At 72.2% G+C, this 56610-nt stretch carries 56 protein-coding genes (2 of these 56 only partly in view); 41 read left to right on the top strand and 15 right to left on the bottom strand.

Features of this window, described 5'->3' with window-relative positions:
- From ABEA82_RS28710 to ABEA82_RS28645, 14 genes are all read left to right on the top strand, one after another.
- Positions 1-157, top strand: the 3' end of a protein-coding gene (locus ABEA82_RS28710) for an FKBP-type peptidyl-prolyl cis-trans isomerase (RefSeq protein WP_345664582.1). It extends 215 nt beyond the left edge of the window; 157 of the gene's 372 nt are visible here — the last part of the coding sequence; its start codon lies beyond the left edge, outside the window; the stop codon is at positions 155-157.
- 128 nt (positions 158-285) lie between these two features.
- Positions 286-1263 carry a helix-turn-helix transcriptional regulator gene (locus tag ABEA82_RS28705; RefSeq protein ID WP_345664581.1) on the top strand — a complete coding sequence of 326 codons (978 nt, stop codon included), beginning with the start codon at positions 286-288 and terminating at the stop codon, positions 1261-1263.
- 19 nt (positions 1264-1282) lie between these two features.
- Entirely contained in the window at positions 1283-2371 is a 1089-nt protein-coding gene (locus ABEA82_RS28700; RefSeq protein WP_345664580.1) for a helix-turn-helix transcriptional regulator, read from the top strand.
- A gap of 142 nt (positions 2372-2513) precedes the next feature.
- Positions 2514-2810, top strand: coding sequence for a hypothetical protein (locus ABEA82_RS28695; protein WP_345664579.1), 297 nt, complete (start codon positions 2514-2516; stop codon positions 2808-2810).
- Between the two features lie 45 nt (positions 2811-2855).
- Positions 2856-3050 (top strand): G protein-coupled receptor family protein, encoded by a 195-nt coding sequence (locus ABEA82_RS28690; RefSeq protein ID WP_345664578.1) that lies wholly within the window; start codon positions 2856-2858, stop codon positions 3048-3050.
- Between the two features lie 259 nt (positions 3051-3309).
- Positions 3310-3594: a Sec-independent protein translocase subunit TatA gene (gene tatA / locus ABEA82_RS28685; RefSeq protein WP_003989108.1), complete on the top strand. Its 285-nt coding sequence runs from the start codon at positions 3310-3312 to the stop codon at positions 3592-3594.
- Between the two features lie 47 nt (positions 3595-3641).
- Positions 3642-4607 carry a twin-arginine translocase subunit TatC gene (tatC, locus tag ABEA82_RS28680; RefSeq protein ID WP_345664577.1) on the top strand — a complete coding sequence of 322 codons (966 nt, stop codon included), beginning with the start codon at positions 3642-3644 and terminating at the stop codon, positions 4605-4607.
- Positions 4608-4638: 31 nt separating this feature from the next.
- Positions 4639-5529: a diacylglycerol kinase gene (locus ABEA82_RS28675; protein ID WP_345664576.1), complete on the top strand. Its 891-nt coding sequence runs from the start codon at positions 4639-4641 to the stop codon at positions 5527-5529.
- Positions 5530-5569: 40 nt separating this feature from the next.
- On the top strand, positions 5570-8419 hold the full coding sequence (locus tag ABEA82_RS28670; protein ID WP_345664575.1) for a DEAD/DEAH box helicase: 2850 nt from the start codon (positions 5570-5572) through the stop codon (positions 8417-8419).
- A gap of 341 nt (positions 8420-8760) precedes the next feature.
- Positions 8761-10401, top strand: coding sequence for a sensor histidine kinase (locus ABEA82_RS28665; protein ID WP_345664574.1), 1641 nt, complete (start codon positions 8761-8763; stop codon positions 10399-10401).
- Positions 10398-10805, top strand: coding sequence for a roadblock/LC7 domain-containing protein (locus tag ABEA82_RS28660; protein WP_053673866.1), 408 nt, complete (start codon positions 10398-10400; stop codon positions 10803-10805). Before ABEA82_RS28665 ends, ABEA82_RS28660 begins: the two co-directional genes overlap by 4 nt.
- On the top strand, positions 10802-11206 hold the full coding sequence (locus ABEA82_RS28655) for a DUF742 domain-containing protein (protein WP_345664573.1): 405 nt from the start codon (positions 10802-10804) through the stop codon (positions 11204-11206). The genes ABEA82_RS28660 and ABEA82_RS28655 overlap by 4 nt, the downstream gene beginning before the upstream one ends.
- Positions 11187-11807: a GTP-binding protein gene (locus ABEA82_RS28650; RefSeq protein ID WP_345664572.1), complete on the top strand. Its 621-nt coding sequence runs from the start codon at positions 11187-11189 to the stop codon at positions 11805-11807. The genes ABEA82_RS28655 and ABEA82_RS28650 overlap by 20 nt, the downstream gene beginning before the upstream one ends.
- A gap of 70 nt (positions 11808-11877) precedes the next feature.
- The gene (locus tag ABEA82_RS28645) at positions 11878-13380 is read left to right on the top strand and encodes a cytochrome P450 (protein WP_345664571.1); all 1503 of its coding nucleotides are present in this window, start codon (positions 11878-11880) and stop codon (positions 13378-13380) included.
- Here ABEA82_RS28645 and ABEA82_RS28640 read toward each other — a convergent pair.
- A complete protein-coding gene (locus ABEA82_RS28640) occupies positions 13374-14366 on the bottom strand; it encodes an RluA family pseudouridine synthase (protein ID WP_345664570.1) in 993 nt (330 codons plus the stop codon). The genes ABEA82_RS28645 and ABEA82_RS28640 overlap by 7 nt on opposite strands.
- An 80-nt stretch (positions 14367-14446) precedes the next feature.
- Here ABEA82_RS28640 and ABEA82_RS28635 point away from each other — a divergent pair, with 80 nt between their 5' ends.
- Positions 14447-15028: a GNAT family N-acetyltransferase gene (locus tag ABEA82_RS28635; RefSeq protein WP_345664569.1), complete on the top strand. Its 582-nt coding sequence runs from the start codon at positions 14447-14449 to the stop codon at positions 15026-15028.
- 11 nt (positions 15029-15039) lie between these two features.
- Here the strand turns inward: ABEA82_RS28635 and ABEA82_RS28630 are convergent, their stop codons facing one another.
- Entirely contained in the window at positions 15040-15882 is an 843-nt protein-coding gene (locus ABEA82_RS28630; RefSeq protein ID WP_345664568.1) for a siderophore-interacting protein, read from the bottom strand.
- A 96-nt stretch (positions 15883-15978) separates the two neighbouring features.
- Positions 15979-16908, bottom strand: a complete 930-nt coding sequence (locus ABEA82_RS28625; protein WP_345664665.1) for a 5'-3' exonuclease — start codon at positions 16906-16908, stop codon at positions 15979-15981.
- Positions 16909-17079: 171 nt separating this feature from the next.
- On the opposite strand from ABEA82_RS28625, the gene ABEA82_RS28620 reads away from it, so the two are divergent.
- From ABEA82_RS28620 to ABEA82_RS28605, 4 genes are all read left to right on the top strand, one after another.
- On the top strand, positions 17080-18171 hold the full coding sequence (locus ABEA82_RS28620; RefSeq protein WP_345664567.1) for a quaternary amine ABC transporter ATP-binding protein: 1092 nt from the start codon (positions 17080-17082) through the stop codon (positions 18169-18171).
- On the top strand, positions 18164-20782 hold the full coding sequence (locus ABEA82_RS28615) for an ABC transporter permease/substrate binding protein (RefSeq protein WP_345664566.1): 2619 nt from the start codon (positions 18164-18166) through the stop codon (positions 20780-20782). Before ABEA82_RS28620 ends, ABEA82_RS28615 begins: the two co-directional genes overlap by 8 nt.
- Before the next feature lie 344 nt (positions 20783-21126).
- A complete protein-coding gene (locus ABEA82_RS28610; protein ID WP_345664565.1) occupies positions 21127-21708 on the top strand; it encodes a helix-turn-helix domain-containing protein in 582 nt (193 codons plus the stop codon).
- Positions 21705-22424: a helical backbone metal receptor gene (locus ABEA82_RS28605; RefSeq protein WP_345664563.1), complete on the top strand. Its 720-nt coding sequence runs from the start codon at positions 21705-21707 to the stop codon at positions 22422-22424. The genes ABEA82_RS28610 and ABEA82_RS28605 overlap by 4 nt, the downstream gene beginning before the upstream one ends.
- On the opposite strand, the gene ABEA82_RS28600 is transcribed toward ABEA82_RS28605, so the two are convergent.
- Entirely contained in the window at positions 22336-23487 is a 1152-nt protein-coding gene (locus tag ABEA82_RS28600) for a TDT family transporter (protein WP_345664562.1), read from the bottom strand. The genes ABEA82_RS28605 and ABEA82_RS28600 overlap by 89 nt on opposite strands.
- 70 nt (positions 23488-23557) lie before the next feature.
- Here ABEA82_RS28600 and ABEA82_RS28595 point away from each other — a divergent pair, with 70 nt between their 5' ends.
- Entirely contained in the window at positions 23558-24487 is a 930-nt protein-coding gene (locus ABEA82_RS28595) for a LysR family transcriptional regulator (RefSeq protein WP_345664561.1), read from the top strand.
- Positions 24488-24684: 197 nt separating this feature from the next.
- On the opposite strand, the gene ABEA82_RS28590 is transcribed toward ABEA82_RS28595, so the two are convergent.
- The 3 genes from ABEA82_RS28590 to ABEA82_RS28580 all read right to left on the bottom strand — a co-directional run bounded on the left by ABEA82_RS28590 (position 24685) and on the right by ABEA82_RS28580 (position 27723).
- A complete protein-coding gene (locus ABEA82_RS28590; RefSeq protein WP_345664664.1) occupies positions 24685-25356 on the bottom strand; it encodes a gamma-glutamyl-gamma-aminobutyrate hydrolase family protein in 672 nt (223 codons plus the stop codon).
- Between the two features lie 37 nt (positions 25357-25393).
- Entirely contained in the window at positions 25394-26839 is a 1446-nt protein-coding gene (gene eat, locus ABEA82_RS28585) for an ethanolamine permease (protein ID WP_345664560.1), read from the bottom strand.
- A gap of 149 nt (positions 26840-26988) precedes the next feature.
- Positions 26989-27723, bottom strand: coding sequence for a FadR/GntR family transcriptional regulator (locus ABEA82_RS28580; RefSeq protein WP_345664559.1), 735 nt, complete (start codon positions 27721-27723; stop codon positions 26989-26991).
- A gap of 98 nt (positions 27724-27821) precedes the next feature.
- On the opposite strand from ABEA82_RS28580, the gene ABEA82_RS28575 reads away from it, so the two are divergent.
- The 4 genes from ABEA82_RS28575 to ABEA82_RS28560 are packed head-to-tail and all read left to right on the top strand — an operon-like array spanning position 27822 to position 32312.
- Positions 27822-29186: a glutamine synthetase family protein gene (locus tag ABEA82_RS28575; RefSeq protein WP_345664558.1), complete on the top strand. Its 1365-nt coding sequence runs from the start codon at positions 27822-27824 to the stop codon at positions 29184-29186.
- A gap of 8 nt (positions 29187-29194) precedes the next feature.
- A complete protein-coding gene (locus ABEA82_RS28570) occupies positions 29195-30568 on the top strand; it encodes an aldehyde dehydrogenase family protein (RefSeq protein WP_345664557.1) in 1374 nt (457 codons plus the stop codon).
- Complete coding sequence (locus ABEA82_RS28565; RefSeq protein WP_345664556.1) at positions 30565-31347, top strand: 3-oxoacyl-ACP reductase; 783 nt, start codon at positions 30565-30567, stop codon at positions 31345-31347. Before ABEA82_RS28570 ends, ABEA82_RS28565 begins: the two co-directional genes overlap by 4 nt.
- 47 nt (positions 31348-31394) lie before the next feature.
- Complete coding sequence (locus ABEA82_RS28560; protein WP_345664663.1) at positions 31395-32312, top strand: DUF2510 domain-containing protein; 918 nt, start codon at positions 31395-31397, stop codon at positions 32310-32312.
- Positions 32313-32329: 17 nt separating this feature from the next.
- Here the strand turns inward: ABEA82_RS28560 and ABEA82_RS28555 are convergent, their stop codons facing one another.
- Both ABEA82_RS28555 and ABEA82_RS28550 read right to left on the bottom strand, forming a co-directional pair.
- A complete protein-coding gene (locus tag ABEA82_RS28555; protein WP_345664555.1) occupies positions 32330-33532 on the bottom strand; it encodes an amino acid deaminase/aldolase in 1203 nt (400 codons plus the stop codon).
- A 941-nt stretch (positions 33533-34473) separates the two neighbouring features.
- Positions 34474-34770, bottom strand: a complete 297-nt coding sequence (locus ABEA82_RS28550; RefSeq protein WP_345664554.1) for a hypothetical protein — start codon at positions 34768-34770, stop codon at positions 34474-34476.
- A 535-nt stretch (positions 34771-35305) separates the two neighbouring features.
- Between ABEA82_RS28550 and ABEA82_RS28545 the strand changes: the two genes are divergently transcribed.
- The 3 genes from ABEA82_RS28545 (at position 35306) to ABEA82_RS28535 (ending at position 38136) form a co-directional block, all read left to right on the top strand.
- Positions 35306-36118 carry a hypothetical protein gene (locus ABEA82_RS28545; protein ID WP_345664553.1) on the top strand — a complete coding sequence of 271 codons (813 nt, stop codon included), beginning with the start codon at positions 35306-35308 and terminating at the stop codon, positions 36116-36118.
- Positions 36115-37317 (top strand): type VII secretion-associated serine protease mycosin, encoded by a 1203-nt coding sequence (mycP, locus tag ABEA82_RS28540; RefSeq protein WP_345664552.1) that lies wholly within the window; start codon positions 36115-36117, stop codon positions 37315-37317. Before ABEA82_RS28545 ends, mycP begins: the two co-directional genes overlap by 4 nt.
- 90 nt (positions 37318-37407) lie before the next feature.
- Positions 37408-38136: an SseB family protein gene (locus ABEA82_RS28535; RefSeq protein ID WP_345664551.1), complete on the top strand. Its 729-nt coding sequence runs from the start codon at positions 37408-37410 to the stop codon at positions 38134-38136.
- Between the two features lie 25 nt (positions 38137-38161).
- On the opposite strand, the gene ABEA82_RS28530 is transcribed toward ABEA82_RS28535, so the two are convergent.
- The gene (locus ABEA82_RS28530; protein WP_345664550.1) at positions 38162-38518 is read right to left on the bottom strand and encodes a DUF1844 domain-containing protein; all 357 of its coding nucleotides are present in this window, start codon (positions 38516-38518) and stop codon (positions 38162-38164) included.
- Positions 38519-38913: 395 nt separating this feature from the next.
- Here ABEA82_RS28530 and infC point away from each other — a divergent pair, with 395 nt between their 5' ends.
- The 10 genes from infC to ABEA82_RS28480 all read left to right on the top strand — a co-directional run bounded on the left by infC (position 38914) and on the right by ABEA82_RS28480 (position 49797).
- Positions 38914-39564: a translation initiation factor IF-3 gene (infC, locus tag ABEA82_RS28525; RefSeq protein ID WP_345664662.1), complete on the top strand. Its 651-nt coding sequence runs from the start codon at positions 38914-38916 to the stop codon at positions 39562-39564.
- A 107-nt stretch (positions 39565-39671) separates the two neighbouring features.
- A complete protein-coding gene (gene rpmI, locus ABEA82_RS28520) occupies positions 39672-39866 on the top strand; it encodes a 50S ribosomal protein L35 (RefSeq protein ID WP_003989075.1) in 195 nt (64 codons plus the stop codon).
- A gap of 94 nt (positions 39867-39960) precedes the next feature.
- Complete coding sequence (gene rplT / locus ABEA82_RS28515) at positions 39961-40344, top strand: 50S ribosomal protein L20 (RefSeq protein ID WP_010045263.1); 384 nt, start codon at positions 39961-39963, stop codon at positions 40342-40344.
- Positions 40345-40439: 95 nt separating this feature from the next.
- Complete coding sequence (locus ABEA82_RS28510; protein ID WP_345664549.1) at positions 40440-41294, top strand: TrmH family RNA methyltransferase; 855 nt, start codon at positions 40440-40442, stop codon at positions 41292-41294.
- A 53-nt stretch (positions 41295-41347) separates the two neighbouring features.
- Entirely contained in the window at positions 41348-42508 is a 1161-nt protein-coding gene (locus tag ABEA82_RS28505) for a sensor histidine kinase (protein ID WP_345664548.1), read from the top strand.
- A 138-nt stretch (positions 42509-42646) separates the two neighbouring features.
- Entirely contained in the window at positions 42647-43774 is a 1128-nt protein-coding gene (gene pheS, locus ABEA82_RS28500; RefSeq protein WP_345664547.1) for a phenylalanine--tRNA ligase subunit alpha, read from the top strand.
- On the top strand, positions 43774-46287 hold the full coding sequence (gene pheT, locus ABEA82_RS28495) for a phenylalanine--tRNA ligase subunit beta (protein ID WP_345664546.1): 2514 nt from the start codon (positions 43774-43776) through the stop codon (positions 46285-46287). Before pheS ends, pheT begins: the two co-directional genes overlap by 1 nt.
- Before the next feature lie 222 nt (positions 46288-46509).
- Positions 46510-47544 (top strand): PP2C family protein-serine/threonine phosphatase, encoded by a 1035-nt coding sequence (locus ABEA82_RS28490; protein WP_345664545.1) that lies wholly within the window; start codon positions 46510-46512, stop codon positions 47542-47544.
- A gap of 259 nt (positions 47545-47803) precedes the next feature.
- Positions 47804-49144, top strand: coding sequence for an NsdA family TPR-like regulatory protein (locus ABEA82_RS28485; RefSeq protein ID WP_345664544.1), 1341 nt, complete (start codon positions 47804-47806; stop codon positions 49142-49144).
- Between the two features lie 107 nt (positions 49145-49251).
- On the top strand, positions 49252-49797 hold the full coding sequence (locus ABEA82_RS28480) for an NUDIX hydrolase (RefSeq protein ID WP_003989067.1): 546 nt from the start codon (positions 49252-49254) through the stop codon (positions 49795-49797).
- A gap of 21 nt (positions 49798-49818) precedes the next feature.
- On the opposite strand, the gene ABEA82_RS28475 is transcribed toward ABEA82_RS28480, so the two are convergent.
- Both ABEA82_RS28475 and ABEA82_RS28470 read right to left on the bottom strand, forming a co-directional pair.
- Positions 49819-50076 carry a hypothetical protein gene (locus tag ABEA82_RS28475; protein WP_345664543.1) on the bottom strand — a complete coding sequence of 86 codons (258 nt, stop codon included), beginning with the start codon at positions 50074-50076 and terminating at the stop codon, positions 49819-49821.
- A 244-nt stretch (positions 50077-50320) separates the two neighbouring features.
- A complete protein-coding gene (locus ABEA82_RS28470; RefSeq protein WP_345664542.1) occupies positions 50321-51193 on the bottom strand; it encodes a 3-hydroxybutyryl-CoA dehydrogenase in 873 nt (290 codons plus the stop codon).
- Between the two features lie 180 nt (positions 51194-51373).
- Here ABEA82_RS28470 and ABEA82_RS28465 point away from each other — a divergent pair, with 180 nt between their 5' ends.
- Positions 51374-52627, top strand: a complete 1254-nt coding sequence (locus tag ABEA82_RS28465; RefSeq protein ID WP_345664541.1) for a glycoside hydrolase family 10-like protein — start codon at positions 51374-51376, stop codon at positions 52625-52627.
- On the opposite strand, the gene ABEA82_RS28460 is transcribed toward ABEA82_RS28465, so the two are convergent.
- Together ABEA82_RS28460 and ABEA82_RS28455 are read right to left on the bottom strand one after the other, a co-directional pair.
- Positions 52614-52814 (bottom strand): DUF1918 domain-containing protein, encoded by a 201-nt coding sequence (locus ABEA82_RS28460; RefSeq protein ID WP_010045242.1) that lies wholly within the window; start codon positions 52812-52814, stop codon positions 52614-52616. The genes ABEA82_RS28465 and ABEA82_RS28460 overlap by 14 nt on opposite strands.
- Positions 52815-52917: 103 nt before the next feature.
- Entirely contained in the window at positions 52918-53835 is a 918-nt protein-coding gene (locus ABEA82_RS28455) for a DMT family transporter (protein WP_345664540.1), read from the bottom strand.
- Between ABEA82_RS28455 and ABEA82_RS28450 the strand changes: the two genes are divergently transcribed.
- The 3 genes from ABEA82_RS28450 to ABEA82_RS28440 all read left to right on the top strand — a co-directional run bounded on the left by ABEA82_RS28450 (position 53834) and on the right by ABEA82_RS28440 (position 56417).
- A complete protein-coding gene (locus tag ABEA82_RS28450; protein WP_345664539.1) occupies positions 53834-55270 on the top strand; it encodes an aminotransferase-like domain-containing protein in 1437 nt (478 codons plus the stop codon). The genes ABEA82_RS28455 and ABEA82_RS28450 overlap by 2 nt on opposite strands.
- Before the next feature lie 39 nt (positions 55271-55309).
- Entirely contained in the window at positions 55310-55750 is a 441-nt protein-coding gene (locus ABEA82_RS28445) for a GNAT family N-acetyltransferase (protein ID WP_345664538.1), read from the top strand.
- Positions 55751-55823: 73 nt separating this feature from the next.
- Positions 55824-56417: a histidine phosphatase family protein gene (locus ABEA82_RS28440; protein ID WP_345664537.1), complete on the top strand. Its 594-nt coding sequence runs from the start codon at positions 55824-55826 to the stop codon at positions 56415-56417.
- On the opposite strand, the gene ABEA82_RS28435 is transcribed toward ABEA82_RS28440, so the two are convergent.
- Positions 56399-56610 carry the end of a DUF6314 family protein gene (locus ABEA82_RS28435; RefSeq protein WP_345664536.1) on the bottom strand. It continues 229 nt past the right edge of the window, so the window shows 212 of its 441 coding nt (coding positions 230-441); the start codon falls outside the window, past its right edge; its stop codon occupies positions 56399-56401. The genes ABEA82_RS28440 and ABEA82_RS28435 overlap by 19 nt on opposite strands.

Genomic DNA, 56610 nt, shown 5'->3' with positions numbered 1-56610 from the left:
CATCCAGGGCTGGGACCAGGGCGTGCAGGGCATGAAGGTCGGCGGCCGCCGCCAGCTGACGATCCCCGCCCACCTCGCCTACGGCAACCAGAGCCCGACCCCTCTGATCAAGCCGGGCGAGACGCTGATCTTCGTGGTCGACCTGCTCGGGGTCTGACCAAGGTTCGAACAGAATCGATCATGCGGGGCCCATGCCTGTTCGGGCATGGGCCCTCGGCTTTGCCGCACCACCGCGGGGCGGTACGGTCAACGTCGTCAAGCACCATAGGGAGGCGAAGGGCGTCGATGGCCATTGCCAAGGCCGAGCGGCTGATGAACCTGGCGCTGTGTCTGCTCGGGACGCGGCGGCCGCTCAGCAAGCGTGAGCTGCGCGACTCCATCGAGGCCTACGTCGAGGCCTTCGGGCCGGGCAACGGCGCCGGCGGCAACGACGACTCCTTCAACCGCATGTTCGAGCGCGACAAGGACGACCTGCGCGAACTCGGACTGGTCATCGAGACCGTCGAGAGCCTCGACGGCGAGATCGGCTACCTGGCCCGCCGTGACAGCAACCGCCTCCCGCCCATCACCCTGGACGCCGAGGAGGCCGCCGCGCTCGGGCTCGCCGCCAAGGTGTGGCAGCAGGCCCGGCTCGCCGGCGCGGCCAGCGGCGCCCTGCAGAAACTACGCGCGGCGGGACTCCCCGAGGACGTCGACCCCTACGGGCCGCACGGCGCGCTGGAGCCCCGCATCCCCGTGCACGAGGCGGCGTTCGAGCCGCTGATGCTCGCCTGCCGGGACCGCCGGCCGGTCGTGTTCGACTACCGCAAGGCGACCGCCGCCCACCCGGAGCAGCGGCATGTCGAGCCGTGGGCGCTGGAGTGCTGGCGAGGCCACTGGTACCTGGCCGGCTGGGACCGCGACCGGGGCGCCGAGCGTGTCTTCCGGCTGTCCCGGATCACCGGCAAGGTCCGCTCGCGCGGCGGCCGGTACACCGCTGACGTGCCGGACGTCGTCACCGTCCGTGAGACCGTCGCGAGCTGGGCCGGGGAGATCGCGGACCGCTCGGCGCGGATCCGGCTGCGCTCGGACGCGGGGTACCCCCTTCGGGCGAAGGCGGCCTCCGTGCGGGAACTCGGCGACGGCTGGGACGAGTTGGAGATTCCGTACGGCCACGGGCTGGACGCCTGGCTGGTGGAGTTCGGCCCGGACGTGGTCGTCCTGGAGCCCGCCGAGCTGCGGGCCGACGTGGTGGACCGGCTGCGGGCCGTGGCCAAGGGCTGAGGGGGAGCGGGAAGAGACAGTGGCAGGCAAACCGGTCAGGCCCGTGAACGCCATCGACCAGACCCGGCGGATGCTCTCCCTGGTGACGTATCTGAGAGAGCGTCCCGGGGCACGGGTCGAGGACGTCGCGCGTGCCTTCGGCATCACCGAGGACGAGCTGGTCTCCGACCTCGACGTGCTGCCCATGTGCGGCACCAGCTTCCGCGGCGGGGACCTGCTCGACATCGACACCGACGGCGAGCGCATCTGGTGGCACAACCCGGCCGCCCTCGCGGCGGAAGCGGCCGAACCGCTCCGGCTCGCCGCCGATGAGGCCACCGCACTGCTCGTCGCCGCCCGGGCCGTGGCCACACTGCCCGGACTGCGCGAGAGCGACCGCCAGGCGCTGCTGCGGGCGACGGCCAAGGTGGAGACCGCGGCCGGCGAGGCGGCGGGCGCCAGCTCACGCCTGTCGGTGACCTTCGAGTCCGAGGGCGGAGTCTTCGCGGACGTCGACCGGGCGATCGCCGAGCGCCGCCGGCTGTGGATCCGCTACTACTCGCCCGCGCGCGACGAGGTCACCGAGCGGGAGATCGACCCGATCCGCCTCGTCAGCGTCGGGCACACCTATGTCGAGGCCTGGTGCCGCCGCTCCGAGGCGCGCCGCACCTTCCGGCTCGACCGGGTCGCGGAGATCAGAATCCTGGACGAGCCGTCGGCGCCGCCGGAGGTCGAGCTGCGGGACCTCTCGGAGGGGCTGGTGCAACCTGCCGCGGAGGACCCGGAGGTCGTCGTCGAGGTCGGCCCGGGCGGGCGCTGGGTCGCCGAGTACTACCCGCACGACAGTGCGGATGAGCTCCCGGACGGCGGGCTGCGTATCACTCTGCGGACCCCCGACCCGGCGTCGCTGCGGCGCCTGGCACTGCGGCTCGGACGTGACGGCCGCATCGTGTCGCCACCCGACCTCGCGCAGAGCGCCCGGCTGGCGGCCCGCGAGGCGCTGGCGGCGTACGACGGGATCGAGTCGGTCCAAGCCGCCGACGTGACGGAGGCGGCCGGGGCCCCCGGGCCGCAGGCGCCGCGTCCGGCGCACGCCACTCAGGCCGGGCCGGACGGCGGGCGTACGTGAGCCGTCACGGCGCACCGTGCCGTGGGGCGGGAGCGCGCGGTCCCGCGGCCTTGCCCGGCGGGGGGCGGCCGTGGTCCGGCCGTGCCCGGGCCCGGCGGTGGTGCCCCGGAGGCGAACGACCCGAGGACGAGGAGCGAGGACTGTGAGCGAGTCGGTGACGTCGTCCGGTGCGCGGGGCATCACGGTGGAGTCCGCGTTCGCCGGGATGAGAGGCGTGTCCCCGGTGATGTTCAGAGCGGGCTGCCCCGACTGCCGGGAGCGTTTCGAGCTCGCCGCGGGTGCGCTGCGCCTCGCCATCGGCGCCTCGAGCCGCACCACGTTCTACTCGTTCACCTGCCCGGAGTGCGGGGCTTCCGTCCGTAAGCCCGCGGGGGAGCGGATCGTCGAGCTGCTCACCGGCGGCGGCGTGCGGACCCTGCGACTGCACTCGACCCTCTAGAGGGGCGGGCCGTCCGGCCGTCCGGGACGGTCTAGGCTCGACGTCATGTTCTGGCCGATGTTCGCGGTTGCACTGGGGTTCGTGGGTCTCGCCGTGCTGGGGGTGCTCGCCGTACGGGTCTTCGTCGAGGCACAGCGCCTGGCCAGGCAGGTCACGGACTCGGCGCGGCGCATCAACCGGGCCGCCGAGGACCTGGACCGGGCGGCGGAGAGTGCCGCCCGGTCCGTGGACGCCCTGTGAGTCACGCAGCAGGCGGCTGTGAGTTGCGTTTCGGGACAGTTCGCCCTGTCACCTCGGCGGTACGTACAGGTACTCTGCTGGTCGCGGCCCGGTTAACGAGGCACTGGTCGCGGACGGGAGTACGCACAGGGGATGCAGAGGGATTGCCTCGCGTTCACCCCTGAGCGTTACGATCGCTGTCGACACGATCGTTCGGACACATGTCCGACCGGTCGGACAGCACCCCACCACAGCCGCCTCGGTGAGAAGGTAAAGACTTATGTTCGGAAGGCTCGGAGCCCCCGAGATCATTCTCATCCTCGTCGTCATCATCCTGCTGTTCGGCGCGAAGAAGCTTCCGGACATGGCGCGGTCGCTCGGCAAGTCCGCCCGCATCCTCAAGAGCGAGGCCAAGGCGATGAAGGACGACGGCAAGTCGTCCACGACCCCGGCCGGTCCGCCCAACCCCGACGAGCAGCCCGCGCAGCGCACCATCCAGTCCGCGCCCGGCGACGTGACCAGCTCCCGCCCGGTCAACGAACCGACGGACACGACCAAGCGCTGACGCAGGGCCGGTGACCTCCGGCCCGCCGCACGAGATGGGAACGTGGGTTGCTGAAGCCTGCCCGCAAGGAGAAGGAGAAGGACCCCGAGGGGCGGATGCCCCTCGCGGAGCACCTTCGCGAGCTCCGCAACCGGCTCGCCAAAGCGATGCTGGCGATCGTCGTCGTCACGGTCGTCGCGGCCTTCTTCTACAACGACATCATCAACTTGATCACCAAGCCGATCCTCGACTCGGTCGGCTGTGACAAGACGTTCGCGGAACTGGCGAACTCGCGGCCCGACGCGAAGCCGTGCGCGCAGATCACCATCAACGGTCTGCTCGCCCCCTTCACCCTGGCGCTGAAGGTCTCGCTGATGGCCGGTGTGGTGCTGGCCTCGCCGGTCTGGCTCTACCAGCTGTGGGCCTTCGTCGCCCCCGGTCTGCACCGGCACGAGAAGAAGTACGCGTACGCGTTCGTCGCCACGGGTGCCCCGCTGTTCGTCACGGGCGCCTACTTCGCCTACACGGTGCTGCCCACCTCGGCGAAGGTGCTGCTCGACTTCACCCCGGGCGGCACGTCCAACCTCCTTCCGCTGGACGACCTGCTCGACCTGGTCATGCGGATGGTGCTCGTCTTCGGCCTCTCCTTCGAGCTGCCGCTGCTGCTGGTCATGCTCAACCTCACCGGGGCGCTCAGCGGCAAGCGGATGCTCGGCTGGTGGCGCGGCATGATCATGGCGATCACGGTCTTCGCGGCCATCGCCACGCCCAGCACCGACCCGCTGACCATGCTGATGCTCGCCGGGCCGATCTGGATCCTGTACTTCGGGGCGGTCGCCTTCTCCCTGCTCAACGACCGTCGCCGCAGCCGCCGCGACGCCCTGGGCCCCGACGACGACGAGGCCTCCGAGCTGGACCTCACCCCCGAGGACATCGGCGAGATCGAGCCCGTGGCCACCGGGCGCGCCGCCCTGCCCGAGCAGGCGAGCTCGGAGCGGTCGGACCGGGTCAACGGTTATGACGACGTGACCTGAAGACCGCCGGGCAGCTCATAGGGTCGGTCCCGTGACCAGCGAGATCACCCTCTTCGTCAACCCCACCGCGGGCCGCGGCCGGGGCGCCCGCGCGGCGCAGCCGGCCGCTTCCGCTTTGCGGGCGGCCGGTTTCTCGGTGCGCACGGTGCTCGGGGAGGACGCGGCCGACGCCCTCACCCGCGCACGGGCCGCCGTCGCGGGCGGGACCGGGGCGCTGATAGCCGTCGGCGGCGACGGCATGGCACACCTCGCCCTGCGGGCCGTCGCGGGCACACGCACCCCGCTCGGCCTGATCGCCGTCGGCACCGGCAACGACTTCGCCCGCGCCCTCGGCCTGCCCGTGCGCCAACCGGCCGCCGCCGGGCGCATGATCGCCGATGCCCTCAAGTGCGGTCGGCTCCGCGACATCGACCTCGGTCAGGTGGGCGACCGCTGGTTCGGCACCGTCCTCGCCTCCGGCTTCGACTCCCGCGTCAACGACCGGGGCAACCGCATGCGGTGGCCCGCCGGCCGCTTCAGGTACGACCTCGCGATGATCGCCGAACTGGCCGCGTTCCGGCCCGTCCCGTACCGGATCCGGCTCGACGACGGCGACGTCCGCGAGGTCGAGGCGACGCTGGTGGCCGTCGGCAACGGCTCGTCGTACGGGGGCGGCATGCGGATCTGCCCCGGGGCCGATCTGACCGACGGACTGTTCGACGTCACGGTGGTCGGGGACTGTGGCCGTTCGACGCTGCTGCGGGTGTTTCCGCAGGTGTACCGGGGCACACACACAGAGCACCCGAAGGTGACCGTGCTGCGGGCGGCGCGGGTCGAGATCGCCGCCGAGGGGATCACCGGCTACGCGGACGGGGAGCCGCTCGGCCCGCTGCCGCTGAGCGCGCGCTGCGTGCGCGGGGGCGTGCGGGTCGTCGGCCCCTGAGCTGCGCCGATCCCAGGTTTCACAGGATCGGATCCGGATAATGATCGTCCTGTTGTCAGTGGGGCCCGGTACGCTCGAAAGCACGATGACAGAGGATCTCTCACCGGCCGAGCGGTACGCGGCGGCGCGCGAGCGCGCTGCCGAGCAGGCCACCGCGCTCGCGTCCTTCCGCGAGATGTACGACTTCGGCCTCGACCCCTTCCAGATCGAGGCCTGCCAGGCGCTCGAGGCGGGGAAGGGCGTGCTGGTCGCCGCGCCCACCGGCTCCGGCAAGACGATCGTCGGCGAGTTCGCCGTGCATCTCGCCCTCCTCCAGGGCAAGAAGTGCTTCTACACGACGCCCATCAAGGCGCTGTCGAACCAGAAGTACGCCGACCTGTGCCGCCGTTACGGCACCGAGAAGGTGGGCCTGCTCACCGGAGACAACAGCGTGAACTCCGACGCTCCGGTGGTCGTGATGACCACCGAGGTGCTGCGGAACATGCTGTACGCCGGTTCGCAGACCCTCCTGGGCCTCGGCTACGTGGTCATGGACGAGGTGCACTACCTCTCCGACCGGTTCCGTGGAGCCGTCTGGGAAGAGGTGATCATTCACCTTCCCGAATCGGTGACCCTGGTCTCCCTCTCGGCGACGGTGTCGAACGCCGAGGAGTTCGGCGACTGGCTCGACACCGTCCGCGGCGACACCGAGGTGATCGTCTCCGAGCACCGGCCCGTGCCGCTGTTCCAGCACGTGCTGGCCGGACGGCGGATGTACGACCTGTTCGAGGAGGGCGAGGGCCACAAGAAGGCCGTCAACCCCGACCTCACGCGCATGGCGCGCATGGAGGCGAGCCGGCCGTCGTACCAGGACCGCCGGCGTGGCCGGTCCATGCGCGAGGCCGACCGTGAGCGTGAGCGCAGACAGCGGTCGCGGATCTGGACGCCTAGCCGGCCGGAGGTCATCGAGCGGCTCGACGCCGAGGGGCTGCTGCCCGCCATCACCTTCATCTTCAGCCGTGCCGCCTGCGAGGCCGCGGTCCAGCAGTGCCTGTACGCGGGGCTCCGCCTGAACGACGAGGAGGCGCGCGAGCAGGTGCGCTCGCTCGTCGAGGAGCGCACGGCGTCCATCCCGGCCGAGGACCTGCACGTCCTCGGCTACTACGAGTGGCTGGAGGGCCTGGAGCGCGGCATCGCCGCCCATCACGCGGGCATGCTGCCGACGTTCAAGGAGGTCGTCGAGGAGCTGTTCGTGCGCGGCCTGGTCAAGGCCGTGTTCGCGACCGAGACGCTCGCACTCGGCATCAACATGCCCGCCCGCTCGGTGGTGCTGGAGAAGCTCGTCAAGTGGAACGGCGAGCAGCACGCGGACATCACACCGGGTGAGTTCACGCAGCTGACGGGGCGTGCGGGGCGGCGCGGCATCGACGTCGAGGGCCACGCCGTCGTGCTGTGGCAGCGCGCCATGAACCCCGAGCATCTGGCGGGCCTCGCCGGCACGCGGACGTACCCGCTGCGGTCCAGCTTCAAGCCGTCGTACAACATGGCGGTCAACCTCGTGGAGCAGTTCGGCCGGCACCGCTCGCGGGAGCTGCTGGAGACGTCCTTCGCGCAGTTCCAGGCGGACAAGTCGGTCGTCGGGATCTCCCGGCAGGTGCAGCGCAACGAGGAGGGTCTCGAGGGCTACAAGGCCTCCATGACCTGCCACCTCGGCGACTTCGAGGAATACGCGCGAATGCGCCGCGAGCTCAAGGACCGGGAGAACGAGATCGCCCGGCAGGGCGCGGCACAGCGGCGCGCCGAGGCCGCCGTCGCGCTGGAGAAGCTGAAGCCCGGTGACGTCATCCACGTGCCCACCGGCAAGTACGCGGGCCTGGCGCTGGTGCTGGACCCGGGCCTGCCCGCGGGCCGCTCCAACGGACACCGCGGCTTCGAGCACCACGACGGGCCGCGCCCGCTGGTACTGACCGCCGAGCGGCAGGTGAAGCGGCTGGCGTCCATCGACTTCCCGGTGCCGGTCGAGCCGCTGGAGCGGATGCGGATCCCGAAGTCCTTCAACCCCCGCTCCCCGCAGTCCCGTCGGGACCTCGCGTCCGCGCTGCGCACCAAGGCCGGGCACATCCCGGCCGAGCGGCACCGCAAGCGGCGCTCCCAGGCGGCCGACGACCGGGAGATCGCCCGGCTGCGGACCGCGCTCCGCGCGCACCCGTGCCATGGGTGCGACGACCGTGAGGACCACGCCCGTTGGGCCGAGCGCTACCACCGGCTGCTGCGGGACACCTCGCAGCTGGAGCGGCGGATCGAGGGCCGCACGAACACGATCGCCCGGACGTTCGACCGTATCGTCGCGCTGCTGACCGAGCTGGACTATCTGCGCGCGGACGAGGTCACCGAGCACGGCAAGCGGCTCGCGCGGCTGTACGGCGAGCTGGACCTGCTGGCCAGCGAGTGTCTGCGCGAGGGCGTCTGGGAGGGACTCGGCCCGGCCGAACTGGCCGCCTGCGTCTCGGCGTTGGTGTTCGAGTCCCGGGTCGCGGACGACGCGATGGCGCCGAAGCTGCCGTCCGGGAAGGCCAAGGCCGCGCTGGGCGAGATGGTGCGGATCTGGGGGCGGCTGGACGCGCTGGAGGAGGAGTTCCGGATCACCCAGACCGAGGGGGTCGGGCAGCGTGAGCCGGACCTCGGGTTCGCCTGGGCCGCGTACATGTGGGCCTCCGGCAAGGGGCTCGACGAGGTGTTGCGCGAGGCGGAGATGCCGGCGGGGGATTTCGTGCGGTGGTGCAAGCAGGTCATCGATGTGCTGGGGCAGATCGCTGCGGCGGCGCCGGTCGGGTCTTCCGTGGTGAAGAACGCGCGTAAGGGTGTCGATCTGTTGCTGCGGGGGGTTGTCGCCTACTCGTCGGTGGGGTGAGCTTGTTGCGCGGGTGCCGGTGGTTGGTGGTTGCTCGCGCAGTTCCCCGCGCCCCTTGAGGGGCGTTGTTCTGAAAGTCCCTCACCCGTTGCGGTGAGGGACTTTCGTATGCCTGTTCGTCATTACTGTTCGTATTCGAACGGTGTCGCACGGTGTAAACGACTGAGCGTACTATCCCTTCGCGTCCGGTTTCCGGCGGATGCTGAATATGACACGGCGATGATCCGGTCGGACTAAGCTCGCCCGCAGCGCACCGGCTTGAGATGAATTCGTGCGCTTGTTCCTCCATGTGCGGAAGTGTCCGGCCGTTCCATGGCATACCCCTTTTTCAGAAGGCCTTCATGGTGAGTGTTCAATCCCCTCCCGGTCGCGGTGAACTGCCCTACGCGCGCGTGCTGTTGCTGCCGGCCATAGTGATGGCCGCGGCGACCGGAGCCGCCGTCGCCCTGGTGACGGCGCCGGCCCGGCTCGCCGTCGGCTGGTGCGGTGGTATCGCCACCGTGCTGGTGATCGCGACGGCGGCCGAGGCGGTGCGCCGCGGCCGCGCCCTGCGGAAGCAGCGGAGCGAGCACGCCCGTCACAGCGCGTCTCTGGAACAGCGGATCGCCGCCCACGAGCACGAGTTGGTCCGCTTCTCGAGGGAGATCATTCCCGCGGCGCTCGATCTGCTGCGCACCGGAGAGTCCCCCAGGGAGGCCATCCGCAAGCTCGGTCTGGCCAACCCCGCCCACCGGGACCTCCCCGCGCCGCAGCTCGAGACACTGCTGACACTGCTCAAGATCGTCGACTACGAAGTGACCATGCGCGACGCCGCGGCGCGCTCCTTCGTCAGTGTCGCCCGCCGCGTCCAGGCGATCATCCACCAGCAGGCCGAGGAACTCCGGGAGATGGAGGAGGACCACGGCCGCAACCCCGAGGTCTTCGACGACCTGCTGCGCATCGACCACGGCAACGCGCTGATCGGCCGTCTCGCGGACTCCGTCTCCGTCCTCGGCGGCGGCCGCCCCGGACGCCAGTGGCCCGCTCCGGTGTCCCTGTACAGCACGCTGCGCGGCGCCATGTCCCGCATCCTGGAGTACCGGCGCATCCAGCTGTCCTCCATCGCCAAGGTCAGCGTCAAGGGCATCTACGTCGAGCCGGTCATCCACGCCGCGGCCGAACTCCTCGACAACGCCACCCGCTACTCGCCGCCGCAGACCAAGGTGCACGTCACCGCGACCGAGGTGCAGACCGGTGTCTGCATCGAGATCGAGGACGGCGGCGTCAACCTCAACGAGGAGGCGCGCGCCCGGATCGAGGGCATGCTGGAGGCCGCCAAGGCGGGCGTCGACCTCCAGGACATCGGTGAGCACCCGCGCCTGGGCCTGGCCGTCGTGGGCCGCCTCTGCACGGCGTACAACATGCAGGTCTCGCTGCGCGCCTCCGCGTACGGCGGCGTCCGCGCCATCCTCATCGTGCCGAGCGAGATGATCACCCACGAGCCCGGTGTCGGACTCGCCCACGGCATCGGCGCCACCGGCATCCCCATGACGGTCGGCATCCCCGAGGGCCCGAAGCGCGCACCCAAGAGGCGACGCCCCACCAGCCCGAAGATCCCGGCCACGGTCTCCCTGGAGGACGACGACGTCCCCGAGGTCACCGAGTGGACCGCGAACGGCCTGCCGCAGCGCCGCAGCAAGGTGAAGACGCCGCTGGCCGAGCGCCTCGCCCAGCAGGCCGCCAACGAGAAGGCCGACCAGGAAGCGGCCGAACGGGGCGAGTACAACCCCTGGGCCACCCCGGAGCCCGAGCCCAAGTCGTGGCACGACATGTCGTCCCCGGACGCCCCCGGCAAGGGCCTGGAGGCCTTCTGGGAGGGGCTCAAGCAGGGCATCGAACCCGGCACCCACCCGACCGACTTCATCCGGAACCCGCACAAGTACCTGCACCTGATCAACGACCCGGCCCCCACCGAGGCCGATGACGAGGGGGATCTCAAGTGATCCAGCAGCGAGGCAACTTCGACTGGATGCTCAAGCAACTCGCCGACGGCGTGCCGGGCATCGAGATGATCGTGGTGCTCTCGGCCGACGGTCTGCGCATCGCCCGCTACGGCGGCGAGCCGGACGCCGCCGACCGGGTCGCCGCCGCCTGCGCGGGCCTGCAGTCCCTCGCGGGCAGCATCTGCCAGGAACTCACCGTGGGTGACGGCGAGATGAAGCTCGTCATGATCGAGATCGACCAGGGCTACTTCTACCTGATGGGCGCGGGCGCCAACGCCTTCCTCGCGGTGCTCTCGGACGTGCGGTGCGAACCCGGCCGGATGAGCGCCATGATGCGCGACCTGGTCGTCCGGATCGGCGGCCATCTCACCAGCCCGCCCCGGCGGAACGGGCAGATCGTATGACGCCTTCGCAACGCCAGAGGCGCAGCCCCGCACCGGAACCGCCCCCGCCGCCCGCCCAGGAGGCCGAGGGCGAGGTCAGGAACCCGGAGCGGATGTACGTGGTGGCCGGGCCGGACGGTGAACGGGCCGAGCTCGACCTGGTGACCTTAATCGTGGCGCGGGCCACGGATCCGCCGCCCTCCGCCTCCCCCGAGCAGGCGGCACTGCTCCGGCTCTGCGCCGCCCCCCTTTCCGTGGCCGAGCTCTCGGCCTACCTCCACCTGCCGTTCAGCGCGATGGGCGTGCTGCTCACCGAATTGCTGACGGCGGAACTGGTGCAGGCGCGCGCCCCGATCGTCCGCCGCTCACGCACCGATCGTTCCCTCCTCGAAGCGGTGATGAATGGACTTCAACGGCTCTGACACCCTCCCGGGCCCCCGGGCCGAGGACCAGCTGCCCCACACGGCACAGTCCGCGGCCAAGATCGTGATCGTGGGCGGCTTCGGCGTCGGCAAGACCACCATGGTCGGCTCGGTCAGCGAGATCACACCGCTGACCACCGAGGAGACCATGACGCAGGCCGGCATCGGTGTCGACGACAACTTCGGCTCCGCGTCCAAGACGGCCACCACCGTGGCGATGGACTTCGGCCGGATCAGCATCACCGAGCAGCTCGTGCTGTACCTCTTCGGCACACCGGGCCAGCAGCGCTTCTGGTTCCTCTGGAACGGCCTCTTCGAGGGCGCGCTCGGCGCGGTGGTACTGGTCGACACCCGTCGGCTGGAGGTCAGCTTCGACGTGATGGGACGCCTGGAGGAGCGCGGCGTGCCGTTCGTGGTCGCCGTCAACTCCTTCCCCGACGCCCCCCGTTACGCCATCGACGAGCTGCGCACGGCCCTCGACCTCACGCCGGACATCCCGATCATCGAGTGCGACGCGCGACGGCGGGCCTCCAGCCGTGACGTCCTGATGACCCTCATGCGCTTCCTGCACTCGCTCGCCATGACGGGCTCGCTCACCTGATCCCACGTGCGCCCCCGCCCTGTTTTTTCCCCCTTACACATGGATCTACCTCAGTTTCGGAGCGACCACTGTGACGCCTGAATCCCACGCCCCGGCCGGTACGGACGCCCCCCGGACCGGCCCGCCCCCCGGCTGCCCCGCGCACGGCCTCGGACCCGGGGGACTGCACCGGCTGCACGAGTCGGATGACCTGGGAGCGCTGTACGAGCAACTGCGGGACGAGCACGGCCCCGTGGCGCCCGTGCTGCTCCACGACGACGTGCCCATGTGGATCGTGCTCGGCCACGCCGAGAACCTGCACATGGTGCGCTCGCCCTCGCAGTTCTGCCGGGACAGCCGCATCTGGAACCCGCTCAAGGAGGGCCTCGTCAAGCCCGACCACCCGCTGATGCCGCACATCGCCTGGCAGCCCATCGCCTCGCACGCCGAGGGCGACGAGCACAAGCGGCTGCGCGGCGCCGTCATGGGTGCCATCTCGACCATCGACTTCCGCAGCCTGCGTCGCTACATCAACCGCAGCACACAGGCGATCGTCAACCGGTTCTGCGAGAAGGGCGAGGCCGACCTCGTCAGCCAGTTCACCGAGCACCTGCCGATGGCGGTGATGTGCGAGATCCTCGGCATGCCCGAGTCGTACAACGACCGTCTGGTCGAGGCGGCCCGCGACGCGCTCAAGGGCACCGAGACCGCGATCGCCAGCCACTCCTACGTCATGGACGCCCTGAGCCGGCTCACCGCCCGGCGCCGGGCCCAGCCGGAGGAGGACCTGGCCAGCTATCTGATCACCCACCCGGCCCGGCTGAGCGACGACGAGGTCAGGGAGCACCTGCGCCTGGTGCTCTTCGCCGCCTACGAGGCCACCACCAACCTGCTGTCCAACGTGCTGCTGACGGTGTTGATCGACCCGCGTTTCCGGGCCCAGCTCAACGGCGGCCAGATGACGGTGCCGGAGGCGGTGGAGCAGTCGCTGTGGAACGAGCCACCGTTCAGCACGGTCTTCGCCTACTTCGCCAAGCAGGAGACCGAGCTGGGCGGTCAGCGCATCCGCCGGGGCGACGGGCTCCTCTTCGCCCCGCTCCCGGCCAACGTCGACCCGCGGGTGCGGCCGGACCTGTCGGCCAGCATGCAGGGCAACCGCTCCCACCTCGCGTTCGGCGGCGGCCCGCACGAGTGCCCGGGACAGGACATCGGCCGTTCCATCGCCGACGTCGGCGTCGACGCCCTGCTGATGCGACTGCCGGACGTCGAACTCGACTGCGGCGAGGAGGAACTGCGCTGGACGGCGTCCATCGCCTCCCGGCACCTCGTGTCGCTGCCGGTGCAGTTCCTGCCCAAGCCGCAGCAGGACGTGACGGAGACACCGAACCACAACCACGTTCCCGCCCAGCGCTCCGACTGGCAGATCGGCACGGTCAAGCCGCAGCCCCAGCCGGCCCCGGCCGCCGCGCAGCCCCAGCCCCAGCCGCAGCCCCAGCCGGTCCCGGTGTACCCGCAGGCGCAGGTGCCCGTGGCCGAACCCGTACGCCGCGAGGGCGTGTGGCCGCGCTTCCTGCGCTGGTGGCGCGGCTACTGACCGTCCGTCGGGCCGTCGCACGTCCCGGCGGCCCACCGGTCGTACGACGCCCACGCGGCGAGCTCCCGGCCGCTGCGGAACCGGTGCTCCTCGCCCGTGACCGGGTCGGTGAACTCCAGGGCCCGGGCCAGGAGTTGCAGCGGACGCCGGTAGTCGCCGGCCGGTACGGGCGCGGTCACCTCCGGGTAGAGCGGGTCGCCGAGGATCGGCACGCCCAGCGCGGTCATGTGCACGCGCAGCTGGTGGGTCTGGCCGGTGCCCGGCACCAGCCGGTACCGGGCGAGTCCGCCGCCGGCCCCGGCCGCGCGGTGCTCGACGAGCTCGACGCGGCTGACGGCGTTGGGCTCGCCCGCCACCTCCCGGGCGGTGAGCACCCCCCGTTCCTTCACGATCCGGCTGCGTACGGTCCGGGGCAGCGCGAGGCCGGGATCGTGGGGCGCGACCGCCTCGTACTCCTTGCGCACCCGCCGGTCGCGGAACAGCGTCTGGTAGGCGCCGCGATCCTCGGGGCGCACGGTGAACAGCACGAGTCCGGCGGTGAGCCGGTCCAGACGGTGCGCGGCGGTGAGCTCCGGGATGCCCAGCTCCCGGCGCAGCCGGGCGAGCGCGGTCTCGGCGACATGGCTGCCGCGCGGGGTGGTGGCGAGGAAGTGGGGCTTGTCGGCGACGACGATGTGCTCGTCCCGGTGCACGACCTCCAGCGGGAAGGGCACCGGTGCCTCGTCGGGCAGGTCCCGGTGGAACCACACGAACGCCCCCGGCGCGTAGGGTGCGTCGGCCGCCACGGCTCGCCCGTCCGCCCCGACGACCAGCCCCGCGTCGAACATCGAGTCGACGACCCCGTCGCCCGCCCCGGTGAGCCGTTCCACGAGATGCTCACGCACCGTGGCCCAGGCGCCCTCGGCGGGCAGTCGCACGCGCACCGGGTCCACCCCCTGGCGCTGTGGCAGGGGAGCGGGCGGGATCCTGGTCCTGCGTCGTCTCATCGCGGCCCAGCGTACGAGGCCGCCGGGCCGGGGCGGAAAACCACTGGGACCGCAGGCCGCTCACTTGCCAGGATGCGTGCATGCCCTTCCTCATCGCCCCGGTCCTGACCGCCGGGACTCTCGCGGGCCGCCGGCAGCCCACCCTGTCCACCGGCGACGGACTGCTGATACGGCCCTGGCGGGCCGGAGACGCGCCAGCGGTGTACGAGGTCTTCCAGGACCCCGTGATGCATCAGTGGCATGCCCGGAGCGCCGACTCCGAGGCCGAGGCGGGTGGCTGGATCGGCGACTGGCACCAGGCGTGGGAGGAGGAGCGGGAGGCGCAGTGGGCCGTCGTCGACGCCCGCTCGGACTCGCTGCTGGGGCGGGTGGCGCTGCGCGAGATACGGCTCGACGACGGCGGGGCGGAGGTGGCGTACTGGACCGTCCCGGCGGCACGGGGCCGGGGCGTGGCCGCCCGGGCCACGACCGCGCTCGCCCGCTGGGCCCTGGACGAGGTCGGGTTCCACCGCCTGGAGCTGCTGCACGCCGTGCGCAACGAAGCGTCCTGCCGGGTCGCCACGCGCACCGGTTTCGCGCTCGAAGGCACGAAGCGCAGTGCCGTCCTGCACGCCGACGGCTGGCACGACATGCATCTGCACGCGCGCGTGCGGGGCGACTGAGCGCCCGGTCCTCAGGTGGCCGGCGTCTTTTCCTGTTCCGCTTCGATGCGCGCGTTCCACTCGCGCTTCGAGGCCTGCCAGCCGTCCTCGTTGTGGCCGCGTCGCCAGTAGCCGGAAATGGACAGGTCCTCGCGCGCGACCCGGCGCTCGACCCGCAGCAGACTGCGCAGCTCCTTCACGAAGTGCGCCTCGCCGTGGACGAAGGCGTGCACCCGGCCCTCGGGGAACTCCAGGTCCCGCACGGCCTCGACCAGTGCCTCGCCGAGGGGCCGGTCCCCGCGGTGCAGCCAGACGACCTCCACATCGGAGTCGATCTTCTGCTCCTCCTCGGGCCCGGAGATCTCCACGAAGGCGTACGCCCTGGCGCCGCGCGGCAACGCCTCCAGGGCGCAGGCGATCGCGGGCAGTGCGCTCTCGTCACCGGCGAACAGATGCCAGTCGGCCTCCGGGTCCGGTGCGTAGGCGCCGCCGGGCCCCATGAACGTCACGGTCTCGCCCGGCTGGACTCGGGCCGCCCACGGCCCGGCCAGGCCCTCGTCGCCGTGGATGACGAAGTCGAGCGTCAGCTCGCGGTGTTCGGCGTCCCACTGGCGCACCGTGTACGTCCGGGTCACCGGCCACTGTTCGCGGGGCAGCTCGTCCCGGACGCGCTGCGGGTCGAAGGGCTCCGGATAGCTCACGCCCGCGGGCGGGAACAGCAGCTTCACGTAGTGGTCGGTGCAGGTGTCCGCCGTGAAGTCGGCGAGGCCCTCGCCGCCGAGCACCACGCGCTGCATGTGGGGGGTCAGCCGCTCGGTGCGGACGACCTGAGCGGAGTGCGGCTTGCGCGGCTGGCGTCCCGGTCGCTCTGCCATGAGGACCTCCCTGTCTCACACATGGTTAGGGTTACCTAAGTTAGCACCCCGTCCCCGTTCCCCACCTCTCGTGGAGAAGATCACGACCCGAGAAGGTCACGACCCGAGCGTCACCAGCAGGCGCTCCAGTGACCCGCCCAGGCCCCAGCGGACCGCCAGTGCCTCCAGACCCGCGGGGTCACGCGGTGCCCGCGGCAGCGCCGTCCCGACGTCCGGCAGCGGCACGTCGTCCGCGACCCGGACCACCTTCGGCGCGACCGCGAGGTACGGGCGGGCCTCGTCCAGCCGCCTGCGCTGCGTCGGCGTCAGCTTCGACCGCCGGTCCTCGACGGCGGCCATGATTCCGGCCAGGTCGCCGAACTCCGCCAGCAGCTTGGCGGCCGTCTTCTCGCCGATGCCCGGCACGCCCGGCAGGCCGTCGCTGGGGTCGCCGCGCAGCAGAGCCAGATCCGCGTACCCGCTGCCGTCGACCCCATACTTCCCGCGCAGCACCGCCTCATCGGTGAGCTGCAGGGTGCCCACGCCCTTCAGTGGGTACAGCACGCGCACCCCGCGCGCGTCGTCCACCAGCTGGTAGAGGTCGCGGTCGCCGGTGACGATGTCGACCGGGCCCTTCGCCCGCGCGGTGAAGGTGCCGATCACGTCGTCCGCCTCGTACTCCGCCACGCCCACGCGCGCGATGCCCACCGCGTCCAGCACCGCCTCGATGACCGGCACCTGCGGCGAGAGCGTGTCGGGCACCTCCTCCTCGTCCGGGCCGGCCGCGTGTTCCTCGGCGACGCGGTGGGCCTTGTAGGAGGGGATCAGCTCGACCCGCCAGTGCGGCCGCCAGTCGGCGTCCATGCAGGCCACCAGGTGGTCCGGCCGGTGGTCCTTGACCAGCCGGTCGATGAAGTCGAGCAGTCCGCGCACGGCGTTCACCGGCGTGCCGTCCGGTGCCTTGACCGATTCCGGGACGCCGAAGTAGGCGCGGAAGTACAGGGAGGCGGTGTCGAGGAGCATCAGTCGTCCGGTCACGCCACGCATCATGCCGTACGGCACTGACAGTGACCTGCCTCCCCTGTGACGCGCCTCACTTGTGCGTTTGAGATTTGGGAACCAGGGGAGGCGCCGCCCCGGAGCGAGGCTGGTTGCGCATTTCAACTGTTTGCGGCCCTGTCCTCGCTCTGTCCTGTTGCCGTCCAATTTGAGGTGCACGTGTCAGCAACGCTTGAGGCAGAGAGCCTGTACAAGGTGTTCGGCAGGAGACCGGGCCAGGCGGTCGAGCGGCTCGAGAGCGGGGCAGACCGGGAGGAACTGCGCGCCGAGGGCACGACCGCCGCCGTGATCGACGCGTCCTTCACCGTGGAGCCCGGCCAGATCTTCGTCGTCATGGGCCTGTCCGGCTCCGGCAAGTCCACCCTGCTGCGCATGCTGAACGGCCTGCTCGAGCCGACCGCGGGCCACGTGCGCTTCGACGGCCAGGACCTGACCACGCTCAGCGACCGCGAGCTGCGCCAGGTCCGCTCCAAGAAGATCAGCATGGTGTTCCAGCACTTCGCGCTCTTCCCGCACCGCAGCGTGCGCGAGAACGCCGCCTACGGTCTGGAAGTGCAGGGCGTGCCCCGCGCCGAGCGCACACGCCGCGCCGACGAGGCGCTCGCCCTGTGCGGCCTGGCCGGCTGGGAGAAGTCCTGGCCCGACGAGCTGTCCGGCGGCATGCAGCAGCGCGTCGGTCTCGCCCGCGCGCTCGCCACCGACGCCGATCTGCTGCTGATGGACGAGTCCTTCAGCGCCCTGGACCCGCTGATCCGCCGCGACATGCAGGACCAGCTGCTGGAACTCCAGCAGAAGCTCAAGAAGACGATCGTCTTCATCACGCACGACCTGAACGAGGCCATGCGCCTCGGCGACCGCATCGCCGTCATGCGCGACGGCCGCATCGTGCAGATCGGCACCGCCCAGGACATCCTGCTGCGCCCGGAGAACGACTACGTCGCCTCCTTCACCCAGGACGTGGACCGCTCCCGCGTCCTGACCGCCGGTGAGCTCATGGACACCTCGGTCACCGCCGACGGCCCCGGCTGCCGGTGCGAGACCGCCACGCCCGACACCCCCTTCACGGAGCTGTGCGCGATCAGCGCCCGGCTCTCCCACCCCGTCTCGGTCGTGGACGAGGACAACAAGCAGATCGGTGTCGTCCCCCGGCAGCGCCTGGTCGGCTTCCTCGGTGACGAGCAGGACGCCACCCCGCAGCCCTGCGACTCGCCGCTGGACAAGGGTGGAGAGAAGGTGACCGCCCGTGCCTAGGATTCAGCTCGGCAGCTGGGTCAACGACGCGGTCGACTGGCTCACCACCCACATGGCGTGGCTGTTCGACTTCTGCAAGACCGTCTTCCTCGGCCTCTACGACGGCATCAACGCCGTCCTCCAGGCCCCCGAACCGCTGCTCCTCGCGGGCATCTTCGCCGTGATCGCCTTCTGGCTGCGCGGCACCCTCGCCGGTGTCCTCACCTTCGTGGGATTCGCGTTCATCGACTCCCTCGAACTGTGGGAGAACGCGATGATCACCCTGGCGCTCGTCCTCGTGGCGACCGTCATCGCACTGGTGATCTCGATCCCCGTCGGCATCTGGGCGGCCCGATCCGACCGCGTCAGCGGTCTGGTCCGGCCCGTCCTGGACTTCATGCAGACGCTGCCCGCGATGATCTACCTCATCCCGGCGATCCTGTTCTTCGGCACCGGCGCCCCCGCGGGCATCGTCGCCACCCTGATCTTCGCGCTCGCCCCGGGCGTGCGCATGACCGAGCTGGGCATCCGGCAGGTCGACAAGGAACTGGTCGAGGCCGCCGACGCGTTCGGCACCACGCCCCGCAAGACCCTGCTGCGCGTCCAGCTCCCGCTCGCCCTGCCCACCGTCATGGCCGGCGTCAATCAGGTCATCATGCTCGGCCTGTCCATGGCCGCGATCGCCGGCATGGTCGGCACCGGCGGCCTCGGCGGCGACGTCAACGAGGCCATCGGGCAGCTCAACGTGGGCCTCGGCTCCGAAGCCGGTGTGGCCATCGTGATCCTCGCGATCTACCTGGACCGCATGACCAGCGCCCTGGGCACCCAGGTCTCCCCGCTCGGCCGCCGCGCCGCCGCCAAGCTGCGCGCCGCCCAGGGGCTGAAGATCTGGTCGTACCGGCCCCGCCCGGCCGTCGCCGTGATCGGTGTCGTCGTCCTCGCCCTCGCCGCGGGCGGCATGGGCGTCCTCGGTGGCGGCAAGGCCGGCACCGAGGCCGTGGCGGGCGGCAAGAACGTCGGCCAGGGCAAGAAGATCAGCATCGGCTACATCCCCTGGGACGAGGGCGTCGCCTCCACCTTCCTGTGGAAGGAGGCCCTGGAGCAGCGCGGCTACGAGGTCGAGGCCAAGCAGTTCGACGCGGGCCCGCTGTACACCTCGCTCGCCCAGGGCGACGTCGACTTCCAGACGGACGCCTGGCTGCCCACCACCCACGCCCAGTACTGGAAGAAGTACGGCAAGCAGCTCGACGACCTCGGCGCCTGGTACGACAAGACGTCCCTGGAGCTCTCCGTGCCCGCCTACATGAAGGGCATCGACTCCCTGGAGGACCTCAAGGGCAAGGCCTCCGAGTTCGACGGCAAGATCACCGGCATCGAGTCCAGCGCCGGCGAGATGGCCCTGCTCAAGAGCAAGGTCCTCAAGGCGTACGGCCTGGACAAGGAGTACAAGGTCGTCGACAGCTCCACGCCCGCGATGCTGGCCGAGCTCAAGCGCGCCTACGCCCAGAAGAAGCCGATCGTCACCACGCTCTGGTCGCCGCACTGGGCGTACAACGACTACGACCTCAAGAAGCTCAAGGACCCCAAGGGTGCCTGGGGCGAGGGCGACGGTGTGCACACCCTGTCCCGCAAGGGCTTCAAGGACGAGGACCCGACGGTCGCCGGCTGGCTGAAGAACTTCAAGATGGGCGAGAAGGAGCTCACCAGCCTCGAAGCCGAGATCAACAAGGCCGGCAAGGGCAACCAGCAGGAGGCCGTGCGCGCCTGGCTGAAGCAGAACCCCGGCTTCGTCGACAAGATGGCCCCGGTGAAGAACGCCGGGGGCAGCACGCCCGCGGAGGCCGGCCAGCCCCTGGACGTGGCGTGGTTCCCCTGGGACGAGGACATCGCCGTCACCTACCTGTGGAAGAACGTCCTCGAACGGCGCGGCTACAAGCTGAACCTGAAGCAGATGGACGTCGGCCCCGTCTACACGGGTCTGGCCTCGGGCGATCTCGACCTCAACTTCGACGCCTGGCTGCCCTACGCCCAGAAGAACTACTGGGACAAGAACAAGGACCGGCTCAAGGACCTCGGCACCTGGTACGAACCGACCTCCCTGGAGATCGCCGTACCGTCCTACGTGAAGGGCGTCGACTCCCTGGAGGACCTCAAGGGCAAGTCCGGCACCTTCAAGGGCAAGATCATCGGCATCGAGCCGGGCACCGGCGAGATGGACCTGGCGAAGAACAAGGTCCTGCCCGCCTACGGCCTGGACAAGGAGTACGAGGTCGTCGACGGCTCCACGCCCGCGATGCTGGCCGAGCTGAAGCGTGCCTACGCCAAGAAGGAGCCGATCGCCGTCACCCTGTGGTCGCCGCACTGGGCGTACAGCGACTACGAGCTGACCAAGCTGAAGGACCCCAAGAAGGCCTTCGGTGAGGGCAACACGATCCGCACCATCTCCAACGAGAAGTTCCCCGAGGAGTACCCGCAGCTCACGAAGTGGATCAAGAACTTCAAGATGAGCGAGAACGAGCTCGGCACGCTGGAGAGCGAGATCAAGGGCCGCGGCCAGGGCCATGAGGAAGAGGCCGTCGCCGCGTGGCTCAAGGAGCACCCCGACATGGTGGAGCGCATGACGCCGCAGTAGCTCCGCAGTAGGGTTTCCGGGGTGGGACGCGTGACAGGGCGCGTGCCACCCCGGACTCGTTCCCACGAGCGGGATCCGGACAACCACAGAGCGCTACACCACCCCCCGAACCCCCTCTCCCGCCCTGTTCCTCCCGTAGGAGGAATCCGAGGCCCGCCCCCGAGGGCGGCGGATCCCCTGGCGCGAACTGTGAGGTCGCGCGCCGCCCTGGATGACGTCGATGTGACGGGCGCATGAAACGGTTTGCCGAACATGCGTAGGGTGCAGACAACTCAGCATGGGACGTGCGCCGGGACACCGGCGCACCGGGAGCGGATCGACGGGTGAAGGAGGGAGCGGGAGCGATGGGCGACCACAAAGAGCAGCCCCTTCGGGTGGGCGCGGCCGTGCGTCGGCGGCGCCGCGCGCTGGACCTCACCCTCGCCGTGGTGTCCGAGCGCAGCGGCCTGTCGGTCCCGTTCCTGAGCCAGGTGGAGAACGACCGGGCGCGGCCCAGCAGGAGCTCCCTGGAGAAGGTCGCCGACGCCCTGCGCACCACCGCCGTGGAGCTCCTCGCCGCGGCCGACCCCGCGTGCAGCGTGGACGTCGTCCGCGCCGACGCCGCCGAGCCGCTGCCGCTGCCGCTGCCGCAGCCCCGGACCCGGTCCCTGGTCCGCGGCCACCACCAGATGCACGCCTCCGAGTTCACCGGCGAGCACGACGCGGGCCGTGAATTCCGGTACCGCAACGACCAGTTGATGTATGTCGCCGACGGCGCCGTGGAGATCGAGGCGGAGGGCCGCGCCTACCGTCTGGGCCGCGGCGACACGCTGTACCTCACCGGCGGCGTACGGCACCGGTGGCGGGCGGCGGAGTCGGACACCCGCGTGATCGTCGTCGCCGTGGCGGAGCACATCGAGGCGGTGCGGGACCGGCCACGCCGGTGAGGGTCGTCTCGCTGGTGCCCTCGCTGACCGAGGCCGTGGCCCGGTCCGCGCCCGGCACCCTGGTCGGCGTCACCGACTGGTGCACGCATCCCCCCGGCCTCGACGTGGCCCGCGTCGGCGGCACCAAGAACCCCAAGACCGACCGGATCCTCTCCCTCGCGCCCGACCTGGTGATCGCCAACGAGGAGGAGAACCGCGCACCCGACCTGGCGGCCCTGCGCGCGGCGGGCGTCGCGGTCCTGGTGACGGAGGTCCGCGACGTGCCGCAGGCCTTCCGGGAGCTGGCCCGTGTCCTCGACGCCTGCGGGGTGGCGTCCCGGCCGCGCTGGCTGGACGAGGCGGAGGCCACCTGGTCGTCCCTGCCGCGACCGGACACCCGCCGGACGGCGGTCGTACCGATCTGGCGCCGTCCGTGGATGGTCCTGGGCCGCGACACCTTCGCGGGTGACGTCCTCGCCCGTCTCGGCATCGACCACCTCCAGGCGGCGCATCCCGACCGCTACCCCCGTATCCCGCTCGACGACCTCCGCGCCTGCGAGCCGGACGTCGTGATCCTCCCCGACGAGCCCTACCGCTTCACCGCGGACGACGGCCCCGAGGCCTTCCCCGGCCTGCCCTGCGCGCTCGTCAGCGGACGGCACCTGACGTGGTACGGGCCGTCGCTGGCCGAGGCACCACGGGTGCTGGAGCGGGCGCTGCGAGCAGCTCACCCCTGAGCAACCCGCGCACGGTGCCCAGGGCCGCCGTGCCCCACGCGACGACCAGCACCCCGTACAGCGCGACCGCCGGCCCCGCATAGGCCACGAGCCCGGTGTGCCGGGCCAGCGCCCCGGCGCCCGTGACACAGGTGCCCACCGGGAAGGTGAACGACCACCAGGTCATCGAGAACCGCATCCCGTGCCGCCGGGCGCGCAGCACATGGGCGGTGGCGAAGCAGGACCACAGCAGCGCGAACCCCATCACGGGCACGCCGTACAGCACGGCGAGGACAGCGAAGCCCTCGGCGTACGGCTCCGGTACGACCCCGGGGGCGACGTCCGCGAACGCGCCGGCGGCGGTGGTGGACTGGCCGAGCGGCCCCAGCACCAGGAACAGCGTCGGAGTGAGGGCGAGCGGCAGCGGCCCGCCGGTGAGCAGCCGGCCGACGAGCAGCGGCAGCACGACCAGCGTCGCGAGCAGGCTCAGCCCGAACAGCGCGAAGCAGAGGAGGAGCAGCGTCTCCCGGGGCTGTCCCGGAGGCAGCCGGGGGACCAGCAGCGGTCCGACGGCGGCCGACACCATGGGCGCGACCAGCGGCAGCAGCCACACGGGCGAGGCCTGGCCCGGCTCGACCCGGTGCGTCACGGCCATCAGGTACGGCACGGCTACGGCCGCCGCCAGCCCGAGGACCGTGCCGGTGCCGAACAGCACGCCGCCGAGCGTCACCGCCGCTGCTGCGCCGATCCAGTCCCGGCCCACGGTGAGGGCACCGCCGCCCACGGCGAGCAGGGCCATCGCGAGGCAGCCGTAGAACGGGGCCGTCGCCGGGTCGAGGAGGTGCGCGCGGGCCTGGTCCCGGTGGTGCAGCCAGTGCCCGGCCCGGGCGCCGAGCAGGACCAGGAGCAGGACGAGCGAGACGGCCCAGACGCCGGTGAACAGGCCGCGCGGCCCGGGGACGTGCGCCGGGAGGGCGGGTCCGGCGGTGGCGACGACGGCGGTGCCCATGACGGTGGCGTACCAGTTGGGGCCCAGGTGACGGACGGAGACGGCGCGCGGGAGGGGCCGGGTTGCGGTGACCATGACTCAACGGTCGGGCCCGGGGGGCCCGGCCACCAGCGAGTACGGTTCTATGGCGACATAAGCTGGGTTTATGAGCAACACGGATGAGCAGTCCGGTCCGTCTTCCGCCGGGTCGCTGGCGCACCGGGTGCCCGATCTGGGCGCCCTGGAACTGCTGCTGGCGGTGGCGCGGCTCGGCAGCCTGGGCGGGGCGGCGCGGGAACTCGGCATCACCCAGCCCGCGGCCAGCAGCCGGGTCCGGTCGATGGAGCGACAGCTCGGTGTGGCGCTGGTGGACCGTTCGCCGCGCGGGTCCCGGCTCACGGACGCCGGGGCGCTGGTGACCGACTGGGCGCGGCGGATCGTCGAGGCGGCTGAGGCGTTCGACGTGGGGGCGCAGGCGCTGCGCGATCGGCGTGATTCGCGGCTGCGGGTGGCGGCGAGCATGACGATCGCCGAGTACCTGCTGCCGGGCTGGCTGCTCGCGCTGCGGGCGCAGCGGCCCGACACGGCGGTGTCGCTGCACGCCGGAAACTCGACGGTGGTCGCGGAACGGCTGCTGTCGGACGAGGCGGATCTGGGGTTCGTGGAGGGGCTCACGGTGCCGACCGGGCTGGACTCGGTGGTCATCGCCCACGACCGGCTGATAGTCGTCACCGCGCCGGGTCACGCCTGGTCGCGCAGGCGGCGCGCGCTGGAGGCGTCGGAGCTGGCGGCGACGCCTCTGATCCTCCGTGAGAAGGGCTCGGGCACGCGGCAGGTCCTCGACGCGGCGCTGGGCGGGCTGGCTCGGCCGCTGATCGAGTTGTCGTCGACGACGGCCGTCAAGGCGGCGGCGGTGAGTGGGGCGGGGCCGGCGGTGCTGAGTGAACTGGCGGTGGGGGAGGAGCTGGCGATGCGGCGGCTTGTGCGGGTGCCGGTGGAGGGGGTCGCGCTCGCGCGTGACCTGAGGGCGGTCTGGCCCACGGGGCACCGTCCGACCGGGCCGGCCCGGGATCTGCTGTCGCTGACGCGGGGGTAGTTTTTTCGCCCCCGCCGCCCCTACCCGTCCCAACCTGAAGGGGCTCTGCCCCTTCGACCCCGCTGGGGGCTGCGCCCCCAGGCCCCCCTTCGGCCTGGACGGCCTCGTCCTCAAACGCCGGACGGGCTGACTGGACGGCCTCGTCCTCGAACGCCGGACGGGCTGAGAGGAGGGGCGAGCTCATGGGTCCCTGGGCGTCAGCCCGCCGCCTCCACCAACGCCCGCATCACCCGCACGTCCTGCCCCATCTCCGGATGCCACTGCACCCCCAGCACCCACCCCGCACCGGACGGCAGCTCCACCGCCTCCACCGTCCCGTCCACCGCGTACGCCGACGGGACCAGGCCCTTGCCCAGGCGGTCCACGGCCTGGTGGTGGTACGACGGCACGGACGTCTCCTCCGGCACGACACCGGCGTACAGACTCCCCGGCACCGGCTTGACGGCATGCTCGCCGAAGACGCCCACCACCTCCGCATGCCCGTCGAGGTGCTGCACCAGCGTCCCGCCGAGAGCGACGTTCAGCAGCTGCATGCCCCGGCAGATCCCCAGCAGCGGCAGCCCCGCGGCCAGCGCCGCCTCGATCAGCGCCAGCTCCCACGCGTCCCGCTCCGGCGCCGGCGGCCCCGTCCGCGGCTCGCGCTCGGCCCCGTACCGCACCGGCTCCACGTCCGGGCCGCCCGCGATGACCAGGCCGTCCAGCCGGGCCACGGCGGCCGCCGCGTGCCGCGGGTCGTCCGGCGGCAGCATCACGGCCAGGCCGCCGGCCCGCTGCACCAGCCGCGGGTAGCCCACCGGCAGCAGCGCGGCCTCCAGCTCCCACACGCCCCAGCGTGCACCGGACTCCAGGTAGGTGCTGACACCGATCAACGGCCTGGTCACGAGAACTCCCTCACGGTCGGACGACTCAGTCCCTTGCCAACTCTGCCTCCGCGGCCGCCAGTGCCGCGAACTCCTCCTCCGGCGCCTTCGCGACCAGCCGCTTACGGCTGTACAGGCCGAAGTACGCGACGGCCACGGCGTACACCACGAGGGCGATGACGGCCGCCGTCACATCCACCAGGAACGTCGCGACCAGCGCCGCGCAGGCCAGCACCAGGGCGACCGAGGAGGTCAGGACCCCGCCCGGCGTACGGTACGGGCGCGGCAGCTCCGGCTCGCGGCGGCGCAGCACGATGTGCGACAGGGACATCAGCGCGTAGGAGATGGTCGCGCCGAAGACCGCGATGTTGAGCATCCGGGCGCCGTCGCCCGACAGCGCGGCCAGCAGGAAGCCGATCGTGCCGGGCACGAGCAGGCCCAGGTACGGCGCCTTGCGGCGGCTGGTGAGGGACAGGAAGCGGGGCAGGTAGCCCGCTCGGGAGAGGGCGAACAGCTGCCGTGAGCCCGCGTAGATCAGCGAGAAGAACGAGGCCACCAGGCCGGCCAGGCCCGCGTAGTTCACGATCCGGCTCAGTGTCGTCGCCTTGCCGCCCGGCTGGAGCGCCTCGACCAGGGGGTTGCCGGCCTCCTGGACCGCGGCGGAGCCGCGGGCGCCGGCGGCGGCGAGGAACGTGACCACCGCCAGCACCACCAGGATTCCCATCGACCAGCGGATGGCCTTCGGCAGCGTACGGGCCGGCTCCTTGGTCTCCTCGGCGGCCAGCGGCACCCCCTCGACGCCCAGGAAGAACCACATGCCGAACGGGAACGCCGCCCAGATGCCGAGCAGGCCGAACGGCAGCCAGGAGCTCGACCCCGCGGCGGTGGAGTCGACCGGGATGTCGTCCAGCGACCCGACCGAGAAGTCGGGCAGGGCCGCCAGCGCGAACACGATCAGGGCCGCCACCGCGATGCCGGTGACGACGAAGCTGAACCGCAGCGCCTCGCCCACGCCCCACAGGTGGATGCCGAGGAAGACGGCGAAGCAGACCAGGTACACGGGCCAGCCCGACTCCAGGCCGAACAGGCCCAGCGACTCGACGTAGTCGCCGATGAAGATGACGATCGCCGCGGGCGCGAGGACGTACTCGATGAGGATCGCCGTACCGGTCAGGAAGCCGCCCCAGGGGCCGAGTGCCCGGCGGGCGAAGCCGTAGCCGCCGCCCGCCGTCGGCAGGATCGAGGACAGTTCGGCGAGGGCGAAGACCATGCACGCGTACATCGCGCCCATGAGCACCATCGCGATCGCGAGGCCCCCGAAGCCGCCCTCGGCGAGGCCGAAGTTCCAGCCCGAGTAGTCGCCGGAGACGACGTAGGCGACGCCGAGACCGGTCAGCAGCACCCAGCCGGCGCTGCCCCGGCGCAGGGTTCTGCGTTCCAGATAGTCGTCGCCCTCCGGGGCGGGGGGTGTGATGGTGGGCTCCTGGGGCATGGGCAGACTCCCGACGGGACGGCGGCGGTCACGGGGCCGAGCGGGTGGCTCAATGGAATGGAGCCATACCTTTGCGGTGCCGAGCGGGGATGGCAAGACCCGTGCGTTAATCACCCGTAAATCCTCACCGGCCGGGGACGCCGCCCGGATCAGCCGAGGAAGCCCCGCAGCAGCGCCGCCGTGCCCCCGCAGTGCTCGCGCATGATCTCCCGCGCCTGGTCGGCGTCGCCCTCGATCACGGCCTCGACCACGGCGGTGTGCTGCCGTTGGGAATGCTCCAGGTTGCGCACCAGCAGCGGGATGCAGTCGAGCAGGTCGTTGACCGTCGCGCGGACGGCCGCGTACTGGGCGGTGAGCGTGGGGGAGCCGGACAGCTCGGCGATCGTGAGGTGCAGCAGCGTGTCCAGGCGGCGGTACTCGGCGAGCGGCGCGTCGTGCGTGCGCGCCAGGGCCTCGCGCAGCCGGTCCGCCTGCCTCTCGTCCAGCCCGTGCGCCGCGCACAGCCCGGCCGCGCCCACCTCCAGCACCTCACGGAAGCGCAGCACGTCCTCTATGTCGACCTCGGCGATCCGGCGCCGCAGCTCGTCCTCGCCGCCGGCGTCCGCGCGCGGCAGCACGAACGTGCCGCCGTACCGGCCGCGCCGCGACTCGACCAGCCCCTGGTCCTGGAGGACCTTCAGCACCTCGCGCAGCGTCACCCGGCTGATCCCCAGCCGCTCCGCCAGCTCCCGCTCGGCCGGCAGCCGCTCGCCCCCCGGCACCAGGCCCAGCCGGACGACCTGGAGGATCTGCTCCAGCGCCTCCTCGAAGCCGTTGCCCGCGCGCACCGGCCGCAGCACCGGTGTCAGTCCGTCCCGCATCTCGCCGACCGCTTCCTCCGTCATGTGGCCGTACCCCCTTCCCAAGCAATGGTTCTCCGCAATACCTTATGGCTCCCGGCGGATCCAAGGCAGCGGATCCAAGGAGCCTAGGAGGCCTTCCCGTGGCAGACCGCACACCCCCGCTGAGCGTCGAGGAGCTGCACGCCCTCGTCGCGGGCGGTGAGATCGACACTGTCGTCCTGGCCTTCCCCGACATGCAAGGGAGGCTCCAGGGCAAGCGGTTCGCCGCACGCTTCTTCCTCGACGAGGTCCTCCAGCACGGCACCGAGGGCTGCAACTACCTGCTCGCCGTCGACACCGAGATGAACACCGTCGACGGCTACGAGATGTCCTCCTGGGACCGCGGCTACGGCGACTTCGCCATGCACCCCGACCTGACCACCCTGCGCCGCGTCCCCTGGAACGAGGGCACGGCCATGCTCCACGCCGACCTCGCCTGGAGCGACGGCTCCCCGGTCGCCGCGGCGCCCCGCCAGATACTGCGCCGCCAGCTGGAGCGCCTCGCCGAACTCGGCTACACCGCCCAGGTCGGCACCGAGCTGGAGTTCATCGTCTTCAAGGACACCTACGAACAGGCCTGGGACGCGAACTACAGAGGCCTGACCCCGGCCAACCAGTACAACATCGACTACTCGGTCCTCGGCACCGGCCGTATCGAGCCCCTGCTGCGCCGGATCCGCAACGAGATGGCCGGCGCCGGCCTCACCGTGGAGTCCGCCAAGGGCGAGTGCAACCCCGGCCAGCACGAGATCGCCTTCCGCTACGACGAGGCCCTGGTCACCTGCGACCAGCACGCCGTGTACAAGACCGGCGCCAAGGAGATCGCCGCCCAGGAGGGCATGTCGATCACCTTCATGGCCAAGTACAACGAGCGCGAGGGCAACTCCTGCCACATCCACCTCTCGCTCGCCGACGCCGACGGCGGCAACGCGATGGCGGGGGCCCGCAAAGGCGGCATGTCCGACGTCATGCGGTACTTCCTCGCCGGACAGCTGGCCGCCCTGCGCGACTTCTCCCTGCTCTACGCCCCCCACATCAACTCCTACAAGCGGTTCCAGCCCGGCTCCTTCGCCCCGACCGCCGTCGCCTGGGGCCACGACAACCGCACCTGCGCGCTGCGCGTCGTCGGCCACGGCCGCTCCCTGCGCTTCGAGAACCGGCTCCCCGGCGGCGACGTCAACCCCTATCTCGCCGTGGCGGGGCTGGTGGCCGCCGGCCTCCACGGCATCGAGCAGAAGCTGGAACTGCCCGAGCCCTGCCCCGGCAACGCCTACACCGCCGACTTCGCCCACGTCCCCACCACCCTGCGCGAGGCCGCCGAGCTCTGGGAGAACAGTCCCATCGCCAAGGCCGCCTTCGGCGACGAGGTCGTCGCGCACTACCGCAACATGGCGCGCGTCGAACTGGACGCCTTCGACGCCGCGGTGACCGACTGGGAGCTGCGCCGCTCCTTCGAACGCATGTGAGGTCCTTCGTGTCTTCCGAGCACCTTCTGGAAGTACTGAACCCAGCGACCGAGGAGGTCGTCGCCGCCGTCGCCGGGGCGAGTCCGGCCGATGTCGACACGGCCGTCACCTGGGCCGCCCGAGCCCAGCGGACCTGGGCCGCCCTGCCCCCCGCGGACCGCACCCGGCTGCTGCGCCGCTTCGCGGCCACCGTCGACGAGCACCTGGAGGAACTGGCCCGCCTGGAGGTCCGCGAGGCCGGCCATCTCATCGGCAACGCCCGCTGGGAGGCCGGCAACGTCCGCGACCTGCTGGACTACGCGGCCGGGGGAGTGGAGCGGCTCACCGGCCGGCAGATCCCGGTGCCCGGCGGCCTGAACGTCACGATCCTCGAACCGCTCGGCGTCGTCGGCGTGATCGCCCCCTGGAACTTCCCCATGCCGATCGCCGCCTGGGGCACCGCCCCCGCCCTCGCGGCCGGCAACGCCGTCCTCCTCAAGCCCGCCGAGACCACCCCGCTCACCGCGCTGCGCCTCGCCGAACTCGCTCTGGAGGCCGGGCTCCCGGAGCACCTCTTCCAGGTCCTGCCGGGACGCGGCGACATCACGGGTGACGCCCTGGTGCGCCACCCCGGAGTCGCCAAGATCGTCTTCACCGGCTCCACCCGCACCGGGACCCGCGTCGCGGCCCTCGGCGCCGAGCAGGTCAAGCCCGTCACCCTCGAACTCGGCGGCAAGAGCCCCAACATCGTCTTCGCCGACGCCGACCTCAAGACCGCCGTCGACCCCTTCTCCTTCCTCGACAACTCCGGCCAGGACTGCTGCGCCCGCACCCGCATCCTGGTCCAGGAGCAGGTCTACGACGAGGTCCGCGAACTCCTCGCGAAGACCCTGGCCGACGTGGTGGTGGGTGACCCGGCCGACGAGAAGACCCAGATGGGCCCGCTGATCTCCCGGCAGCAGCTCGACCGGGTCCGCGGCTTCGTGCCCGACACCGCCGAGGCCCTGCGCGGCAGCGCGCCCGAGGGCCCGGGCTTCTGGTTCCCGCCGACCGTCCTCACTGGGGAGAGCCCCGACTCGGCAGCCGCCTGCGAGGAGATCTTCGGCCCGGTCGCCGTGCTGCTGCCCTTCACCGACGAGGCGGACGCGATCCGCCTGGCCAACGACACCCCCTACGGCCTCTCCGGCTCCATCTGGACCCGCGACGTCGGCCGTGCCCTGCGCGTCTCCCAGGCCGTCCGCGCCGGCAACCTGTCCGTCAACTCCCATGCCAGCGTCCGCTACTGGACCCCGTTCGGCGGCTTCAAGCAGTCGGGCGTCGGCCGCGAGCTCGGCCCCGACGCCCTGGCCGCCTTCACCGAAACCAAGAACGTCTTCATCAGCACGGAGGGCCCCGCACAGTGACCGAAGCAATCGTGTGCCGTCGCCTCGTCGGCCGTACGGCCGTCATCACCGGAGCCGGCAGCGGCATCGGCCTCGCCACCGCCCGCCGCCTCGCCTCCGAAGGCGCCCAGGTCGTCTGCGGCGACGTCGACGAGGCCCGCGGCAAGGCGGTCGCCGACGAGGTCGGCGGCATCTTCGTGAAGGTCGACGTCACCGACGCCGAGCAGGTCGAGGCCCTCTTCAAGGCCGCCCACGACACCTACGGCAGCGTCGACATCGCCTTCAACAACGCCGGCATCTCCCCGCCCGACGACGACTCCATCCTGGAGACCGGCCTGGAGGCCTGGAAGCGCGTCCAGGAGGTCAACCTCACCTCCGTCTACCTGTGCTGCAAGGCCGCCATCCCGTACATGCGGCAGCAGGGCAGGGGCTCCATCATCAACACGGCCTCCTTCGTGGCCCGCATGGGCGCTGCGACCTCCCAGATCTCGTACACCGCCTCCAAGGGCGGCGTCCTCGCCATGTCCCGCGAACTGGGCGTGCAGTTCGCCCGCGACGGCATCCGGGTCAACGCCCTGTGCCCCGGCCCGGTCAACACCCCCCTCCTCCAGGAGCTGTTCGCCAAGGACCCGGAGCGCGCCGCCCGCCGCCTGGTGCACATCCCGGTGGGCCGGTTCGCCGAGGCCGAGGAGATCGCCGCCGCGGTCGCCTTCCTCGCCAGCGACGACTCCTCCTTCGTGAACGCCACGGACTTCCTGGTCGACGGCGGGATCGCGGGGGCGTACGTCACACCCCTGTAGACGGTGTCCTGGCGGCCCGGATCTCGCCCTACAGTGCCGGGATGAGCATGACGCCACCGCCCGGCTGGTATCCCGATCCGCACGGGCCGCACCTGGAACGCTGGTGGGACGGCACCGCATGGACCGAGCACCGCCGTGCCCCCGCCGGGCAGGTGCCCCCGCCGCCGGGCGGCGGCACCGGGCGGGCGAAGGCCGTCGCCGTCACCGCCGCCGGGGCCGTCCTCGTCGCCGCGGTCGTCACCGGCGCCGTCGTCCTCGGCGGCGGTGACGACCGCGGCGCGCAGACCGGGACCGGCCCCACGCCCGCGGCCCCGGCCACCGTCGTGCCGTCCGCGACGACGCCCGAGGCCTCGGCCTCCGAGCCGTCCGCCGACGACCCGGCCGTGGTCGAGGACCAGCTCAACGGCGTCACCTTCCCGCTGCTCGACGGCTGGGTCCGGCCCCAGTACGTCGCCCAGAAGGACGCCGTCATGACGACGGACGGCACCTACGACTGCCCCGGCGACGGCACCGTCTGCCGCCACGGTCTCGTCCTCTCCCGCACGGTCACGTCGAACGACGAGAAGTCCCCCGAGGCCCTCGCCAAGGAGGACATCTCCGATGCGGCCGAGGACGCCTTCGACCGCGACACGATCGGACGCAAGCCCTACGGGGGCATGGAGTCCCACGAGGTCGTCGGGTCAGGGCCGGTGGCGGTGGCCGGCCGCGCCGGGTACTTCGTGCGCTGGCGCGTGCGGACCGCGAAGGGGCCGGGCGGCTACGTCCAGTCGCTGGTCTTCCCCTCCAGCGTCGGCACCGAGTCGCCGGTCCTCGTCCGCTACGTCTTCGACGCGGGCGAGGACGGGCCGCCGCTCGCCGACATGGACCGCATCACCAAGGGCATCCGGCCGGTCGGCGACGCGGACACCGGCGGCGGTGTGGGCAGCAGCATCGGCCCCTCGGACCGACAGGGCCCTTCGGACTGACGGGTGCCGCCCTTCGCCTACAGGAACGTGTGCCCCTCACCGCGGTACGTCGGCACGGTCGCCGTCACCGCGTCGCCCTCGATCAGGTGCAGCCGGTCGAACCGCTCGCACAGCTCACCGGCCTTCGCGTGCCGGAACCACACCTTGTCGCCGGCCAGCAGGTCGTCGGCGGGCGAGCCGAGCAGCGGCGTCTGCACCTCACCGGCCCCCTCCTGGGGGTCGTAGCGCAGCCCCTCCGGCAGGTACGGCACGGGCGACCGGTCGGCCCCGGCCGCCCCGGACGCGGGATACCCGCCGCCGAGCACGGTCACCACCCCCACCCCCGGCCGCCGTACGACGGGCTGGGCGAAGAGGGCCGCCGGACGGCCGCTGAACGAGGTGTAGTTGTCGAACAGCCGCGGCACGTACAGCCCCGACCCGGCGGCGATCTCGGTCACCGCCTCCTCGGCCGCCGTGTGCTGCACCGAGCCCGTGCCACCGCCGTTGACGAACTCCAGCCCCGGCACGACGGCACGGACCGCACGCACCACCTCCGCGCGGCGTTCGGCGAGTTCACGCCTGGCCGCGGCCTGCATCAGCCGTACGGCTCGCGACCGCAGCGGCCGCCCCGCCACCGCGTCCCCGACGCCCGCGACATGGCCCTCGTACGCCATGATCCCCACGACCTCGAAGCCCGGCCGCCGGGCCACCGCCCGGGCCACGTCGGCGACCTGGGCGGGGGAGTGCAGCGGCGAACGCCGGGCACCGATCCGCACCCGTCCGCCGAGGAGCTTGAGGGACGTGTCCAACTCCAGGCACACGCGCACGACTTCCCGCCCGCCGCCCCGGGACGCGTCGATCAGATCCAGCTGGGCGACATCGTCGACCATCACGGTGACGGCGGCCGCGAGTTTGGGATCACCGGCCAGTTCCGCGAACGCGGCGCGGTCGGCGGACGGGTAGGCGAGCAGCACGTCCTCGAACCCCGACCGGGCCAGCCACAGCGACTCGGCCAGGGTGAACGACATGATCCCCGCGAACCCGTCGCGGGCCAGGACGCGTTCGAGCAGCGCCCGGCACCGCACGGACTTGCTGGCGACCCGGACGGGCTTGCCGCCGGCGCGGCGGACCAGATCGGCGGCATTGGCGTCGAAGGCGTCCAGGTCCACGATCGCGAGAGGGGCGTCGAGATGGGCTGTGGCCCGGTCGTAACGGGCCCGGTCGGCGGCGCGCGCAGTCATGGACGCAGCCTGCCAGACAGGATTACCGCAGGGTAGGGGGACGTTCCGGGCAGATGCCCCGGCGTCGTGGACTGGTTCCCGTTCACGCAGGAACACGCCGTAGAGTGACGCGCACGTACGGCGGAACGACACCGGCCGGAGGTCCGCTCCGGGATGACGATCCGTCCGTACGGGTATGTGTGCCCGGGACGACTGCGTGCCGGGCCTCGGGCGGCACGACACCGGCCCGCGCAGCACGAAGCGGCCCGGGCACGAGGAAACGGGGGGTGCATGAGCACGGAAGCACAGCGTGCCTCTTTCCCCCCTCGCCCCAGCGCCCCACCACGCCCCTCACACCCACCGACCGCCCCGGAAGACACCAGGACGGCCCGGCCGGACACCCCGCCCGAGCCCTCCGAACCGCCCGCGGCGACGCCGACCACGGACGACCGTGACCGTCCCGGCACCGGAAACACGCCCCCGACCGAGGGCGGTTCGCTTCCGCCCGGCGACTCGAACGAACAGCCCCGCTCGGCGGGCCCCGCGCCCTCCGGCGCGACCGGCACTCAGAGCGGCCCTGCTCGCCCGACGGGCCCGGCCCCCTCCGGCCCGGCCGGTGGCGCGGACCGGCACTCCCGCACTTCCGGCCCGGTGTCCTCCGGCTCGAACGGGCAGTTCCGCTCGGCGGGCCCCGCGTCCTCCGGTTCGACCGGCACTCAGAGCGGCCCTGCTCGCCCGACGGGCCCGGCCCCGTCCGGCCCGGCCGGTGGCGCGGACCGGCACTCCCGCACTTCCGGCCCGGTGTCCTCCGGCTCGAATGGGCAGTTCCGCTCGGCGGGCTCGGCGTCCTCCGACTTGGCCGGTGAGCTTGACGGGCGCCCGCGTACGCCCGGTCCGGCGTCCTCCGGCCCGAACGGGCAGATCCGTACGGCGGGCCCGGCGTCCTCGGGTTCGACCGGCACTCAGAGCGGCCCTGCTCGCCCGACGGGCCCGGCCCCCTCCGGTCCGGCCGGTGGCGCGGACCGGAACTCCCGCACTTCCGGGCCGGCGTCCTCCGCCCCGGCCGGGGCCGCCCGTTTCCCGCGCGTCGGCCCCGCCGCCGAGCCCTCCACCCCCGAGCGCACCGAGCCCGGCGCTCCCCCCGCGCCCCGGCGCGCCGAGCCCAGGACACCGCCCCCGCCCCGCGCCTCCGCGCGTTTCCCGGACGCGCCGCCCAGCGTCGGCGGCGAGACCCGGGCCGGGGCGGGGGGACGGTCCACAGCGCCCGATGTCCCCCCGCGGCCCCGTCACCAGCCCACGCCGGGATCGTCCGGGAGGCCGGACCGTGGGGAGGCTCCGGGCGGGGCCTCGTCGCAAGCGGCGGTTCGGCCGGGCAGTCGCCTCCGCCCGCCACGTCGTACCGGCGCGCCCTCAGAGGAAGCGCCGGAGACGACCGCACGCCTGCGCCCCGTCCCCGCCGACCCCGCACCCGCCGAGCGGGCCGCCCGGCCGGGCACCGAGGCCGCAGACGCCTTCGGCCGCTCCGGTGCCCCGGGCTCCGCCCCCGCCTCGGCAGGACGTGCCGGTGCCACGCGGCCCGGTGCCTCGACGCGCCCCTCGCACGAGACGCGCGCGGGTGACGGTGCCGGACCCGGTGCCGACACTCTCGCCACCACCGGGCGCGGGATGCGCATGCCGTCCGCGCCCACCGGGCGTCCCACCCCCGCCCCGCCGACCCCGTCCGCCCCGCACGCGCCCACGCCCGTGACCCCTGACCCGGCCCTTTCCTGGAGCGCCTTTTCGTCGCGGCCCCTCGTGTCCTTCGGAGCGCCTGAGGGCTACGACGGCGACGGACAGCCCCGGCCCCTCGGGCGGCGCGGCGCGTCGCAGGCCGCCGCGGCCGCCGTCTGTCTCGTGCTCGGTCTGGGGCTCATCTCGGGCGCGGTCACCGGGAGCTGGCTCGCCGGGGACTCCGGCGAGGAAGGCACGCGCAGCACCTTCGCCGCGGCCGGGAGCCTGTGGCACAACGTCCCGGTCGACCAGCTGTTCCCGCCCACCGTGGAGGGGCAGGGCGCCGGCCCCGGCGGAGCCGACCGCACCTGGACCCGCATCGCCGTCGCCCCCGACAGCGGCTGCAAGGGCGCCTTCGACCCCCTGCTGCGCACGGCCCTGGCCCCCGTCGGCTGCGAGCGGCTCCTGCGCGCCACCTACACCGACGCCACCCAGAGCTACGTCACCACGGTCGGCCTGCTCTTCACCACGGCCGACGCCCCGGGCATGACCTCCCTCGCGAACCGTTTCCGCAAGGAGCGCCTGGACCGCCGCAGCGACCTGATGCCCCTGCCGTACGCCGCCAAGGACACCCCCGCCGCCCACTTCGGGGCCGCCCAGCGCGCCTCCTGGACCGTCTCCGTGCTGACCGAGGCCCCGGTCGTCGTCTACGCCGTCTCCGGCTGGGCCGACGGCCGCAGCGTCGACGACCCGCAGCCCGCCGAGGACGCCATGCAGTCCGGTGCCACCACAGCCCAGGCCCAGGCAGGACTCGGCAACGAGGCACAGGGCCTCGCGGACCGCGTCGAACGCGGCCTGCGCAAGAACGTCCGCTCGGCCTCGGAGCAGCCGTCGTGAAAGCCACCAGGAAGCCGGCCGGGAGAGCCGCCGGGGCCGGCCGGTCCGCCGCACTGAGCGTCCTGCTCGCCGCCGGCCTCGTCCTCCTCCCCGCCACCACCGCCCACGCCGACGGCATCCGTGCCCAGCAGTGGGCCCTGGAGGCCATGCACACACAGGAGGCCTGGCAGACCACGAAGGGCGAGGGCATCACCGTCGCGGTCCTGGACACCGGCGTCGAGGCCGACCACCCCGACCTGGTCGGCAACGTCCTCACCGGCAAGGACCTGGTCGGCTTCGGAGCCGAGAGGGGCGATCGCGCCTGGGCCCGGCACGGCACCGCCATGGCCGGCATCATCGCCGGCCACGGACACGGTCCGGGCAACGGCGACGGCGTCATCGGCATCGCCCCCGAGGCGAAGATCCTCCCCGTCCGCGTCATCCTGGAGGACGGCGACTCCTCCCGCGCCAAGGCCCGCAGCACCCGCGGCAACGCCCTCGCCGACGGCATCCGCTGGGCCACCGACCACGGCGCCGACGTCATCAACCTCTCCCTCGGCGACGACTCGTCCTCCGCGCACCCCGAACCCACCGAGGACCAGGCCATCCAGTACGCCCTGAAGAAGGGCGTGATCGTCGTCGCCTCCGCCGGCAACGGCGGCGAGAAGGGCGACCACATCTCCTACCCGGCCGCCTACCCCGGCGTCATCGCGGCCACCGCCGTCGACCGCTCCGGCACCCGCGCCACCTTCTCCACCCGCCGCTGGTACGCCACCGTCAGCGCCCCGGGAGTCGACGTCGTCATCGCCGATCCCGACCAGAAGTACTACGAGGGCTGGGGCACCAGCGCCGCCGCCGCCTTCGTCTCCGGCGCCGCCGCCCTGGTCAAGGCCGCGCACCCCGACCTGACCCCGGCCCAGGTCAAGACGCTCCTGGAGGACACCGCACGCAACGCCCCCGCCGGGGGCCGCGACGACTCCCGCGGCTTCGGCTTCGTCGACCCGGCCGCCGCCATCAAGGCCGCCGACCGGATCCGGCCGCAGGGCCTGCACTCGGCGGCGTACGGCGAGAAGTACTTCGGCAGCGGCCCGGACTCCGCCGCCTCCGGGGACGACACCGCCGACTGGGCCGCTCCCCTCGCGGGCGGTGCGGGCGGTGTCCTGCTGGTCGCGGCCGTGGTCCTGTGGCGTGGCCGCCGCGCGAGCCGCGACGACTTCTAGAAGACGAACGTCTATGGAGGCGAACCTCCAGGAGCCGAGCACCGGAACCGCTGCCGACGCGTCGGCACCCGGCCTATAGGGTCGACGACCGTGGCGAACAAGAACATCCCCGACCCCGGCTTCTCCGACGACGACGGCTCCGCCGACCCCCGGCTGAGCGCGGCACTCGCCGCCTGGTCCGAGGACCGGGATGCCGTGGGGCCGGTCCTGGACGCCCTCAAGGGCGCCCGGCTGCTCGTCCCCGTCGTGGCCGTGCTCGGCGAGGTCGAGGAGGACGAGCGGGGACTGCGCCGCGAGAAGACCAGCGACATGGCCGTACCGACGCTGAAGGCCGGAAACCGCACCGCCCTCCCCGCCTTCACCTCCACCGACTCCCTCGCCCGCTGGGACCCGGCGGCCCGCCCCGTCGCCGTACCGCTGCACCAGGCGCTCCAGGCGGCGGCGCACGAGAAGGCGGACACGGTCGTGCTCGACCTGGCCGGGCCCGTGCCCTTCGAACTGACGGGACCCGCGCTGCTCGCCCTCGCGGAGGGCCGTACGAGCACCGACCCGCTCGCCGACCCGGCCGTCGTCGGGGCCGTACGCGCCGCCGTGGCCGCCGAGCCCGCCGTCCTGCGCGCCCACCTCGGGCCGGGCCGGGCCGACGGCACCCTCGCCCTGGTCCTGGACCCGGCCGCGGCCCCCGCCGAGGCCGCGCAGGCCGTCGCCCGGCGGCTCGCCGCCGACGAGACACTGAGGGCCCGCCTGGTGCGCGGCCTCGACCTGGCACTGCTGCCGGCCGGGGCGACGCCACCGGGCGAGCCCTTGTACGAACGCTGACGCGGACGATCAGCCGCGGCGGAAACTAGCCGTAGACCGGGCCGGTGTACTTCTCGCCCGGCCCCTTGCCCGGCTCGTCCGGGACCAGCGAGGCCTCCCGGAACGCGAGCTGGAGCGACTTCAGGCCGTCGCGCAGCGGAGCCGCGTGGAACGAGCTGATCTCGGTCGCGGTCGCGTCCAGCAGACCGGCCAGCGCGTGCACCAGCTTGCGGGCCTCGTCGAGGTCCTTGTGCTTGTCGCCCTCCTCGGTCAGACCGAGCTTGACGGCGGCGGCGCTCATCAGGTTGACGGCGACCGTCACGATCACCTCGACCGCCGGGACCTCGGCGATGTCGCGGGCCATGGCGTCGAAGTCGGGGGACTCAGGAGGGGTCTCACTCATGCCCCACACGATAGGCGCAGCGGCGGCGCGCGCCGTACCGGCCCCCGAGGCGCCTGAATTAGCCGTTCCTGGCCATTGCTGGTAACCTCGTGTAACGACCGGTCGGACCCGTATGCCTAGCGGCCCGCGAGCCCGACCCACAAGTGGAGGCTTTCGAACTCCCACCTGACCGCCCCCAGGGCGTCGGGTCACCGGTCAGACGGTCCCGTCCCAGCGGCGGTGATCCGTCCGAAAGCGCGCCCCGCGGCACCCCGCGGCGGTGCTCCGGTAGTTCGAGGAGCCCCGCCTGGGATCGTCCGGGGCATTTTTTCTGCTTCGGCGCGGTTAGGTCTAACGAATAGAGACGTTACGCGGCCGTCCGCCAGACCGTCGCGTGGTGCTACCGAGGAGGATCCATCAGCGCCGAGCCCCGCATCAACGACCGGATTCGCGTTCCCGAGGTGCGACTTGTCGGTCCCAGTGGCGAGCAGGTGGGCATCGTCCCGCTGGCCAAGGCACTGGAGCTTGCGCAGGAGTACGACCTGGACCTGGTCGAGGTCGCGGCGAACGCCCGTCCGCCCGTGTGCAAGCTCATGGACTACGGGAAGTTCAAGTACGAGTCGGCCATGAAGGCCCGTGAGGCGCGCAAGAACCAGGCGCACACGGTCATCAAGGAGATGAAGCTCCGGCCGAAGATCGACCCGCACGACTATGACACCAAGAAGGGTCACGTCGTCCGGTTCCTCAAGCAGGGCGACAAGGTCAAGATCACGATCATGTTCCGTGGTCGCGAGCAGTCCCGGCCCGAGCTGGGCTACCGACTGCTGCAGCGTCTCGCGGAGGACGTCCAGGACCTCGGTTTCGTGGAGTCGAACCCGAAGCAGGACGGCCGGAACATGATCATGGTTCTCGGTCCGCACAAGAAGAAGACCGAGGCGATGGCCGAGGCTCGCCAGGCGCAGGAGGCCCGCAAGGCGGAGGCGAAGGCCCACCCCGGCCGCTCGCAGAACGCCGCGGAAGCCGACGCTGACGCCGAGGCGCCGGCCGAGGAGCCCGCCGAGGCGTGACCCCCGGGACGCGAGTCCCAGGAAGCAACCGAAACAAGACGACGCTCCACCGTGCCCGGTTTCACGACCGGGCACCGGAGCGCCACCGACGAGGAGAGTACGGCGCTATGCCGAAGAACAAGTCGCACAGCGGGTCCAGCAAGCGCTTCAAGGTCACCGGCTCCGGCAAGGTGCTCCGCGAGCGCGCCGGCAAGCGCCACCTGCTCGAGCACAAGTCGTCCCGTGTGACGCGTCGCCTCACCGGCAACGCCGAGATGGCCCCGGGCGACGCCAAGAAGATCAAGAAGCTTCTCGGCAAGTGACGCCCGGCGCGTGAGCGCCGCACGTCAGGACCGGGACCCAATCGATTTCGGGCCGTGTGAGTACCACCACGGCCCCGCTACAAGGAGTTAAGAAGTGGCACGCGTCAAGCGGGCAGTCAACGCCCACAAGAAGCGCCGGGCGATCCTCGAGCAGGCCTCCGGCTACCGCGGTCAGCGTTCGCGCCTGTACCGCAAGGCCAAGGAGCAGGTCACCCACTCGCTGGTCTACAACTACAACGACCGCAAGAAGCGCAAGGGTGACTTCCGCCAGCTGTGGATCCAGCGCATCAACGCCGCTGCCCGCGCCAACGGCATGACCTACAACCGCTTCATCCAGGGTCTGAAGGCCGCGAACATCGAGGTCGACCGCAAGATCCTGGCCGAGCTGGCCGTCAACGACGCCGGCGCCTTCGCCGCGCTCGTCGAGGTCGCCCAGAAGGCGCTGCCGAGCGACGTCAACGCGCCGAAGGCTGCGTGACGCCGCGCCGGCACTGAGCCGACGTGACTGAAGGACCCGCAGGCCGACCGGCCTGCGGGTCCTGCTGTGTCCGAGTTAGTGACAAGGTGAATCGCATGCCCACCCCCGAGCTCATCTCCCCCCGCTCCTCGCGCGTCCTGGCCGCGCGGCGGCTGGCCAAGCGGAACTTCCGGGGGAAGGAGCGGTTGTTCCTCGCGGAGGGACCGCAGGCGGTGCGGGAGGCGGCGGAGCACCGGGCCGGGGGCTCGGCCACGCTCGTGGAGCTGTTCGCCACGCCCGAGGCGGCCGACCGGTACGCCGACATCGTGGGGGCCGCCCGGGACGTCGGCGCCCGGGTGCACCTCGCCTCCGAGCAGGTCGTCGCCGACATCTCCACCACCGTCACGCCCCAGGGCCTCGTCGGGATCTGCCGGTTCCTGGACACCCCCTTCGAGGAGGTCCTCGCAGCCCGCCCGCGGCTGGTCGCCCTGCTCGCGAACGTGCGTGACCCCGGCAACGCCGGAACCGTGCTGCGCTGCGCCGACGCGGCAGGTGCCGAGGCCGTGGTGCTGACCGACGCCTCCGTCGACGTGTACAACCCCAAGGCCGTCCGGGCCTCCGTCGGCTCCCTGTTCCACCTGCCCGTCGCCGTCGGCGTGCCCGTGGAGCGGGCGGTCGAGGGGCTGCGGGCCGAGGGCGTGCGCGTCCTCGCCGCCGACGGGGCGGGCGACCGCGACCTCGACGCCGAGCTCGACAAGGGCACCATGGGCGGGCCGACCGCCTGGGTCTTCGGCAACGAGGCCTGGGGCCTGCCGGAGGAGACCCGCGCCCTCACCGACGCCGTCGTACGCGTCCCGATCCACGGGAAGGCCGAGAGCCTGAACCTCGCCACCGCCGCCGCCGTATGTCTCTATGCGTCGGCGCGTGCACAGCGCGCCCCCGGAGGGTGCCGCTCCGTCACCGGGAACTAGTAAGGTGACCAGCTCAGGGACCCTCTGCGGAGCCTGAGAGGTGGGGTACGGGGATGAGTGTCGGCACGAGCAGCGGCCCGGGCGCCCAGGACGCCGGGAGCCCGCCCGCCGCGTCCCGGCCGCCGGGTGATCTCGCCGGCCTCGGCATCGACCCCGACCAGCTGCCCGACGGGCTCGTCGTCGCCGACGAGCAGGGCCGTGTCATCTGCTTCAACGCCGCCGCCGAGCGCATCACCGCCGTCCGTGCCCGCGACGCCCTCGGGCAGCCGCTGGAGAAGGCCCTGCCGTTAGAGGACCTGGAAGGCCGCCGCTGGTGGCAGCTGACCGACCCGTACGGCGGCCTCGCCATCCGCGTCGGGCAGCCCGAGCGGAACCTCCTGCTGCCGGGCGGCCGTGAGGTGCTGGTCTCCGCGCGCTACGTCCGCACCCGGCCCACCGGGCCCGTCCGCCGCCTCGTCGTCACCCTGCGCGACACCGAGGCCCGGCGCCGCACCGAGCGCAGCCACGCCGAGCTGATCGCCACCGTCGCCCACGAACTGCGCTCCCCGCTCACCTCGGTCAAGGGCTTCACCGCCACGCTGCTCGCCAAGTGGGAACGCTTCACCGACGACCAGAAGCGGCTGATGCTGGAGACCGTCGACGCCGACGCCGACCGCGTCACCCGGCTCATCGCCGAGCTGCTCGACATCTCACGGATCGACTCCGGCCGGCTCGAGGTGCGGCGCCAGCCCGTCGACATCGGCGCCGCCGTCGGACGGCACATCCAGGCCTACGTCGCCGCCGGGCAGCCCGCCGACCGGTTCCTGCTGCGCGTCCAGCAGCCGCTGCCCGCCCTGTGGGCCGACCCCGACAAGATCGACCAGGTGCTCAGCAACCTCCTGGAAAATGCCGTGCGGCACGGCGAGGGAACTGTCACGATCGACGTCACGGCCACGGCGTCCCCCCGCGACGGCGAGCACGGCGAGAGCGGCGAGAAGGCGGCCACGTCGGTCACGGTGAGCGACGAGGGGCCCGGCATCCCGGAGGAATCCATGAACCGCGTCTTCACCCGCTTCTGGCGGGGCAGCAAGCGCGGTGGCACGGGCCTCGGGCTCTACATCGTCAAGGGCATCGTCGAGGCCCATGGAGGCACCATCGAGGTCGGCCGCGCCCCCGGCGCCGGCGCCGAGTTCCGATTTACGTTGCCCGTGAGCGCTCCGGCATATCTCGCCTGAGCCGCCCGCGGGCGCATTCGTACATGCCCACCCCGTTAGACTCGGCCATTGGCACCTCTGTGTCCTTCACACGGCCCTCGCGAGTCGCGGAGTGGGTGACGGGGACCATCAGCCAGCCAATCGGAAGCACGGGAAGAGATGTCGGCACCGAATAAGTCGTACGACCCTGTCGAGGTCGAGGCGTTGAAACCGGAAGAGATCGAGCGCATGCGGGACGAGGCGCTCGCCGCCTTCGCCGCCGCGGACTCCCTCGACGCGCTCCACGAGGCCAAGGTCGCCCACACCGGCCCCGCCTCCCCGCTGGCCCTCGCCAACCGCGAGATCGGCGCCCTGCCCCCGCATGCCAAGGCGGACGCGGGCAAGCGCGTCGGCCAGGCCCGCGGCGCCGTGAACAAGGGCCTCGCCGCCCGCCAGACCGAGCTCGAGGCCGAGCGCGACGCCCGTGTGCTGGTCGAGGAGGCCGTGGACGTCACGCTGCCCTACGACCGCGTACCGGCCGGCGCCCGGCACCCGCTGACCACGATGATGGAGCGGGTCGCGGACGTCTTCGTGGCCATGGGCTACGAGGTCGCCGAAGGGCCGGAGGCCGAGGCGGAGTGGTTCAACTTCGACGCCCTGAACTTCCTGCCCGACCACCCCGCCCGGCAGATGCAGGACACCTTCTTCGTCCAGGGCCCCGAGGGCACCGACGAGTCCGGGTCCGGCGTCGTCCTGCGCACCCACACCTCCCCGGTGCAGGCCCGTGCGCTGCTCGACCGTGAGCTGCCGGTCTACATCGTCTGTCCCGGCCGGGTGTTCCGCACCGACGAGCTGGACGCCACGCACACGCCCGTCTTCCACCAGATCGAGCTGCTCGCGGTGGACGAGGGCCTGACGATGGCCGACCTCAAGGGCACCCTGGACCACATGGTCCAGGCCCTGTTCGGCGCGGACATGAAGACCCGGCTGCGGCCGAACTTCTTCCCCTTCACCGAGCCGAGCGCCGAGATGGACATGCTCTGCTACGTCTGCAAGGGCGAGTCCGTCGGCAACCCCGACCGCCCCTGCCGCACCTGCTCGTCCGAGGGCTGGATCGAGCTCGGCGGCTGCGGCATGGTCAACCCGCGGGTGCTCACCGCCTGCGGCGTCGACCCCGAGAAGTACAGCGGGTTCGCCTTCGGGTTCGGCATCGAGCGGATGCTGATGTTCCGCCACAACGTCGAGGACATGCGAGACATGGTCGAGGGTGACGTCCGGTTCACCCGGCCGTTCGGGATGGAGATCTGATGCGGGTCCCGCTTTCTTGGCTGCGGGAGTACGTCGACCTGCCGGCGACGGAATCCGGCCGCGACGTCCAGGAGAAGCTCGTCTCGGCCGGGCTCGAGGTCGAGACCGTCGAGCAGCTCGGCGCCGACCTCAAGGGCCCCCTGGTCGTGGGCCAGGTGGCGACGATCGAGGAGCTGACCGACTTCAAGAAGCCGATCCGCTTCTGCACCGTCGACGTCGGCCAGGCCAATGGCACGGGCGAGCCGCAGGAGATCATCTGCGGCGCCCGGAACTTCGCCGTCGGCGACAAGGTCGTCGTGGCGCTGCCCGGCGCCGTCCTGCCCGGTGACTTCCAGATCGCCGAGCGCAAGACCTACGGCCGGATGTCCCGGGGCATGATCTGCTCCAGCGACGAGCTGAACATGGGCGACGACGGCACCAAGGGCATCATCGTGCTGCCCCCGGAGACCGAGATCGGCAAGGACGCCGTCGAACTGCTGGAGCTGGTCGACGAGGTCCTCGACATCGCCGTCACGCCCGACCGCGGCTACTGCCTGTCGCTGCGCGGCGTGGCCCGCGAGACCGCCATCGCCTACGGCCTGCCGCTGCGCGACCCGGCGCTGATCGACGTGCCCGGCCCGAACGCCTACGGCTACCCGGTGCAGATCTCGGACCCCACCGGCTGCGACCGCTTCACCGCCCGCACGGTGACCGGCCTCAGCGCCGAGGCACGCTCCCCGATCTGGCTCCAGCGCCGTCTGCAGAAGGTCGGCATGCGCCCGATCTCGCTCGCCGTCGACGTCACCAACTACGTGATGATGGAGCTCGGCCAGCCCCTGCACGCCTACGACCGCGGCCTGGTCCAGGGCACGATCGGCGTGCGCCGGGCCGAGCAGGGCGAGAAGCTCACCACCCTCGACGGCGTCGAGCGCACGCTGGACGCCCAGGACCTGGTGATCACCGACGACCGCGGCCCGATCGGCCTCGCCGGCGTCATGGGCGGCGCCAACACGGAGATCGCCGACCACGACGACACCGAGAACGCCACCGCGGACGTCGTCATCGAGGCGGCGCACTTCGACGCGACGACGATCGCGCGCACGGCCCGCCGCCACAAGCTGTCCTCCGAGGCGTCCCGGCGCTTCGAGCGCGGCGTCGACCCGCAGGCCGCCGCTGCCGCCGCGCAGCGCACCGTCGACCTGCTGGTCCTCCTCGCGGGCGGCACCGCCGAGGCCGGCGTCACCGAGGTCATCGCGCCGACCGCGCCGCGCACCATCACCATCCCGGCCGACCACCCGGACAAGGTCGCCGGCGTCGCCTACGGCCGCGAGACCGTCGTCCGGCGGCTCCAGGAGATCGGCTGCGACGTGTACGGGCAGGACGAGCTGATCGTCACCGTGCCGTCCTGGCGGCCCGACCTCACCGACCCGAACGACCTGGCCGAAGAGGTCATCCGGCTGGAGGGCTACGAGAACCTGCCCTCCACGCTGCCCAAGCCGCCGGCCGGCCTCGGCCTGACGGACCGGCAGCGGCTGCACCGCCGCGTCGGCCGTGCCCTGGCCGGTGCCGGGTACGTCGAGGCGCTGAACTACCCGTTCATCGGTGAGCAGGTCTTCGACCAGCTCGGCCTCGAGGCGGACGACCCGGCCCGCCGCGTCGTCAAGCTCAGCAACCCGCTCAGCGACGAGGAGCCCGCGCTGCGCACCACGCTGCTGCCGGGCCTGCTCACCGCCCTGCGGCGCAACGACGGCCGGGGCTCGCACGACCTCGCGCTGTTCGAGACCGGCCTGGTCTTCCACCCGCGCGAGGAGCAGCGGATCGCCGCCATACTCCCCGTCGACCGCCGCCCGACCGACGAGGAGCTCGCCGAGCTGAACGCGGCCCTGCCCGAGCAGCCGCGGCACGCCGCGGTCGTCCTCGCCGGTGCGCGCGAGCAGGCCGGCTGGTGGGGCAAGGGCCGTCCGGCCGACTGGGCCGACGCGGTGGAGGCGGCGCGGGCGGTGGCCCGTGAGGCCGGTGCCGAACTGGTCGTCCGGAGCGGGCAGTACGGGCCGTGGCACCCGGGGCGATGCGCCGAGCTGGCGGTCACCGTGGACGGTGCCGAGCGGATCGTGGGACACGCGGGTGAACTGCATCCGCGGGTCGTGAAGGCGCTGGGGCTCCCGGAGCGGACCTGTGCGATGGAGATCGACCTGGACGCGGTGGAGTCGGCTGGTGACGCGACCGTGAAGGCGCCGCGTATCTCCACGTTCCCCGTGGCCACCCAGGATGTCGCCCTGGTCGTCGACGCGGGCGTTCCGGCGGTGGAGGTCGAGAAGGCCCTGCGCGACGGGGCCGGGGAACTGCTGGAGTCGATCCGGCTGTTCGACGTGTACGAGAACGTCGAGCAGCTGGGCGAGGGGCGGAAGTCGTTGGCGTACGCCCTGCGGTTCCGGGCGGCTGATCGGACTCTGACCGTGGACGAGGCGTCCGCGGCTCGGGATGCGGCGGTCGCCCTCGCGGGCGAGCGTGTGGGCGCCGAGTTGCGGAGCTGAGTGCCCAAGGGGCGGGGAGCTGCGGTGTGCCGGCGGCAGCGGGTTCGTCGTGGCCGTTCGCGCAGTTCCCCGCGCCCCCAGGGAAGAAGTCGGGTTGCCTCACTCGTTTGAGTGGTAAAGGTGGGTGATCCTGCCTTTTCGGGCGTGCTGTAGACAGAATCGGACCGGCCTTCTGGGCCGGTCCGGTTCTGTGTGTCAGGGCCTAATTGGGGGGCCATCGGCATGATCCGCGTCAGGGGTCGGGTGCGCAGTCTGGGTCTGCCCGTGGTGTGGGGCGCGGCGGCCGTGGCGTACAAGCTGATCTGCCCGCTCGCCCAGGAGACCTCCCTGGAGGCGCGGATCGTCACCAGTGCCGTGTTCTTCGCGGTCGGGACCGGGCTGATCCTCCATGTACGGCAGTCGTTGATGCGTGAGCTGCGGCAGTTGCGCCGGGTGGCGGGTGCCGCGCAGAGCGCGCTGTTGCGTCCGCTGCCCTCACGGGTCGACGGGCTGGACGTCGCCGCCGCCCAGTTGTCGGCCGAGCGCGGCGCGGCGATCGGCGGGGACCTGTACGAGGTCGTCGCCACCGAGCACGGCGTGCGGGCCGTGATGGGCGACGTACGCGGGCACGGGATCGGGGCGTTCGGGACCGTCGCCGCCGTGCTCGGGTGTTTCCGTGAGGCCGCGCACGACGAGCAGGATCTCGGCGGGGTGCTGCGCCGGCTGGACCGTGCCCTGGCCCGGCATCTGCGGCAGGAGCATCCCGCGTGCGCCGCCGAGGAGTTCGTCACCCTGCTGCTCGTGGAGATCCGGCCCGACGGCGAGCTGCGCGCCCTCAACTGCGGGCATCCGTGGCCCTATCGCCTGGGCGGCGAGTCGGGCGTGGACCAACTCGCCCCGGCGGATCCGCACCCGCCCCTCGGCCTGTTCCCCCTGCCGGCCGAACTGCCCACCGTAGGTCTGGGGTATCTGGAGCACGGTGACGCGCTCTTCCTCCACACGGACGGCGCCCAGGACGCGCGGGACGCCCGTGGCCGGTTCTTCCCGCTGTCCAGCGCTCTGACGAACGTCGCGGCGGACGGTCCGCTCTCCTCGCAGCGTGTCATCGGCAGGATGTCCTCCGCCCTCCTGCACCACACCCGGGGCGCACCACCCGACGACATCGCCCTGATGGTCATCACGAACGGCCGGCCGACGCCCCTCAGAGGCGCGGGGAAGTGCGCGACCGGCCACGACGCACCCGCGGCCGGCAACGCACCGCTGGCACCACGGCGATGACCGGCCCGGCGAGGGCCGGCGATGCCGTCCGCCCCGCCACGGAGTGTCGGGCAGGCAGCCGGGCGGACGGCGAGTGCGGGCCGCCGCACTGTACGAGGGGGAGCCGGCGGCCCGGCCGGCCTCTTTCGAGGCATTTCAGTCAACCGGCCGGCGACGCTGAGCGACAGTGCGCGCACAGCGCGGATTCGAGCACTCCGTTCACACCCCGTGTGAAGGAGGAACCACTAATCTGGCCGCACCGAGCCACCGGGGGGCCCACATGCAGCCCAACACTCTGCTCGACGCGATCCTGGACGAGGCCGGGATCTCGCACGCGGGGCTGGCCGCACACGTCAACCAGGCAGGGCGGGCACGTGGCCTGTCCCTGCGATACGAACACACCGCCGTAGCCCGGTGGTTGAAGGGGCAGCGCCCCCGGGGCCAGGTGCCCGACCTGATCTGCGAGGTGCTCGCCGCCCGGCTCCAGCGGCAGGTCACCCTCGACGACATCGGGCTCGGGGTGCCCGGCGAGCCCGCCGCCCCGCACACCGGCTCCCTGTCCGGCTTCGTCGAGCGGGCCACCGCCCTGTGGCGCTCCGACCAGCAGCAGCGCCCGCACATCCTGGGCGCGCCCGCGCTCACCGGCACGCCGGCCGTCATGCCGGTGTGGGAGTGGGAGAACCCGCCCGAGGACGTGGACGTCTCCCGCGGCGGCAGACACCGGGTCACCGCGGGTGACCTGGAGATGCTGCGGTCCGCCCGGACACACTACGAGCAGATGTACCGCAAGGCCGGGGGCATCGCGACGCGGGCCCGGATCGTCGGGTTCCTCAACTCCGAGGCCGCTCCGCTGCTGCGCGGCAGCTACACCGACGAGACGGGGCGTCAACTGCACCGCGCCACCGGCGGCCTGGTGGCCGTCGCCGGGATCTGCGCCTACGACTCCGACGCGCACGGCCTCGCCCAGCGCTACTTCCACCAGGCACTGCGGCTCGCGAAGGCCAGCGGGGACCGGGGACTGGGCGCGTACGTGATCGCGCTGCTCGTCAACCAGTCGCTGTTCATGCGGGAGTACCGGCAGTCCGTCGCCTTCGCGGAGGCCGCGCTGCGGGCCGCCGGCAAGCACATCACACCGGCGCTCGCCTCCGACCTGTACGCGATGCAGGCCAAGGCGTACGCCCATCTCGGCGACGGCACCAGCGCCCTGTCGTGCATCCGGCGGGCCGAGCAGGCGGCGGAGCGGATCCGGCGGGGTTACGAACCCGACGAGACCGGCTACGTGCAGCCGGGGCTCGTCAACGTCCAGGTGGCGGAGGCGCTGCTCAGCCTCGGGGAGATCGCGGCCGCCGGGGAGCACGCCGCCGCCGCCGTCGACAACCCCGCGCACGACCGCGGCCGGGTGCACCGGCTGGCCATGCTCAGCACCATCGAACTGCGGCAGGGCAACGCCGACAAGGCGGTGGCCATCGCCGTGCAGATGGCCGAGCAGGCCCGCGGCATGGAGTCGCAGCGGCTGCGCGACCGGCTGCGCGCGGTCCGCGAGCACCTGGTGCGCAGCAGGTGCGCGGGCACGGCCGAGGCCGCCGAACTCATCGACGGAGCACTGCGCGTACCGTTGTAGGTCCGGGCAGCGGCCGCCCGCCTGATCCCGAGCCGCTTCCCGTGCGCCTGCTGTCCGTCCGTCCCTGCTGCGATATTGCCACTTACTCGACGGAAGGTGGCAGAACCGTGCAGTGGACGAAACACAACGAACAAGCTGTGTACTCAAACCGCTGGTTCAGCGTCAATCTCGCGGATGTCGAACTGCCGGACGGCCGGCATCTCGACCACTTCCTCATCCGGCTGCGGCCCGTTGCCGTGGCCACGGTGGTGAACGAGGCCAACGAGGTGCTGCTGCTGTGGCGGCACCGCTTCATCACGGACAGCTGGGGGTGGGAACTCGCGGCGGGTGTCGTCGAGGACGGTGAGGACGTCGCCCGCGCGGCCGCCAGGGAACTGGAGGAGGAGACCGGCTGGCGACCGGGGCCCCTGCACCACCTCATGAGCGTGGAGCCGTCCAACGGGCTCACCGACGCCCGGCACCACGTGTACTGGGCCGACGAGGGCGAGTACGTCGGGCACCCCGTGGACGACTTCGAGTCGGACCGCCGGGAATGGGTGCCTCTCAAGCTCGTCCCCGACATGGTCGCCCGCGGCGAGGTCCCGGCCGCCAACATGGCGGCCGCGTTACTTCTGCTGCACCATCTCAGGCTCGGACAGGACACGTTGCCCTGAGCCGACGTGCCTGGGCGGCGCCTAGCGTCCGAATGCCTGCCAGATCGCCATGACGAGGGCACCCACGGCGGTGAGGGCGGCGACCGCGGGCAGCGGCCAGCGCGCGTGTTCGAGCGTGTGGATACGGGTGTTGAGCTCCTCGATCTCCTTGGCGGTCTCCTCGGTGCGGTGGCTGAGCAGAGCCAGCCCGCCCTCGACGCGGGCGTACGCCACGTCGAGGCGGCGTCGTAACTCTGCGAGTTCTCCATGAACGACGGGATGCTCGGGATCGGCGGTCACGAGTCCGCTCCTTTCCGTAGTCGTGTCACATCCCTGGTGTGCGCAGAGGAGTCAACTCGCCTGGTGGGCGCCTGGGGAGCGTGTGCGACGGGCATATGCGAGCCCGCCGCGCACACGGTGTGTGAATGCCACGGGCCCGGCACCCATTCCGGTGCCGGGCCCGCTGGTTGGCCGAAATTTGACCGTCTGTAATCAGCCTCGGGAGTACCCGGGGCCACAGGCGTCGAGCTGTGGCCCCCGTGGGTCAGTACGAGTAGAAGCCGGACCCCGTCTTGCGGCCCAGGCGACCCGCGTCGACCATGCGCTGGAGGAGCGGGGGAGCGGCGTACAGGGGCTCCTTGTACTCCTCGTACATCGACTGGGCGACCGAGGCGACCGTGTCCAGGCCGATGAGGTCGGAGAGTTTCAGCGGGCCCATCGGGTGGGCGCACCCCATCTCCATGCCGTTGTCGATGTCCTCACGGCTGGCGATGCCCGTCTCGAACATGCGGATCGCGGAGAGCAGGTAGGGGATCAGCAGCGCGTTCACGACGAAGCCGGACCGGTCCTGGGCGCGGATCGCGTGCTTGCCCAGCACCTTCTCGGTGAACAGCTGGGCCCGGCTGAGGGTGCCCTCGGACGTGGTGAGAGCCGGGATCAGCTCCACGAGGTTCTGCACCGGCGCCGGGTTGAAGAAGTGGATGCCGATGACCTGGTCGGGCCGCGAGGTCGCCACCGCCAGCTTCACCAGCGGGATGGAGGAGGTGTTGGAGGCCAGGATGGCGTCGGGCCGGGTGACGACCTGGTCGAGCACCTGGAAGATCTCCGTCTTGACCTGCTCGTTCTCGACGACGGCCTCGATCACGAGGTCCCGGTCGGCGAACTCGCCGAGGTCCGTGGTGAAGTTCAGCCGGGCCTGGGTGGCCTCGTGCTCCTCCTCGGTGATCTTGCCGCGCTCCGCCGCCTTGGCCAGGGAGCTGAACAGCCGGGTCCGGCCGATCTCCAGGGCCTCGCCGGTGGTCTCGGCGACCATGACGTCCAGACCGGCCCGGGCGCACACCTCGGCGATCCCCGCGCCCATCTGACCGCAGCCCACGACTCCGACGCGTGCAATGTCTCCCGCTGGGATGTCCGTCACATCGTCCCTTTCGCTGCTGATCCACTTCTGGGCAGGTGCTCCGGGTCCCGGCGCCTGCTCCGTTCGTGCACGTTACTCCCAAGTATCGATGATCGATCGAGGGGGGCGGGTCCGCTTCGGGCATGCTGACTCCGGAGCGATCCGCGACGGGGCGGATCCGCGGCTGTTTGGGGCATGCGGATGGGACGAGTGTCACGCAGGGCGTTCGCGGTGGCGGCGCTGTCGGCTTTCACGATGGTGCCTTCGGCGTCGGCCGCGCCCGAGGGGAACGGCAAGTCGGGCGGCAAGGCCGCCTCCGCGATGCGGGGCGTGTGGCTGGCCACCGTGGCCAACCGCGACTGGCCGTCGAAGCCGGGGCTGACCGCCGCGCAGCAGCGCGCCGAGCTGACCGCCCACCTCGACAGGGCGGTCCGCGACCGGCTCAACACCGTGATCTTCCAGGTCAGGCCGACGGCGGACGCCCTGTGGCCCTCGCCGTACGAGCCGTGGTCGCAGTACCTCACCGGCACCCAGGGCAAGGACCCCGGCTGGGACCCGCTGGGCACGGCCGTCGAGCAGGCCCACGCCCGCGGACTGAAGCTGCACGCCTGGTTCAACCCGTACCGGGTCGCCACCCACGCCGACCCGACCCGGCTCGCCGCCGGCCACCCCGCCCGGACGAACCCGGACTGGGTGGTCACGTACGGCGGGAAGCTCTACTACGACCCGGGGCTGCCGGAAGTCCGGGCCTTCGTGCAGCACGCGATGCTCGACGCGGTGGCCAAGTACCCCTTGGACGGCGTCCACTTCGACGACTACTTCTATCCGTACCCGGTGGCCGGCCAGACCTTCGACGACGACGCGGCCTACCGCGAGTACGGCGCCGGCTTCCCGAACCGGGCCGCCTGGCGGCGGGACAACATCGACAAGCTGGTGCGCGAGACGGCCGACCGCATCAAGCAGATCCGGCCCGGCGTCCGCTTCGGCATCAGCCCCTTCGGCGTGTGGCGCAACGCCGCCACCGACCCGCAGGGCTCGGACACCCGGGCGGGTGTGCAGACGTACGACGACCTGCACGCGGACACCCGCAAGTGGGTGCGCGAGAGCTGGATCGACTACATCGTCCCGCAGCTGTACTGGAACATCGGCTTCGCCGCCGCCGACTACGCGAAGCTCGTGCCGTGGTGGGCGGAGGTCGCGCGCGGCAGCTCGACACAGCTCTACGTGGGAGAGGCGCTGTACAAGGCGGGTGACCCGGCCCAGCCCGCGGCCTGGCAGGATCCGGCCGAGTTGTCCCGGCACCTGACGCTGGCCGGGCGTCACGCACAGGTGCGCGGGCACGTCTTCTTCGCCGCCAAGGACATGGCGGCCGATCGTATCGGGGCCATGGCGCGGGTCGTCGCCGACCACTACGGGCAGCCGGCGCCGCCCCCGCGCCGGGTCACGGCCCGGTAGTGGTCTCCCGGTGCCGGATCTCGGTGTCGGGCCCCGGCGAGCAGACGCCCTCGTGCCCGTCCTCGAACCGGACACGGTACGGGGGGTTGCCCTCCTGTCCCAGCACTTCGACGATCTCACCGACCTTGTCGTGCTGACCGACCACCCTGCCGTGCTGGACAAGCTGGTCGCCCACGGTTGCGCGCATCTGGGGCCTCCTCACGATGGGCTGGTCACGAGGTGCGGAGCGGTCCGTGGCCACGAGTCTACGGCGGGGGGCGCGGGTCGGCAGGGGCCGTGCGCCGTCTGGCTCAGCCGCGCGCCCGCTGGGTGACGGCGATGCAGACCAGCACCGCCGCGGCCGTCAGTGGGGCGGCCACCGTCAGATGCTCGCCCAGCAGCAGCACCGACCACACCAGTGTGAGGAGGGGCTGGGCGAGCTGCAACTGGCTGGCCTTCGGGATGCCGATCGCCGCCATGCCCCGGTACCAGACGACGAGACCGAGGAACTGCGAGCCCGCCGCGACCCACAGCAGCCCGGTGACACTGTGCGCGGTGAGCCGTACGGGCTCGTGCGCCAGTGCCAGGGCGGCGGCGGGCACGGTCAGTGGCAGGCACAGCGCCAGTGCCCAGCCGATGACCTGCCAGCCCGGCATGACCCGGGCCAGCCGGCCGCCCTCGGTGTAGCCGGCCGCGCACACCAGCAGTGCCGCGAACAGGTACACGTCGGCCGTGCTCAGAGCTCCGCCGCTCTGCTGCACGGTGAAGGCCAGCACCGCCGCCGCTCCGGCGAGCGCCGCGATCCAGAAGGTGCGCGAGGGGCGGGTGCCGACCCGCAGGGCGGAGAAGAGCGCGGTGGTGAGGGGGAGCAGTCCGACCACCACGGCGGCGTGCGCGGTGGTGGAGGTCCGCAGCGCCAGCGTGGTCAGCAGCGGGAAGCCGAGCACGACACCGGCCCCGACGACCGCGAGGCCCGGCCAGTGCCGGCGGGCGGGCAGCGGGACGCGAAGGGCGAGCAGACAGCCGCCCGCGATCACCGCGGCCAGCACGCTCCGCACGGCGACCAGCGACCAGGGCCCGAATCCCTCCAGTCCCCAGGCGGTGGCCGGGAACGTGAGGGAGAAGGCGACGACGCCGAGGGCGGCCTGGAGGGTGCCGAGGCCGGGGCGGTCCGGGGCGCCGGCGACTGCTATCCGTGGTGCGGCAGTAGCGCTACTCTGTGCTCTCATGCACGAGCGTAGCAGCGTCGGTGAACTGGCGGAACGACTGCGGGACGAGCTCGACCGCTACTCACCCGGTGGAAAGCTGCCGTCGAGTCGGGCCCTCGTCGAGCGGTTCCGCGTGAGCCCGGTGACCGTGTCGCGGGCACTGGCCCAGCTCGCCGCCGAGGGACTGGTGGTCACCCGGCCCGGCGCGGGCGCCTTCCGGGCGCGGACCCGGACGGCCCCTGCCCCCGCCGGGGACACCTCCTGGCAGGAGGTCGCGCTCAGCGCGGACGGCGCCGCCGATCTCGTACCGCGCTCGGTGGACGCCTCCGGGGTGCTGGTCTCGCTGGCCGCCCCGCCGCCCGGCGTGATCGAGTTCAACGGCGGCTATCTGCACCCGTCGTTGCAGCCGGAGCGGGCGATGGCCGCCGCCCTCTCGCGTGCCGGACGCCGTCCCGGAGCGTGGGGACGCCCGCCCATGGAGGGACTGCCGGAACTGCGCGAGTGGTTCGCGCGGGGCATCGGCGGGGCCTTCACGGCAGCCGAGGTGCTGGTCACCGCGGGCGGGCAGTCCGCGCTCACCACCGCCCTGCGCGCCCTCGCCCCGCCCGGGGCCCCCGTCCTCGTCGAGTCGCCGACCTACCCCGGCATGCTCGCCATCGCCCGTGCCGCGGGCCTGCGCCCGGTGCCCGTACCGGTGGACGCGGACGGTGTGAAGCCCGCGCTGCTCGCCGACGCGTTCCGGGCCAGCGGCGCCCCGGCCTTCGTCTGCCAGCCGCTCTTCCAGAACCCCACCGGTGCCGTGCTCGCGCCCGAGCGGCGCCACGAGGTGCTGCGCATCGCCCGTGAGGCGGGCGCGTTCGTCGTCGAGGACGACTTCGTGCGGCGGCTCGTGCACGAGGACGCCGGGCCGCTGCCGCGCCCGCTGGCCGCCGACGACCCCGACGGCGTCGTCGTGCACGTCTGCTCGCTGACCAAGGCGACCTCGCCGAGCTTCCGGGTGAGCGCCCTGGCGGCGCGCGGTCCGGTCCTGGAACGGCTGCGCGCGATCCAGGTCGTCGACACCTTCTTCGTGCCCCGGCCCCTGCAGGAGGCAGCGCTCGAACTCGTCGGCTCGCCCGCCTGGCCACGCCACCTGCGGGCCGTGTCCGCCGAGTTGAAGGCGCGCCGGGACGCGATGACCGGAGCGCTCGCGCTGCACCTTCCGGAACTCGCCCTGCCGCACGTCCCGTCCGGTGGCTACCACCTGTGGCCTCGTCTGCCCGACGGGACGGACGAGTCGGCTCTGGTGGCGGCCGCCCTGCGGGCCGGCGTCGCCCTCGCCCCCGGCCGCCCCTACTTCAGCGCCGAGCCGCCGGCCCCGCACCTCCGGCTGAGCTTCGCCGCCGTCGCGGGCACCGGGGAGATCGCCGAGGGGGTACGGCGGCTGCGCGCGGCCTGCGACGAGGTCCTGGGATAAGCGTTCGACGCGTGCCGGGCGACCTGGCAGCATCCCGTCATGACCGACACGCCGAGCCTGCCCGAGGGCTACGAGATCTCCACCGACCCCGGCCGTATCGACGCCGCACGGGTCCACCACTGGCTGTCCACCGACGCGTACTGGGCACTGGGCCGCACCCGCGAGAAGCAGGACCGGGCGATCGAGGGCTCGCTCAACTTCGGCGTGTACGAGACGGGCCCGGGGACGCAGGTCGCGTACGCCCGGGTCATCACCGACCGGGCGACCTTCGCCTGGCTGTGCGACGTGTACGTCGACCCGTCGGTGCGCGGCAAGGGCCTCGGCGCCGCGTTCCTGACGGCCGTACGGGACGAGCTGCGGCGGTACGGGGTGCGCCGGGTCCTGCTCGCCACCCACGACGCGCACGGCGTCTACGAGAAGCTCGGGTTCGCCGGGCTGGAGGTCCCCGAGCACTGGATGGCACTCATCTTCGACCAGTGAGGGCGGACGCACCCTGGGTAACTCCCAGGTAACACCTCTTGACCTGGGCACTTGCGGGACGCACCATCCCCGCATGCCACTGAGGGTCACGTTCGTCGCCGCCGCCCGCAGCTCCCCGCTGCTCGCCGAGCGTTTCGAGGACGACCGGCCGCTGGACCAGGCCGGCTGGGGCGAGGTGGAGCGTGTCGCCCACGAGCTGCTGCCGCTCGCCGCCGCCGAGCTGCGGTACTGCTCGCCGACGCCGCGCAGCCGGGCGACGGGGGAGGGGCTCGGATACGCGCCGCTCGTGCAGCTCGGGCTGCGGGACTGTGACATGGGCCGGTGGCGGGGCCTCACCCTGGGCGAGGCGATGGCCAGGGAGCCCGAGGCCGTGGACACCTGGCTCGCCGACCCGCGCGCCACACCGCACGGCGGGGAGTCGCTGGTGGACTTCATCACGCGGGTCGGCGGCTGGCTCGACACCCGGCCCGTCGAGGACGGCTGCCGGCTGGTGGCCGTGGCCGAGCCGTCCGTGATCCGAGCCGCTCTGGTGTACGCGCTGAAGGCACCGCCCTCGACGTACTGGAACATCGACGTCCGTCCGCTGTCGACGACCGCCGTGACGGGCCGGGCGGGGCGCTGGAACCTGCGCTTCGACGGGGTGTCCGCTCAGCCTTCGCGCGCGTAGTCGGTGCGCAGCACCAGGTCCTTGGCCGGGCCGCGCACGCGCCACACCGTCCGCCAGTGGTCCGCGTCGCGGACGGTGAACTCGCCGCGGTAGACGTCCGCGGAGCAGGGGTGGTCGGCGATGTGCCGGCCGGAGGTCAGGTCCAGGTCGTGGAACGGCCGCCCGTCCGCGAACCGCACGTCGGCCGTGCCGC

Origin of the sequence: Streptomyces venetus (assembly GCF_039540295.1) — a bacterium.
GTDB lineage: Bacteria > Actinomycetota > Actinomycetes > Streptomycetales > Streptomycetaceae > Streptomyces > Streptomyces venetus.
Note: the sequence above shows the minus strand (reverse complement) of the source record. Positions and strands in the feature narration are given on the sequence as shown.

What these genes read in the sequence shown, in the direction of transcription:
- ABEA82_RS28705 (WP_345664581.1), top strand. Translation starts at nt 286, where the DNA reads ATGGCCATTGCCAAGGCCGAGCGGCTGATGAACCTGGCGCTGTGTCTG.
- ABEA82_RS28690 (WP_345664578.1), top strand. Translation starts at nt 2,856, where the DNA reads ATGTTCTGGCCGATGTTCGCGGTTGCACTGGGGTTCGTGGGTCTCGCC.
- tatA (WP_003989108.1), top strand. Translation starts at nt 3,310, where the DNA reads ATGTTCGGAAGGCTCGGAGCCCCCGAGATCATTCTCATCCTCGTCGTC.
- ABEA82_RS28670 (WP_345664575.1), top strand. Translation starts at nt 5,570, where the DNA reads ATGATCGTCCTGTTGTCAGTGGGGCCCGGTACGCTCGAAAGCACGATG.
- ABEA82_RS28665 (WP_345664574.1), top strand. Translation starts at nt 8,761, where the DNA reads ATGGTGAGTGTTCAATCCCCTCCCGGTCGCGGTGAACTGCCCTACGCG.
- ABEA82_RS28655 (WP_345664573.1), top strand. Translation starts at nt 10,802, where the DNA reads ATGACGCCTTCGCAACGCCAGAGGCGCAGCCCCGCACCGGAACCGCCC.
- ABEA82_RS28650 (WP_345664572.1), top strand. Translation starts at nt 11,187, where the DNA reads ATGGACTTCAACGGCTCTGACACCCTCCCGGGCCCCCGGGCCGAGGAC.
- ABEA82_RS28640 (WP_345664570.1), bottom strand. Translation starts at nt 14,366, where the DNA reads ATGAGACGACGCAGGACCAGGATCCCGCCCGCTCCCCTGCCACAGCGC.
- ABEA82_RS28635 (WP_345664569.1), top strand. Translation starts at nt 14,447, where the DNA reads ATGCCCTTCCTCATCGCCCCGGTCCTGACCGCCGGGACTCTCGCGGGC.
- ABEA82_RS28630 (WP_345664568.1), bottom strand. Translation starts at nt 15,882, where the DNA reads ATGGCAGAGCGACCGGGACGCCAGCCGCGCAAGCCGCACTCCGCTCAG.
- ABEA82_RS28625 (WP_345664665.1), bottom strand. Translation starts at nt 16,908, where the DNA reads ATGCGTGGCGTGACCGGACGACTGATGCTCCTCGACACCGCCTCCCTG.
- ABEA82_RS28610 (WP_345664565.1), top strand. Translation starts at nt 21,127, where the DNA reads ATGGGCGACCACAAAGAGCAGCCCCTTCGGGTGGGCGCGGCCGTGCGT.
- ABEA82_RS28600 (WP_345664562.1), bottom strand. Translation starts at nt 23,487, where the DNA reads ATGGTCACCGCAACCCGGCCCCTCCCGCGCGCCGTCTCCGTCCGTCAC.
- ABEA82_RS28595 (WP_345664561.1), top strand. Translation starts at nt 23,558, where the DNA reads ATGAGCAACACGGATGAGCAGTCCGGTCCGTCTTCCGCCGGGTCGCTG.
- eat (WP_345664560.1), bottom strand. Translation starts at nt 26,839, where the DNA reads ATGCCCCAGGAGCCCACCATCACACCCCCCGCCCCGGAGGGCGACGAC.
- ABEA82_RS28580 (WP_345664559.1), bottom strand. Translation starts at nt 27,723, where the DNA reads ATGACGGAGGAAGCGGTCGGCGAGATGCGGGACGGACTGACACCGGTG.
- ABEA82_RS28560 (WP_345664663.1), top strand. Translation starts at nt 31,395, where the DNA reads ATGACGCCACCGCCCGGCTGGTATCCCGATCCGCACGGGCCGCACCTG.
- ABEA82_RS28555 (WP_345664555.1), bottom strand. Translation starts at nt 33,532, where the DNA reads ATGACTGCGCGCGCCGCCGACCGGGCCCGTTACGACCGGGCCACAGCC.
- ABEA82_RS28530 (WP_345664550.1), bottom strand. Translation starts at nt 38,518, where the DNA reads ATGAGTGAGACCCCTCCTGAGTCCCCCGACTTCGACGCCATGGCCCGC.
- rpmI (WP_003989075.1), top strand. Translation starts at nt 39,672, where the DNA reads ATGCCGAAGAACAAGTCGCACAGCGGGTCCAGCAAGCGCTTCAAGGTC.
- ABEA82_RS28510 (WP_345664549.1), top strand. Translation starts at nt 40,440, where the DNA reads ATGCCCACCCCCGAGCTCATCTCCCCCCGCTCCTCGCGCGTCCTGGCC.
- ABEA82_RS28505 (WP_345664548.1), top strand. Translation starts at nt 41,348, where the DNA reads ATGAGTGTCGGCACGAGCAGCGGCCCGGGCGCCCAGGACGCCGGGAGC.
- pheS (WP_345664547.1), top strand. Translation starts at nt 42,647, where the DNA reads ATGTCGGCACCGAATAAGTCGTACGACCCTGTCGAGGTCGAGGCGTTG.
- pheT (WP_345664546.1), top strand. Translation starts at nt 43,774, where the DNA reads ATGCGGGTCCCGCTTTCTTGGCTGCGGGAGTACGTCGACCTGCCGGCG.
- ABEA82_RS28490 (WP_345664545.1), top strand. Translation starts at nt 46,510, where the DNA reads ATGATCCGCGTCAGGGGTCGGGTGCGCAGTCTGGGTCTGCCCGTGGTG.
- ABEA82_RS28485 (WP_345664544.1), top strand. Translation starts at nt 47,804, where the DNA reads ATGCAGCCCAACACTCTGCTCGACGCGATCCTGGACGAGGCCGGGATC.
- ABEA82_RS28465 (WP_345664541.1), top strand. Translation starts at nt 51,374, where the DNA reads ATGGGACGAGTGTCACGCAGGGCGTTCGCGGTGGCGGCGCTGTCGGCT.
- ABEA82_RS28460 (WP_010045242.1), bottom strand. Translation starts at nt 52,814, where the DNA reads ATGCGCGCAACCGTGGGCGACCAGCTTGTCCAGCACGGCAGGGTGGTC.
- ABEA82_RS28450 (WP_345664539.1), top strand. Translation starts at nt 53,834, where the DNA reads ATGCACGAGCGTAGCAGCGTCGGTGAACTGGCGGAACGACTGCGGGAC.
- ABEA82_RS28455 (WP_345664540.1), bottom strand. Translation starts at nt 53,835, where the DNA reads ATGAGAGCACAGAGTAGCGCTACTGCCGCACCACGGATAGCAGTCGCC.
- ABEA82_RS28445 (WP_345664538.1), top strand. Translation starts at nt 55,310, where the DNA reads ATGACCGACACGCCGAGCCTGCCCGAGGGCTACGAGATCTCCACCGAC.
- ABEA82_RS28440 (WP_345664537.1), top strand. Translation starts at nt 55,824, where the DNA reads ATGCCACTGAGGGTCACGTTCGTCGCCGCCGCCCGCAGCTCCCCGCTG.